This window comes from Streptomyces sp. NPDC058650 (assembly GCF_042717315.1).
In the GTDB taxonomy this organism is placed as follows: Bacteria; Actinomycetota; Actinomycetes; order Streptomycetales; family Streptomycetaceae; genus Streptomyces.
The window spans coordinates 1-57,671 of record NZ_JBHXRL010000008.1 but is presented as its reverse complement, the minus strand read 5'-3'; the positions used below and the strand labels follow the sequence as shown (position 1 = coordinate 57,671).

Below are 57,671 nucleotides of genomic sequence, written 5' to 3'. Positions count from 1 at the left end.
GGGGTGCTGCGGAAGATCTCCGACGACCCCGAGGCCGCCACGGTCACCGTCGAGTCCCTGGTCCAGATCCTCGACCCGTCGCTCCCCGAGAAGGACCTCGGCGCCTCCCTGGCCAAGCTCGCCGAGCACGCCAAGATCGGCGCTCACAAGACTGCCCTGCTGCCGGTCGCGCAGGACGGCACGCTGACCGAGGGCGCGAGCGACAGCGTGGTGAAGGACATCCTCGGCGGCAAGGTCTCAGCCCCCGACGCCGGCGATGTGCCGCGGGTCTCCCTGCGGGACGGATCCGGCAAGGACGCGACCGAGGCGGTCCGCGTCGTCCTGATCAACGGCGGCTACGCCTTCATCGGCGGCTCCGAGACGGACACCCAGGAGAAGTCGCAGGTCATCTATGGTGACGAGGCCCAGAAGGCGACGGCGGCCGAGGTGGCCAAGACGCTGGGTCTCCCGGCCGGCTCGGTCGAGAAGGGCAAGCCCTCGGGAACGGCCGCGGTGACCGTCGTCCTGGGCCAGGACTACAAGGTCCCGGAGGCCCGATAACGGCCCCCGGTAAACGTTGGCGGCGTCGTCGGCGGTCCGTGAGACCCTGGAGGGGTACTGGACCGCCGACGAAAGCCTGCTTGTGACCGCTACGGATCGCTCCATCGAGCTCGTCAACGCCGCCGCTCTGGCGGCTGCCGACCGGCTCGCTCACGACATCATCGCGTACGACGTCAGCGACGTGCTGTCGATCACCGACGCCTTCCTGCTCGCCTCCGCCCCCAACGACCGCCAGGTCAAGTCGATCGTCGACGAGATCGAGGAGCGGCTCAACAAGGACCTCGGCGCCAAGCCGGTGCGCCGCGAGGGCGACCGCGACGCCCGCTGGATCCTCCTGGACTACGTCGACATCGTCGTCCACGTCCAGCACAGCGAGGAGCGTGTCTTCTACGCCCTCGAGCGTCTGTGGAAGGACTGCCCCGAGCTCCCGCTGCCCGAGGAAGCCCTGAAGACCCGCGGCAAGGCGGCCGAGCACGCCGCCCTGACCGGTGCCGACATCGACGCCGGCTCCGGCCTGCCCGAGGGAGCGGACGGTGAGCTGAGCTGAGCATCACCAAGGGCGGCAGCGGTCGCCGTATCGTGCTCTGGCGCCATGGCCAGACCTCCTGGAACCTGGAGCGCCGGTTCCAGGGGTCGACGGACATCGAGCTGACGGAGGCCGGTGTCGCCCAGGCGCGCCGGGCCGCCCGGCTGCTCGCCGCGCTGAAGCCGGACGCCGTCGTGGCCTCCGACCTGAAGCGGGCGGCGGCCACCGCCGCCGAGCTCGCCGCGCTCACCGGCCACACCGTCGCACACGACTCCGCGCTGCGCGAGACGTACGCGGGGGCGTGGCAGGGGCTGACCCACGACGAGATCGTCGCCCGGTACGGCGAGCAGTACGCCGCCTGGAAGCGCGGCGAGCCCGTGCGCCGGGGCGGCGGCGAGCTGGAGTCCGAGGTGGCCGACCGGGCCGCTCCGGTGGTCCTGGAACACGCCGAGAAGCTCCCCGAGGACGGCACGCTCGTCGTCGTGAGCCACGGCGGCACGATCCGTACCACCATCGGCCGGCTTCTCGGCCTGGAGGCCCAGCACTGGGAGAGCCTGGGCGGGCTCTCCAACTGCTGCTGGTCCGTCCTCGGAGAGGGCGCCCGTGGCTGGCGCCTGATGGAGCACAACGCGGGCACACTGCCCGAGCCGGTCCTCGGCGACGACGACTGAGGCACGTGAGCGGCCTGCCGGACCCGGATTTCACTTTCCGGCAGGTCACAGGCTAAAGTTCTTCTTGTTCGCAGCGCAGAGCGCGAAGAACACGAGGGGCTATAGCTCAGTTGGTAGAGCGCCTGCATGGCATGCAGGAGGTCAGGAGTTCAATTCTCCTTAGCTCCACAGTCACCGAATCCCGTCCCCAACAGGGGGCGGGATTCGTCGTTTCCGCCCAGCCTTCCGATCGCGCGGCGGCTCTCCTCGTCGTTGGGCGTGTACGTCACGATCCGGCACTCCGGCATCCCGTTGACGGAGAGGGAGACCGAGGTCATCCGCATCTCGCCGACCGCCTCGTGACGGAAGGTCTTCACCCGGGTCCCCGGCGGGACGACGTCGCCGCTCCGCCAGAGCCGCGCGAAGAGCGGGCTGGCCTCCGCCAGGCGCCGGACGAACGCCTCCCAGGACGGCTCGCCCACGTGCCGTCCGTAGGCACCCCGCAGCTGGGCCACCATCAGCGGCAGCTCCTGCTCCCGGTCGACCAGGGGGCACGTCGGCTCCGACGCGGTGAACAACGCCCACAGCACGTTGCGTAAACCGAACGGGCCGGTGTCCATCCCGCTTCCCTCCCACAGGAAGAGCCGCTCGTAGGTGGTGTTGGTCGCCAGCACGTCGTACCGCGCGTTGTAGAGCACCGCCGGGTGCGGGTCCAGAGCGTCGAGGATGCCCTGGATCTCGGGGCTGACGACCTCGACGTCGGGGGTGGTGCGCTCGGGCGCGTACGGCACCTCGGCGAGGTGGTAGAGGTGCTCGCGCTCGGGCCGGTCGAGGCGGAGCGTACGGGCGACGGCGTCGAGCACCTGCGCCGAGGCGTTGATCGGGCGGCCCTGCTCCAGCCACGTGTACCAGGTCACGCCGACACCGGAGAGCTGGGCGACCTCCTCGCGGCGCAGCCCCGGTGTGCGGCGGCGGAAGCCCGGCGGCATGCCCACGTCCTCCGGGGTCACCCGGGCCCTGCGGCTGCGCAGGAACGCGGCCAGCTCAGGCCGTCGGCGCGGCTGGATCGGTACAGCTGCCAAAGTCGTCACACCCCCATGGTCGAGTCCCCGTGCCGCCGCTGCCAGGTGGTGTCAGTACCGGTATCGGCGGGCTCTCGTTACCCGTATCAGACCGAGGGCAGGCTCCTCGCATGCCCTCGACCACAACACGTCCCGTACCCAGTAAAGACGGTGGCACCGACAATCGCCCCGGGCCGCTGCTCGGCGTGGTGCTGGCCGCCCAGTTCATGGCGCTCCTCGACGTCTTCATCGTCAACGTCGCCGCCCCCACCATCCGCGCCGAACTCTCCGCGTCCGGAGCCGGACTTCAGCTCGTCGTCGCCGGATACACCATCACCTACGCGGTGCTGCTCATCACCGGCGCCCGTCTCGGCGACCTGCTCGGCCACCGCCGGATGTACCTCGGCGGCCTCGCCCTCTTCACCGCGGCCTCGCTGGCCTGCGGACTCGCCGCCGGAACCGGCCAGTTGATCGCCTTCCGGCTGGTCCAGGGTGCCGGCTCCGCCCTGATGATCCCGCAGGTGCTCAGCCTCATCCAGCGGAACTTCACCGGCGAGAACCGGGTCAGGGCGCTCGGCGGGTACTCCGCGGTCCTGGCCACCGGCGCCGCCGCCGGCCAGGTCGTCGGTGGCGTCCTCGTCAGCGCCGACCTGTTCGGAGCGGGCTGGCGGCCGGTCTTCCTGGTCAATGTGCCGATCGGGATCGCCCTGCTCGTGCTCGGCGCCCGGACCCTCCCGCGCGACGCCCCCACCGGACCCGAGCGGGCCCGCGGCCTCGACCTGCCGGGACTGCTGCTCCTCGCGGCCGCCGTGTCCCTGCTGACCGTCCCCCTGGTCCTCGGGGAGGAGCAGGACTGGCCACTGTGGTCGTGGGCCTCGCTCGGCGGCTCCCTGGTGCTCCTCGCCGTGTTCGGCGCGTACGAGTCGGGGCTCGCCCGGCGTGGTGGCGCGCCCCTCATCGCCCCGCGCGTCCTGCGCGTTCCCGGCATGGGGCGGGCGGTCCTCCGGATCGCCGTGGCGATGGGTGTCAACGCCGGGTTCCTGTTCACCCTCACCCTGCACATGCAGGGTGGGCTCGGACACAGCGCCCTGCGCGCCGGACTCACCTTCGGTCCCGCCGCCGTCGCTTTCGGCGTCGTCGGGCTGACCTGGCGGCGCTGGCCGGCCCGGACGCAACGCGCGCTGATCCCGGGCGGATTCCTGCTCGCGGGGGCCGCCGTACTCGCCCTCGGTCTGTCCCTCGCGGACGGCGGCACGGGCGGCTGGGGGCTCTACCCGGCCCTGTGCGGAGTGGGCGTGGGCATCGCTCTGGCCTTCAGCCCCGCCCTGACCGGCGCGCTGGCCACCGTACGGCCCGAGGACGCGGCCGATGCCAGCGGACTGCTCGCCACCGTCACCCAGCTCGGCCAGCTCATCGGAGTCGCCGTCTTCGGCACCCTCTTCCTGGGGCGACTGACGACTGCCGGGGCGCAGGGGTCCGCCGACGCGCTGTGGGCGACCACCCTCGCCCTGGCCGCCGCGGCGGTCGTGGGCGCCGTGGCCGGGCTGCCCCGGCGAGCGCGCCGACCCCCTTGCGGGGCCATGGCAGAATCGGACGGCCGGAGGGGGACCAGGATCCGGACGGGAGGGTGACCCAAGTGCTCGGCGACAACGGCAGGGTGTCCTATGGGTGCACGGCCTGCGGCCACAGCTGGAGCTGACTGATGGGTGCACACAGGCGGAAATGCGACTGGTGCGGCAGCGGTACGCCCATCGTGCGCGACATGGACCCCGTCAATCCCGAGTTCCAGTACTGGTGCGAGGAGTGCGCCCGGGCGCTGATCATAAAAGGCGACCCCATCGAGACGTACCGCGAGCTGGAGGGGGAGCCGATCTACGGCCGGCTCCTCGACGAGCACTGCACCCTCAAGCGGTTCTACTCCTTCGCGAGAGCCTGACGCCGCTCCGCCAGCGCGTACCCCACGAGCAGGGCCGTCGCCGTCAGCGGATAGACGGCTGACAGCAGCATCTGGCCCGCGTTCTGGTCCAGTTCGGGACGCCCCGGGTCGTGCGGCACCCACCACAGCGCGAACGACGTGAAGGCCACCGCCACCACACCGGTCACCGGCCACGCGCGCGTGGCGCGGTCCGCGAGCAGGATCAACAGAGGCACGCACCACACCCAGTGGTGGGACCAGGAGATCGGGCTGATCATCAGCGCCGTGAACGCGCAGATGATCACGGCCACGGCCTTGTCGCCGCGGACGGCGGCCCGTACCGCGAGGACCATCGCCGCACCGCCCATGACGGCGGCGGCCAGCACCCACCAGATGCCCGGGGAGTCCGTGTGCATCAGCCGCGCCAGGACGCCGCTGATGGACTGGTTGGCGGTCTCCTCGGCGAAGCCGACCCGGCCGGTCGCGAAGAGCGTCTCCGTCCAGAACTTCTTCGAGTCCGCCGGCAGGGCCAGCGCCACGGCCAGCGTCGTCACCAGGAACACCCCGGTCGCCGTCCCGCCCGTGCGCAGCCACTGGTTCCAGCAGCGGTCCCGGCGCCACAACAGCAGACCGGCGGCCAGCAGCAGGACCACGAAGAGCCCCGGTGTGAGCTTCACCGCTATCGCGAGACCGATACCCAGTCCGGCCCAGCGGCTGCCCTCGCGGCGCGTGAGGTCCCAGAGGACCGCCACCGCTATGAGCAGGTTGATCTGGCCGTACCGCAGAGTCGTCCACACCGGCTCGCACCAGACCACGGCCGCGGCGACCCACAGCGTCGTACGCCACAGGTCCGTCCGGGACAGTGCCGGGCGGACCAGCTGGAGCGACAGCTGGACCAGGGCGATCACCAGGAGCAGGTTCCCCGCGGTCGCGAGCGTCCGCATCACGGGGACGCTCACCAAGGTCAGCGGGACGAACAACAGGGCCGCGAACGGCGGATAGGTCATGGCGAGGTCCGCCGAGGTGGCGCGCATCGCGTAGAGGTCTCCGCCGGCCCGTACCGTCTCGCCCTCGGCCCGGTAGACCATCACGTCGAGCATGTTCACGTGGGCGAGGCGTTGCGCCACCCAGAAGGACACGAAGGAGAGCAGGCAGACAGCCGCGGCGGTGGCCAGGGGCCACGGCCGGGCGCGGGTTTTGGAGAGCACGGAGACGGACACAGTCGGCGACCCTACCGGGCAGGTCGGAGGGGGTCGGAGAATCGATTTGGAGATCTGCCGGGGACCCGGTTAATGTTCTGTCTGTCGCCGCGAGGGAAACCGAAACGGAGACGGAAAACAGCAAGGGGCTATAGCTCAGTTGGTAGAGCGCCTGCATGGCATGCAGGAGGTCAGGAGTTCAATTCTCCTTAGCTCCACAGAAAAGAAGCGGGTCACCCGGATCGGGTGGCCCGCTTCTTCGTGTGTCCACGCGTGGAACGCCGGTGCGGTCCGCGCGGGCCCTGCGGTACCCTGGCGCCATGCGTGCCGTACGCCTCCTGCTTACCGAGCCGCGCTGATCAGTCCCGGCGCATGACCGTCGTCCCGTCGACCGTCATCCCGCCGGAGTCGGCGCGGCTTCCCCTCCTGTGCGAGGGGATTTTTCATTTAGCGGCAGTTCGTGGCAGTGGGCAGAGACGATCGATGGAGCTTCAAGGACCATGACCGAGATCAATACGACCGCCGAGACGGCGGCCCCGCATCGCTACACGGCAGCCATGGCCGCCGACATCGAGGCACGCTGGCAGGACTTCTGGGACGCCGAGGGCACGTACGAGGCGCCGAACCCCTCCGGTGACCTGGCGGGCGACCCCGAGATCGCCGCCCGGCCCAAGAAGTTCATCATGGACATGTTCCCGTACCCCTCGGGTGCGGGCCTGCACGTCGGCCACCCGCTCGGCTACATCGCCACGGACGTCTACGCCCGCCACGCGCGCATGACCGGTCACAACGTGCTGCACACCCTGGGCTTCGACGCCTTCGGCCTGCCGGCCGAGCAGTACGCCGTGCAGACGGGCACGCACCCGCGCGTGTCCACCGAGGCCAACATGGAGAACATGAAGGTCCAGCTGCGTCGGCTGGGCCTGGGCCACGACAAGCGCCGGTCGTTCGCCACGATCGACCCGGAGTACTACAAGTGGACCCAGTGGATCTTCCTGCAGATCTTCAACTCCTGGTACGACGACGAGGCCGGTAAGGCCCGTCCGATCGCCGAGCTGATCGCGCAGTTCGAGAACGGCACGCGTCAGATCCCCGGCACGCGCGCGTGGAGCGAGCTGACCGCCGCCGAGCGCTCCGACGTCCTGAGCGAGTACCGCCTGGCGTACGCCTCCGACGCGCCCGTCAACTGGTGCCCCGGCCTGGGCACGGTCCTGGCCAACGAGGAGGTCACCGCCGACGGTCGTTCCGAGCGCGGCAACTTCCCCGTCTTCAAGTCCAAGCTGCGCCAGTGGAACATGCGGATCACCGCCTACGCGGACCGCCTGCTGGACGACCTGGACGCGCTGGACTGGCCCGAGGCCATCAAGCTGCAGCAGCGGAACTGGATCGGCCGCTCCGAGGGCGCCCGCGTCGACTTCCAGGTCGGCGACACCGGCGCGATCACCGTCTTCACCACCCGCCAGGACACCCTGTTCGGCGCCACCTACATGGTCCTGGCTCCGGAGCACCCCCTGGTCGACGGCCCCGCGACGATCGTCCCGGCCGTCTGGCCCGAGGGCACCCACGACGTGTGGACCGGCGGGCACGCCACCCCGTCCGAGGCCGTCGACGCCTACCGCAAGCAGGCCGCCTCCAAGTCCGACGTCGAGCGGCAGGCCGAGGCCAAGGACAAGACCGGCGTCTTCACCGGCGCGTACGCGACCAACCCGGTCAGCGGCGAGCAGGTCCCGGTCTTCATCGCCGACTACGTCCTGATGGGCTACGGCACCGGCGCCATCATGGCCGTCCCGGCGCACGACGCCCGAGACTTCGCCTTCGCGCGCGCCTTCGAGCTGCCGATGCGCTGTGTCGTCGAGCCGTCGGACGACCGCGGCACGGACCCGTCGGTCTGGGACGACGCCTTCGCCTCGTACGAGGCGAAGCTGGTCAACTCGGCCAACGACGAGATCTCGCTGGACGGACTGGGCGTCGTCGACGCCAAGGCGAAGATCACCTCCTGGCTGGCCGACCGCGGTATCGGCGAGGGCACCGTCAACTTCCGGCTGCGCGACTGGCTGTTCAGCCGCCAGCGGTACTGGGGCGAGCCCTTCCCGATCGTCTACGACGAGGACGGCGTCGCCCACTCGCTGCCCGAGTCGATGCTGCCGCTGGAGCTGCCGGAGGTCGAGGACTACTCGCCGCGCACCTTCGACCCGGACGACGCGGACACCCAGCCGGAGACCCCGCTGTCCCGCAACGAGGACTGGGTCAACGTCACCCTGGACCTGGGCGACGGAGCGGGTCCGCGGAGCTACCGCCGCGAGACCAACACCATGCCCAACTGGGCCGGCTCCTGCTGGTACGAGCTGCGCTACCTGGACCCGCGCAACTCCGAGAAGCTGGTCGACCCGGCCGTCGAGCAGTACTGGATGGGCCCGCGCGAGGGCATGCCGACCGGTGGCGTCGACCTGTACGTCGGCGGCGCCGAGCACGCCGTGCTGCACCTGCTGTACGCGCGCTTCTGGTCCAAGATGCTGTTCGACCTGGGCCACATCTCCTCGGCCGAGCCGTTCCACAAGCTGTACAACCAGGGCATGATCCAGGCCTTCGTCTACCGGGACGCCCGCGGGATCGCCGTGCCGGCCGCCGAGGTCGAGGAGCGGGACGGCGCCTTCTGGTACGAGGGCGAGAAGGTCAGCCGCGTCCTGGGCAAGATGGGCAAGTCCCTGAAGAACGCGGTGACGCCGGACGAGATCTGCTCCGAGTACGGCGCCGACACCCTGCGCCTGTACGAGATGGCGATGGGCCCGCTGGACGTCTCGCGTCCCTGGGACACGCGCGCCGTGGTCGGCCAGTACCGGCTGCTGCAGCGGCTGTGGCGCAACGTCGTCGACGAGTCGACCGGTGAGGTCACCGTCGTCGACACCGCGGCCGACGAGGACACGCTGCGTGCCCTGCACAAGGCGATCGACGGCGTCGCGCAGGACATGGCGGCGATGCGCTTCAACACGGCCATCGCCAAGGTCACCGAGCTGAACAACCACCTGACGAAGACCGGTGGCGCGGTGTCCCGGCAGGTCGCCGAGCAGCTGGTGCTGCTGGTCGCCCCGCTGGCCCCGCACATCGCCGAGGAGCTGTGGCGCAAGCTGGGCCACACCGACTCGGTCGTCCACCAGGGCTTCCCGGTCGCCGACCCGGCGTACGTCGTCGACGAGGCCGTGACCTGCGTCGTGCAGATCAAGGGCAAGGTCAAGGCCCGCCTGGAGGTCTCCCCGTCGATCACGGACGCGGAGCTGGAGGCGCTGGCGCTGGCCGACCCGCACGTGGTCGGGGCACTGGGCGGCGCGGAGATCCGCAAGGTGATCGTGCGCGCGCCGAAGCTGGTCAACATCGTCGCCGGCTGACGGCTGACGGCTGACGGAGGTATGGGGGGTTTCCCCTACGGGCAGGTTAGGGGTTCCGAAGGAACCACTGGCCTGCCCGTTCCGTTTACGGTGGAGGAACCACAGTCGTGGGGACTCGACGGATGCCGGAGGGGCGGACATGGAAGCCGCGATTATCACGATCATGGCGCTGCTCTTCTTCGCCTTCGTGGCGCTCGGGGTCTACGCCACCGTGAAGGTGGCCAAGGCGGCCAAGCGCGGGGTGGACCGCACCCTGGACCAGGCCAGGCGCACGGTGGAGGACACCACGCTGCGGGCCAAGAGCTTCGGCACGGCCGGGGCCGCGAGCGAGCTGGCCCGGCTGCGGCTCTCGCTGCGCACCTCGATGAGGACCACGCAGGAGGCGTTGCAGGCGGGCGTCGGCGAGGACGCCTCGCTGAAGGAGTCGCTCGACCTCTTCCACCGGCTCAGCGCGCACGGGATCGAACTGGACGAGGACCTCAAGCGCATGGAGCGGGAGCCGGACAAGGCGTGGGTGGCCGGACAGCTTTCCGAGCTCACGCGGCGGACGGAGCAGATCACGGGGTCGGCCGACGCGCTGCGCCGGGCCGCCCGGGACCGGGCGCTGAAGTTCGCCGAGGACGATCTGTCGTCGCTGAGCGCCCAGATCGACGTCGAGGCGGGCGCCCTGCGCCACTGGGACGGTCCGGGGACGGCGCCGGAGGCGGGTGCCGCGGAGGCGTGGGGGAGCCCCGCCGGGACGGCGGGTCCGCAGGCCGGAGACGAGCCGCCCGCGATCACGGCGCGTGATCCCCGGCGCACGGCCTACCCGTGGGAGAAGTCGGCTCGCCCGGAGACCACCACCTGACCTGATCCGGCTTGACCGGGCCCTGGCCTGAGTCGGACCGGCCGGAGTCGCACCGGCCTGAGTCGGCCTGAGTCGGCGGCGTGGTGCTTCGCGGTGTCGGGAGGGATGTGGGGGACGTGCGGGACTTGGGGGACGTCCGGCGGGGGGCCGGGCTGCCGCGCCGTGGCTTCGGCGGGTAACCTCCCGCTCATGTCCCGGCATGTCGCGATCGTCACCGATTCCACGGCCTACCTGCCACCCCGGACGAGGGAGCGGCACGCCATCACGACGGTTCCGCTGACCGTCGTCATCGGCGACCGTGCGCTGAAGGAGGGCACCGAGATCTCGGCCCGGTCCCTCGCCGAGGCCCTCCAGAAGCGGCGGCCCGTCACCACCTCGCGACCGAGCCCCGAGATCTTCGCCGCGGCGTACCGCGAGGCGGCGGAGGCTGGGGCGCGGGGAGTCGTCTCGCTCCATCTGTCCGCCGAGGTCTCCGGGACGTACGACGCCGCTGTGCTCGCGGCGAAGGACGCCCCCGTGCCGGTGCGCGTGGTGGACACCCGCATGGTCGGCATGGCGCTGGGCTTCTGTGTTCTGGCCGCGGCGGAGGTCGCGGAGGCGGACGGCTCTCTCGACGAGGTGGTCGCGGCGGCGGAGAAGCGCGTCGCGGGGACCTCCGCCTACTTCTACGTCGACACGCTCGACTATCTGCGCCGTGGCGGGCGCATCGGTGCCGCGCAGGCGCTGCTCGGCTCCGCGCTCGCGGTGAAGCCGCTCCTGGAGCTCGACGGCGGGCGGATCGAACTCCGGGAGAAGGTGCGGACGGCCTCGAAGGCCATCGCGCGCCTGGAAGAGATCGCCGTGGAGCGGGCCGGTTCCGGTGCCGTCGACATCGCCGTGCACCATCTCTCCGCACCGGAACGCGCCGCCGTGCTGGCAGACCGGCTCAGGGAGCGGATCCCGGGCATCGAGGAATTCCACGTCAGCGAAGTGGGGGCGGTCATCGGCGCGCACACGGGCCCGGGGCTTCTCGCGGTCGTCGTCTCGCCGCGCTGAACGCCACCCCCCCCCGTACGAGTGACGGAGATATCCACAACCGGAGTCTTTTCCACGGGACTTGGGTGAGCCCCGCACGGGGCGGTCGTGGTCTCTACCGTCACGAGCATGGCACTTCGTACACGTATCGCATCGATCACCACCGGAGTCGCGGACAGGCCGGGGGCTCCGACGAGCGGGCCCGGGAGGGCGGCGGGTTCGGACGGGCGCAGCCGTCCCGGAGGACGCGGCGCGCCTCCTGGGCGGGCTCGGAGGCGCGCCAGGGTGCGCCCGGTCTCGGAGGTGCCCGGAGCCGTCGTGCGGCGGCGGGGGGAGGCCCTCTTCCCGCCGACGGCACAGCCGTCGCCGTCGCAGCCGGCTGTGGGGCGGTCTGAGACGCCGGAGGCGCCGGAGCGTGGTTCTCCGGTACGGGCTCGGGAGCGGCTGGCGGCGGTGTTACGGGAGCGGACTCCGCTGTGGGTGCAGACGCGGTGCGGGCTCGAACCGAGGACGCTGGCCGCGCTGACCGTGATTCTGCTCGTGGCCGCGGGCCTCGCCGGCGGGTACTTCTGGACGGGGCGGCCGGAGCCGGTAAGGGCCCCCGAGATCGTCCGTGCCGCCCCCGCGGCGGCCACGCCCGCCGCATCCGTGGCACGGGCCGGGCCGGGGAGCGAGCAGGGTCCCGGGCTCGGGGCGGCGGCTGGGGCGAAGGTGGTCGTCGACGTCGGCGGCAAGGTGCGCAGGCCCGGAGTGCTGACCCTGCCCGCGGGCTCGCGGGTGGCGGACGCGCTGCGGGCCGCGGGCGGGGCGGAACCCGGGGCCGATCTCACCGGGATCAACCGGGCCCGCGTCCTCATGGACGGCGAGCAGGTCCTGGTCGGGCTGCCGGGGCTGCCGGTCGGCGGTTCCGGTCCCGGTTCCGGGGCCGGTGGGCCGGGGCCGCCGCTGAGTCTCAACGCGGCCACCGTGGAACAGCTCGACACCCTGCCCGGCGTCGGTCCTGTCCTCGCGCGGCACATCGTCGACCATCGCACGGAGCAGGGCGGCTTCCGGTCGGTGGCCGAGCTGCGGGAGGTCAACGGCATCGGGGAGCGCCGGTTCGCCGACCTCGAACCGCTGGTCCGGCCGTGAACCGGGCCGGGACGGAGGGGCCGGCCGATCTGCGGCTCGTTCCCCTAGCGCTGGCGGCCTGGGCTGCCGCGGCCTGCGCCGTGGGCGTCGCAGGGTGGTGGACGGTGGCCGGTGTCACGCTCTGCCTGTTGGGTGCGGTCGCCCTGCTGGCTCCGGGCCTGGCTCGGAGGTTCGGCGGTGCGGGGGCTTCCCGGGGCGCCTCAGGAGGGGAACCGGACGTGCCGGGGGCCTCTCCGGTGTCGCCGGGGTGGCGGTTGCGGGCGACCGCGTGCGCGGGGGTCCTGCTCTGTGCCGCGGCCGGGGCGACCTCGGCAGGGCTGCACGCGGCGGATCTGCGGCGCGGTCCCGTACCTGCCCTGGCGCGGGAGTACGTCCGGGCGCAGATGGAGGTCACCGTGACCTCCGATCCGCGGCTCACCCGGCCGCGGGTGCGGGGCAACGCGATGGCGCCGGTCTCGGTCGTCCTCGACGGAGAGGTGACCCGCGTCGAGCGGTCGGACGGTGCGGCGCACCGGACGCGTACGCCGGTGCTGCTGATCGTGCCGCCGGGGGAGGGCCGGGAGGAGTGGCTGCGGCTCCTTCCCTCGACCCGACTGCGGGTCGGAGCGCGGCTGTCGCCGCCGCTGCGCTCCGGCGAGCCGTTCGCCGCGGTGCTCAAGGTCGACGGGGAGGGTCCGCCGCGGATCGTCGGTCCGCCGAGCGGTCCGCAGCGCACGGCGGGCGAGCTGCGCGCCGGGCTGCGGAGAGCGACCGAGGGGCTCGCTCCGGACGCGCGGGCCCTGCTGCCCGGGCTGGTCGTCGGGGACACCTCCAGGATCGGCCCCGAGCTGAGGGAGGCCTTCGAGGCCACCGACCTCACCCATCTCCTCGCGGTCTCCGGCAGCAATCTCTCCGTCGTCCTGCTCCTGCTCGTCGGGCGTCCCGGGCGGGCGCACCAGGTGGAGCGGGGCGGGCTCGCTCCCAGGCTCGGTCTCTCGCTGCGGGCGACCGCGTTGGCCGGGGGAGCGCTGACGCTGGCCTTCGTGGTCGTCTGCCGACCCGATCCGAGCGTGCTCCGCGCGGCGGCCTGCGGACTCGTCGTCCTCCTGGCGATCGGCACCGGGCGCCGGAGATCGCTGATCCCCGCGCTGGCCACCGCCGTCCTGCTCCTGGTGCTCTACGACCCGTGGCTGGCGCGGAGTTACGGGTTCCTGCTCTCGGTCCTGGCCACCGGGGCCCTGCTGACGGTCGCTCCGCGGTGGAGCGAGGCGCTGCGGCGGCGCCGGGTGCCGGGGCGGCTCGCGGAGGCGCTGGCGGCGGCCCTCGCGGCGCAGGCGGTGTGCGCGCCGGTCGTGGTGGTCTTCGCCGCCCGGGTGAGTCTGGTCGCGATTCCGGCGAATCTCTTCGCCGAACTGGCTGTCGCGCCCGCGACGGTGCTCGGCTTCGCCGCGCTGGCCCTGGCGCAGGTGTGGGAGCCGGCCGCGGCGGGGACGGCGTGGGTGGCGGGATGGCCGGCCGGGTGGATCGCGGGGGTGGCCCGCGCGGGCGGGGAGCTGCCGGGCGCCCAGCTGGCCTGGCCCGGTGGGTGGTGGGGCGGGCTGGCCCTCGCGCTGCTCACGGGTCTCGTGCTGCTCGGGGCGCGCAGACTGCCGTACCGGGGATGGATCGCCGCGCTCGTCGCCGGGCTGCTTCTCCTCGTGGTCGTTCGGCCGGTGCCGCTGGCGCGGTGGGCCACCGGGTGGCCGCCGCCGGGCTGGGTGTTCGCGATGTGCCAGGTGGGGCAGGGGGACGCGACGGTGCTGGCGGCGGGCGGGGACGCCGCCGTCGTGGTGGACGCCGGCCCCGATCCCGTACCGGTGGACCGCTGTCTGCGGGAGCTCGGGGTGCGGCGGGTGCCGTTGCTGGTGCTCACGCATTTCCACGCCGACCACGTGGCAGGGCTGACGGGGGTGCTGCGGGGGCGGTCGGTGGGGGCGATCCAGACGACGGGGCTCGAAGAGCCGCCCGCCCAGGCCGCGTTCGTGCGGCGGACCGCAGCCGCCGCAGGGGTGCCGTTGATCCGCGCGGGGCCGGGGGAGCGGCGGAGGATCGGGGTCCTGGAGTGGCGGGTGCTGTGGCCGCCGGCGGGTTCCGGCGGATCGGCCGGTGGGGCGAACGACGCCAGTGTCACGCTCCTCGTCCGCGCTGCCGGTGGGCTGAGTCTGCTGCTCCTCGGTGACCTCGAACCACCGGCACAGCGCGCGCTTCTGAGGAGCAGTCCGGGGCTGGGCCCGGTGGACGTGCTCAAGGTCGCCCACCACGGGTCCGCGCACCAGGACCCGGGGCTGATGTGGGCGGCGCGGCCGCGCCTCGCGCTGGTGTCGACAGGGCGCGACAACCCGTATGGACATCCGTCGCCCCGGACCGTGGAGGCGTTGCGGGCCGGCGGGGCGCGGGTGCTGCGGACCGACGAGGACGGGGCGATCGCGGTGGTGGGTGCGGGGCGCGGGCTCGTGGCCGTACCGAGGGGCGGTGAGCCAGCGGAGTGAAGGGGGCGAGTCGATGTAAAGAAATCCTTGTAAAGGAATCTTTCTAAAGATACCTTTTCATCATGCCGGAGACCAGCGAACCGCGACCCGAGGGCGAGCAGCCCCGCAGTATCCGCCTCACCGACCCGCGCGCCCTGCGGGCCTACGCCCACCCCCTGCGGATGTCCCTGGTGGGACTGCTGCGCAGCAGCGGCCCCTTCACCGCCACCAAGGCCGCCGAGCTGACCGGCGAGTCCGTGGCCAGCTGCTCCTACCACCTGCGGATGCTCGCCAAGTACGGCCTCGTGGAGGAGGCGCCGGGGGGCCGGGGGCGGGAGAAGCCCTGGCGGGCCACCGCCCGGTACACGGAGCGGCCGGAGTACAGCGAGGACGCGACGGTCGCGGAGGCCGCCGACGCGCTGACGGTCGCCGTCGCCGAGCGCTACTTCGAGCGGGTCACCCGGGCCATGGAGCGCCGGCACACGCTGTCGAGGGAGTGGCGGGAGGCCGAGCAGTTCGGTGACTCCCTGCTCTTCCTCACCCCCGAGGAGCTGACCGACCTCGGAGAGCGGATCGACGGACTCCTCCGCCCCTTCGAGGGGCGCGAGTCCGACCCGTCCCTCAGGCCCGAGGGCGCCCGCGCCGTCGGCATCCTGCGGATCGCCTACCTGGATCAGGAAGTCCCCCACCGCCAAGAACACGAAGAGGAGTGAGCGAGATGGCCCTCGTGGAACGCATACCGGCACTGCTGCGCGAGCGGACCTTCCGTCGCTACTGGACCGGGCAGACCGTCTCGCTCGTCGGGGACCAGATCTCGCTCATCGCCATCCCGCTCGCCGCCGTCCTGATCCTCGGAGCCGACGCCGCCGAGATGGGCTGGCTCAAGACCGCCGAACTCCTCCCCGCCCTCCTGCTGAACCTGCCGCTCGGCGCCTGGGCGGACCGGCAGGCCCGTCGCAGACGCGTGATGATCCTGGCCGACCTCGGGCGGGCGGCACTGATGCTGACGCTCCCGGTGGCCTACGCGCTCGACGCGTTGACGCTCGGTCAGCTGTACGCGGTGGCCTTCGGGATCGGCGCGCTCACCGTGCTCTTCGAGGTCTGCAACGCCACGCTCCTCGTGGCACTCGTCCCCACCGAGCGGTACGTACAGGCGAACTCGCTGGTCAACGGAAGCCGCTCGATGTCCTGGCTCGCGGGACCCGGGATCGGAGGCGTCCTCGTACAAGTCCTCACCGCGCCCTTCGCCCTGGTCGCCGACGCCCTCACCTATGTGGTGTCGGCCGGCTACCTGGCCCGGGTCAAGGCGGTCGAACCTCCGCCGGCCGCCGTGGTCAAGGGTCACTTCACCGAGGGGATGCGCTGGGTGGTCCGGCACCGTTCGATGCGCGCGCTGTTCTCCGCGTCCGGCACGGTCCAGTTCTTCAACTACATGTTCCACACCCTCTTCGTGCTCTACGCCACCGCCGAACTCGGCATCGGCGCCGGACTGCTCGGCCTGATCCTCGGAGCCGGCGCGGTGGGCGGCCTCATCGGGGCCGCGTGCAGCGGAGCGGTCGTCCGGCGGATCGGCATCGGCGCCTCGCTCGTCACCGGCTTCCTCGGGTTCACGCTGCCCCTGCTCCTGATACCCCTGGCCGACGGGCCGCTTCCGCTGGTGGTGGCCGTGTTCTTCGCCGCGGAGTTCCTCTCCTGCGCCGGGGTGATGATCGTGGACATCGCCGCGGGATCGTTCCAAATGGCGGCGATCCCCGATGCGATACGGGCCCGGGTCATGGGCGCGTATCGCACGCTCAACCACGGCTTCCGTCCCCTCGGCGCACTCGCCGGAGGCCTGCTCGGCACCGCGATCGGGCTGCGCCCGACGCTGTGGATCGCCACCGGCGGAGCCGTCCTCGCCGTGCTCTGGCTGTTGCCCTCGCCGCTGGCGCGCATGCGTGAACTGCCCGCGAGGGAAGAGGAGTCGACCCCCGTCGGGGCGTCGTGACCATCGGGGAAGAGGGAGACTGCCCGCATGAGTGACGCAACGGATGCCCCCGTCCTGACGGCCCCCACCCCGGCTGCGCCCGCCCTCGCCGCGCCCGCCCTCCCGGACGCGGGTGCCTATCTGGCGCGGATCGGCGCGCGGCGGCCCGCGCGGGCCGACGCCGACGCCCTGCGCGAGTTGCATGTGCGGCACCTGCTGAGCGTGCCCTTCGAGAACCTCTCGATCCATCTTGGCGAGGACATCGTCCTGGACGAGAAGTCGCTGGTCGACAAGGTGGTCGGCGGCCACAGGGGCGGCTTCTGCTACGAGATCAACACCACGTTCGCGGTCCTGTTGCGAGGGCTCGGCTACCGGGTGTCGCTGCTCCAGGCGCGCGTCGTCGACGCGGAGGGGAAGCTCGGGATCCCGTACGACCACATGGCGCTCCTCGTGGAGACCGCCGACGGGGAGCGGTGGCTGGCCGACGTCGGCTTCGGCGACCACAGTCACTACCCGCTGGCCTTCGACGAGCGCGGGGACCAGGCGGACCCGGGCGGCCGTTTCCGCGTCCAGGAGGCCGCAGACGGCGATCTGGAGGTGCTGCGGGACGGGAAGCCGCAGTACCGGCTGGAGGTGCGGCCCCGCGAGCTCGCGGACTTCACGGCCGGGGCCTGGTACCACCGGACCTCACCCGACTCGCACTTCCCGCGGTCCCTCGTCTGTTCCCTGCTCACGGAGGAGGGCCGGATCACCCTCAGCGACCGGAAGCTGATCACCCGCGCCCACGGGGAGCGCGTCGAGCGGGTACTCGACGGGGACGAGGAGGTGCGGGGCGCGTACCGGGATCTGTTCGGCATCGTGCTCGACGAGCTGCCGGTCGTCGCGCAGCCGAATCCCTGAGGCGGAGTCGCTGGACGCATCGCTGGACGCATCGCTGAACGAATCGCTGAACGAATCGTTGGACGCGTCGCTGAAGGGGGTCGCCGAGAGAGGAGCCTCAATTCGGACCCCCGGTAACACTTTGCTCGTTTGCCTCGAACGCCTCATCAGTGATCGAATGCGGCTTCGTTGCATAGTGAACGAGTCATGCGGGGGTGCGTGAAGAATGTTCGATCGTCTCTTCGGGAAGCGGGCGGCGGGGGCCGCGCGGGGCGGCCCGCTCGCCGGTCTCGCGGTCCCGGCCTCGGCGGGCGTGCTGACCTGCCGGGTCATCGACCCCGTACACGAACCGGTCCGGCGGGCCGAGTTCGTCCTCAGCGACGCCGCCGGACGCAAGGTGCTGGGCGGGGAGACCGACCCGTACGGCACGGCGCTCGCGACCGTGCCGGCGGGCGAGTACCGGCTCGCGGTCACCGCCGAGGGCTACACGCCGTACCACGGCAGCGCCGTCATCACCGAGGGCGGACACACGGGCATCGGCGATGTCCTGCTCCAGATCGCGCCGCAGCCCCAGCTCCCGGAGCCGGGCGACTGGGAGATCGACCCGACGCACTCGCAGATCGGCTTCACCGCCCGCCACATCGGCCTCGCGCGCATCCACGGCCGGTTCAACAGCTTCGCGGGCGCGGTGCGGATCGGCGACCGCATGGAGCGGTCGGCGATGCACGTCGTCATCGACGCGGCCTCCATCGACACCGGGGTGCAGATGCGCGACGACCACCTGCGCTCGGGTGACTTCCTCGACGTCGGCGCGTACCCGACGCTGGAGTTCTCCAGCGAGCGCTTCGTCCACCGGGGCGGCAGCCGCTGGGCCGTCACCGGGGCGCTCACCCTGCACGGGGTCAGCCGCACGGTGACGCTCGACACCCAGTACCTGGGCCTCGGGAGCGGCCTGGAGGGCGAGACGCGCGGGGCCTGCCGGGCCACCACCGAGCTGCACCGGGAGGACTTCACCCTCACGTGGCAGACGCTGCTCGCGCGCGGGATCGCGGCCGTCGGGTCCAGCATCAGCATCGACCTCGACATCCAGATCGTCCCGAAGCGCGCGTAGTGACGGGGCCTCCAGCGTTACGGGGCCTCCAGCCAGCCCTCGTGCTCGGCGGCGAGCTCGTCGAGCGCCGCCGCGTCGAGCCGGCCGTCCGGGTCCTCGACGACCACCAGCCACTGGGCGTCCTCGGCGTCGTCCTCCCCGGCCAGGGCGTCCCGGACCAGTTGAGGGGCCTCGGTCACGCGGAAACGGTCGGGAAGTTCCTCGGCGACCTCCTCGGCGGCGTCGCGGTCGGGGAGTACCAGTACGTGTCGTCGTTCGCTCACTCGGCCATTCTCGGGCATGGCGGTCGGGCGTAGCTGTCGGGTGCTGGTGCTGTTGTCGGGTGCTGTTGTCGGGTACGGCCGTTGCGGCCGTCGGGCATGGCTGTCAGTGGCCCGTGGGATGCTGGATCGCGATGGCCACCAGAAAGACTTCCCCCGACGACCTCCTCGGCCCCGTGACGCTCGCCGTGGGGCAGGAGGACCTGCTCCTCGACCGCGTCGTCCAGGAGGTGGTGGCGGCCGCCAGGGCCGCCGACGCCGACACGGACGTGCGCGACCTCACCTCCGACCAGCTCCAGCCCGGGTCGCTGGCAGAGCTGACCAGCCCCTCGCTCTTCTCCGAGCGCAAGGTCCTGGTCGTGCGGAACGCGCAGGACCTTTCCGCCGACACGATCAAGGACGTCAAGGCCTACCTCGACGACCCGGTCGAGGACATCTCGCTCGTCCTGCTCCACGCCGGCGGCGCGAAGGGCAAGGGCCTGCTCGACGCCGCACGCAAGGCGGGGGCGCGGGAGGTGGCCTGCCCGAAGACGACGAAGCCGGCGGAGCGGCTGACGTTCGTACGGCAGGAGTTCCGGGCGCTCGGGCGCGCGGCGACGCCGGAGGCCTGCCAGGCGCTGGTGGACTCGATCGGCAGCGACCTGCGGGAGCTGGCGTCCGCGTGCGCGCAGCTGACGGCGGACGTCGACGGGACGATCGACGAGGCGGTCGTCGGGCGCTACTACACCGGCCGCGCGGAGGCCTCGTCCTTCAACGTGGCCGACCGGGCTGTGGAAGGGCGTGCGGCGGAGGCCCTGGAGGCGCTGCGCTGGTCGCTCTCGACCGGGGTGGCGCCGGTGCTCATCACCAGTGCGCTCGCGCAGGGCGTACGGGCGATCGGCAAGCTCTCGTCGGCGCGGGGCGGGCGGCCGGCGGATCTGGCGCGTGAGCTGGGCATGCCGCCGTGGAAGATCGACCGCGTGCGGCAGCAGATGCGGGGGTGGACCCCGGACGGGGTGTCCCTCGCGCTGCGGGCGATCGCGGCGGCGGACGCGGGGGTGAAGGGCGGGGGCGACGATCCGGAGTACGCCCTGGAGAAGGCGGTGGTGGCGGTGGCGCGGGCGGCGCGGCTGCGGAGGTAGGGGCGGGGCCGGGTGCGGGTGTGTTGCGCCGGGACGGTTGAATCCCCCACCCCGCCCCTTCCCGAAACCCTGCCGGGGGCTGGTGGGGGCTGGTGGGGGCTGAGGTCCCCCGGGGCTGCGCCCCGGCCTCTGCGGCGGCTCCGCGCCGCGCACGGTTGGGCTGCGCACGGTTGGGCTGCGCCCCTGCCCCCGTCGCGGCTGCCCGCCCGCATGGCGCCCACCGGTGTTGCTGCCGCCCCTGGTGAGGCCTCTGCCTGGATTCTGCTGCCGCTTCACCCGGGATTCTGGGCCGCGCACCCCGCAGCGGCTTCGCGCCGCGCGGGCGGTTTGGCATCGTGCCGGTGGGGCTGTAGCCCCGGCCCCATGCGGCGGCTCGGCGCAACCGACTCGGTTGGGCTGCGCCCCGACCCAACGCGGCGGCTTCGGCCGCCCCGGTTGGGCTGCGCCCCCGATCCCTGCGGTGGCTTCGCGCTGCGCTGGGTTGGGCTGCGCCCCCGCCGCGGTGGCTTCGCGCTGCCCCGGGGTGCGTGTCCGGTGGGGGCTTCGTGCCGCGCCGCTTGGGCTGCGCCCCCTGCGGTGGCTTCGGGCCGCGCCCGGCTGCGCCCTGGCCGTGGCGCCGCCTCCGGTGGTTGCGCGGCAAAGTTGTGTGGGGGTGCGGCGAAGGCCCCGGCGGCTCCTGGGGTGGAGGCGGCGGGGCCTTCGGCGTAAAGCTGGGTGGGCTCGCACCCGCGTGGCGAACGCGTCCGCGTGCGAGTCCTGGTGGTCGGGCGGGAGCGGGAGAGAGGGCCCGCTGGGTCCCGTACGACCGTTACATCAGAGCTCAGCCCTGGAGGGAGGAAGCCTTGATCGCCAGCGCCGACTTCTTGTTGGCGGCGGCGTTCTTGTGGATGACACCCTTCGAGACAGCCTTGTCGAGCTGACGCGAGGCGGCGCGAGTGGCAACGGTGGCCTTCTCGAGGTCGCCGGCGGCGACAGCCTCACGGGCCTTGCGGATCGCGGTCTTGAGCGACGACTTGACGGCCTTGTTGCGCAGGCGCGCCTTCTCGTTGGTCTTGTTCCGCTTGATCTGGGACTTGATGTTCGCCACGAAAGAGCCTTTACAGGTTCGATGTTCCTTCTGGAGTGTGACTCGCAGCTGAGAGGGCACACGAGGCACAGCTGTCCACAGTATCAGTCACTCTCGGGGCCGCCCAAACCGGGCGCAGGGCGGTGGGCATGGGACCATGGAGCCTACGTATCGATCCGACATCGCCCCGAGACGAGACCCTGCGTGCCCGCGACTCCTACCAACGTGCCCGAGCCGAGCCGTACCGACCCGGCTCTGATCCGCAACTTCTGCATCATCGCGCACATCGACCACGGCAAGTCCACGCTCGCCGACCGGATGCTCCAGCTCACCGGTGTGGTCGACCAGCGGCAGATGCGTGCCCAGTATCTCGACCGGATGGACATCGAGCGGGAGCGCGGCATCACGATCAAGTCCCAGGCGGTCCGTCTGCCGTGGGCCCCGACCGATGGGCAGGGTGAGGGTCGCACGCACATCCTGAACATGATCGACACGCCGGGGCACGTCGACTTCACCTATGAGGTCTCGCGTTCGCTCGCGGCCTGTGAGGGCACGGTCCTGCTGGTCGACGCGGCCCAGGGCATCGAGGCGCAGACCCTGGCCAACCTGTACCTGGCGATGGAGAACGACCTCACGATCGTTCCCGTCCTGAACAAGATCGACCTGCCGGCCGCCCAGCCGGAGAAGTTCTCCGAGGAGCTCGCCAACCTCATCGGCTGCCAGCCGGAGGACGTCCTCAAGGTCTCCGCGAAGACCGGTGTCGGTGTCGACGCGCTGCTTGACCGGGTCGTCCGGGACGTCCCCGCCCCGATCGGCGTCGCCGACGCCCCCGCCCGCGCGATGATCTTCGACTCCGTCTACGACTCGTACCGGGGCGTCGTGACGTACGTGCGAGTCGTCGACGGGCAGCTCAACAAGCGCGAGCGCATCAAGATGATGTCGACCGGCGCCACCCACGAGCTCCTGGAGATCGGCGTCTCGTCCCCCGAGATGACCGCGTCCGACGGTCTCGGCGTCGGCGAGGTCGGCTATCTCATCACCGGCGTGAAGGACGTCCGCCAGTCCAAGGTCGGTGACACGATCACCTCCCTGCACAAGGGCGCGACCGACGCGCTCGGCGGCTACAAGGACCCCAAGCCGATGGTGTTCTCGGGCCTCTACCCGCTGGACGGCTCGGAGTACCCGGACCTCCGCGAGGCCCTCGACAAGCTCCAGCTCAACGACGCCGCGCTCGTCTACGAGCCGGAGACCTCCGCCGCGCTCGGCTTCGGCTTCCGCGTCGGCTTCCTGGGCCTCCTGCACCTCGACGTGATCCGTGAGCGGCTCGAGCGCGAGTTCGGGCTCGACCTGATCGCCACCGCCCCCAACGTGGTCTACCGCGTGGTCATGGAGGACGGCAGCGAGCACACGGTCACCAACCCGAGCGAGTTCCCCGAGGGCAAGATCGATGCCGTGTACGAGCCCGTCGTACGCGCCACGATCCTGGCCCCGAGCGAGTTCATCGGCGCGATCATGGAGCTGTGCCAGACCCGTCGCGGCACCCTGATCGGCATGGACTACCTCTCCGAGGACCGGGTCGAGATCCGCTACACCCTCCCCCTCGCCGAGATCGTCTTCGACTTCTTCGACCAGCTGAAGTCCAAGACGCGCGGTTACGCCTCCCTCGACTACGAGCCCACGGGCGAGCAGGCCTCCAGCCTGGTCAAGGTCGACATCCTGCTGCACGGCGACAAGGTCGACGCCTTCTCCGCCGTCACCCACAAGGACGCCGCGTACGCCTACGGTGTGCGGCTCGTCGCCAAGCTGCGCGAGCTCATCCCGCGCCAGGCCTTCGAGGTGCCGATCCAGGCCGCGATCGGCTCCCGGGTCATCGCCCGCGAGACCATCCGCGCCATCCGCAAGGACGTCCTCGCCAAGTGCTACGGCGGTGACATCTCCCGTAAGCGGAAGCTGCTGGAGAAGCAGAAGGAAGGCAAGAAGCGCATGAAGATGGTCGGTTCGGTGGAGGTGCCGCAGGAGGCCTTCATCGCCGTCCTGTCGAGCGACGAGTCCTCCAGTAAGAAGAAGTAGCCGGTCGGTGAGGAGCGGCAGCGAGTAGCTGCTCTGTGCATCTAACGGGTCCACGTGCCGACGGCGCGTGGACCCGTTCGTTATGAAGCGGGGCCCTGCAAGCTCTTACGCGCCGGTCCTCGGGCCTTTACTCTGATCCCGAATCGAAGGTTACTCGCCAGTTAGTTACGTAGATGGTTACGTAGTTACGCACCGCCAGCAGGCACCGCCGCCGCCCGGAGGACGTCGTGAGCGACACACAGACCCTGATCGAGAACCGGCCGCCCTCCGTGGCGACCCTCTTCCTTGAGCGCGTCGAGCGGACTCCCGACGCGGAGGCCTACCGGTACCCGGTTCCCGCCGCGTCCGGTGCCGGTCCCGACGACTGGAAGTCGCTCAGTTGGGGGCAGGCCGCCGAGCGGGTCTACGCGATCGCCGCCGGTCTCGTGGACCTCGGCGTGCGGTCCGAGGAGCGGGTCGCGCTCGCCTCCTCCACCCGGGTGGAGTGGATCCTCGCCGACCTCGGCGTGATGTGCGCGGGCGCCGCGACCACCACGGTCTACCCGTCGACCAACGCCGAGGAGTCGGCGTTCATCCTCTCTGACTCCGAGTCCAGGGTCCTCATCGCCGAGGACGCGGCCCAGCTCGCCAAGGCCGTGGAGCGCCGCGCCGACCTTCCCGGCCTCCGTCACGTGGTCGTCATCGACGCCGAGGGCGTGGAGACCGACGGCGACTGGGTCCTCTCCCTCGCCGACCTGGAGGCACGCGGCCGCGCGTACCTGGAGAAGCACCCCGAGTCCGTCAAGGAGCGGGTCGCCGCGATCACCGCCACCCAGCTCGCCACCCTGATCTACACCTCGGGCACCACCGGCCGCCCCAAGGGCGTCCGCCTCCCGCACGACAACTGGTCGTACATGGCCAAGGCCATCGCCGCCACCGGTCTCGTCACCCAGGACGACGTCCAGTACCTGTGGCTGCCGCTCGCCCACGTCTTCGGCAAGGTCCTCACCTCGGGCCAGATCGAGGTCGGTCACGTCACCGCCCTCGACGGCCGGGTAGAGAAGATCATCGAGAACCTGCCGGTGGTCCAGCCGACCTACATGGCGGCCGTGCCCCGCATCTTCGAGAAGGTCTACAACGGGGTCGCCGCCAAGGCGCGCGCCGCCGGCGGCGCCAAGTACAAGATCTTCCAGTGGGCGGCCGAGGTCGCCCGCGAGTACGCCAAGGCCAGCCAGGACAACTTCCGCCGCACGGGCACCGCCTCCGCCCCCTTCGGCCTCACCGCCAAGCACAAGGTCGCCGACGTCCTCGTCTACAGCAAGATCCGCGAGGCGTTCGGCGGCAACCTGCGCGCCTGCATCTCCGGGTCCGCCGCGCTCGCCCCCGAGATCGGCTACTTCTTCGCCGGCGCCGGTATCCACATCCTGGAGGGCTACGGCCTCACGGAGACCTCCGCCGCCTCCTTCGTCAACCCGGGCGAGGCCTACCGCACCGGCACCGTCGGCAAGCCGCTCCCCGGCACCGAGGTCCGGATCGCCGACGACGGCGAGATCCTGCTGCGCGGCCCCGGCGTCATGGAGGGCTACCACGGCCTGCCGGAGAAGACGGTCGAGGTCCTGGAGTCCGACGGCTGGTTCCACACCGGCGACATCGGTGAGCTGTCCGCCGACGGCTACCTCCGGATCACCGACCGCAAGAAGGACCTGATCAAGACGTCCGGCGGCAAGTACATCGCGCCGGCCGAGGTCGAGGGCCAGTTCAAGGCCGTCTGCCCGTTCGTCTCGAACATCCTGGTCCACGGTGCCGACCGGAACTTCTGCACCGCCCTGATCGCCCTCGACGAGCCCTCCATCCTCGGCTGGGCCGCCGACCACGAGCTCGCGGGCAAGTCGTACGCCGAGGTCGTCGCCGCCCCGCAGACCCAGAAGCTCATCCAGGGCTACGTCGACCGCCTCAACGAGGGCCTCCAGCGCTGGCAGACGGTCAAGAAGTTCCGTCTGCTGCCGCGCGACCTCGACATCGAGCACGGCGAGCTGACGCCGTCGCTGAAGCTGAAGCGGCCTGTGGTGGAGCGGGAGTACAAGGGCCTCATCGAGGAGATGTACGCGGGCTCTCGCGAGTCCTGAGGCGGGTCCCGACCCGGGTCTCGGCCCGGGTCCTGAGGCAGGTCCCCGACCCGGGTCCTGCCGGCATCCTGACGTGGTTCCTGACCTGCTCGGACTGCGGTTGTCCACAGGCCAGACGGTTTACCTCGGGCAGTACGGGACAATGGGCTCATGCCTTCCGTACTGCCCGATGGTGAGACCGTGCCCGAGACCGGGGCGCTGCCCGCGCACGCCCTGGAAGGGGCGGCCGAGCGGCCCCTCGGGTTCTACCTGCACGTGCCGTACTGCGCGACGCGCTGCGGGTACTGCGACTTCAACACGTACACCGCGAGCGAGCTGCGCGGTGCCGGTGGCGTGCTCGCCTCCCGGGACAACTACGCCGGGCAGGTCTCCGAGGAGATCCGGCTCGCCCGCAAGGTGCTCGGGGACGACCCCCGGCCGGTGCGGACGGTGTTCGTCGGCGGCGGTACGCCCACGCTCCTCGACGCCGGCGACCTCGTACGGATGCTGGGGGCCATCCGCGACGAGTTCGGGCTCGCGGACGACGCCGAGGTGACGACCGAGGCGAACCCCGAGTCGGTGAACCCGGCGTACCTGGCGGAGCTGCGGGAGGGCGGGTTCAACCGGATCTCCTTCGGCATGCAGAGCGCCAAGCAGCACGTCCTGAAGATCCTCGACCGGACCCACACGCCCGGGCGGCCCGAGGAGTGCGTCGCCGAGGCGCGGGCGGCCGGGTTCGAGCACGTCAACCTCGACCTGATCTACGGCACGCCGGGGGAGACCGACGACGACTGGCGGTCCTCGCTCGACGCGGCGATCGGCGCCGGGCCCGACCACGTCAGCGCCTACGCGCTGATCGTGGAGGAGGGGACGCAGCTGGCGCGCCGCATCCGGCGCGGCGAGGTGCCGATGACCGACGACGACGTGCACGCCGATCGGTATCTGATCGCGGACTCCGTCTTCGCCGAGGCCGGATTCGAGTGGTACGAGGTGTCCAACTGGGCCACCTCGGAGGCCGGGCGCTGCCTCCACAACGAGCTGTACTGGCGCGGCGCCGACTGGTGGGGTGCCGGGCCGGGCGCCCACAGCCACGTGGGCGGCGTCCGGTGGTGGAACGTGAAGCACCCCGGTGCGTACGCGGCGGCCCTCGGGGCCGGGAAGTCGCCGGGCGCCGGGCGGGAGCTCCTCTCGGAGGAGGACCGGCGGGTGGAGCGGGTGCTGCTCGAGCTGCGGCTACGGGAGGGGGTCGAGCTGTCGATCCTCAAGCCGGCGGGACTCGACGCCTCGCGGAAGGCCCTGGCGGACGGGCTGCTCGACCCCTCGTCGTACGACGCCGGGCGGGCGGTTCTGACCCTGCGGGGTCGGCTGCTTGCCGATGCGGTCGTGCGGGACCTGGTGGACTGAGCGAGGGGGACGCCCGGCGGAGGCCGTACCCCCGCCGTTGCGGGGACGGAGATCTGCTCGGCCGGGTGGACGAACTGATCGACGGAACACCTCCGCTGAGTGCGGAGAAGGGGCCGGGCGTCGGTCGGCACAACGAGCCGACCGGAGGTCAGGGCGCCGTCACGTGGTCGATCAGTCGCTCGACGGCACCCAGGAGTTCCGGTTCCAGGTCCTTGTAGGACGTGACCTTCGACAGGATGTGCTGCCACGCCGCGCCGGTGTTCGGCGGCCAGCCCAGGGACTGGCAGACGCCCGTCTTCCAGTCCTGGCCGCGCGGGACCGTCGGCCAGGCCCTGATGCCCACCGAGGACGGTTTCACGGCCTCCCAGACGTCGATGTACGGGTGGCCGACCACCAGGACGTCCGGGGACGTCACCTGCGCCGCGATCCTCGACTCCTTCGAGCCCGGGACCAGGTGGTCCACCAGGACGCCCAGGCGGGCGTCCGGTGCCGGGCCGAACTCCGCGACGATCGACGGCAGGTCGTCGACGCCCTCCAGGTACTCGACGACCACGCCCTCGATCCGGAGGTCGTCCCCCCAGACCCGTTCGACGAGTTCGGCGTCGTGCCGGCCCTCCACGTAGATCCGGCCCGCCCGCGCCACGCGCGCCCGCGCGCCAGGGACGGCGACCGAGCCGGAGGCCGTACGGGTGGGGCGTACCGGGGCGGCGGCGGTCGGGCGGACCAGGGTGACCACGCGGCCCTCCAGGAGGAAGCCGCGCGGCTCCATCGGGAAGACCCGGTGCTTGCCGAAGCGGTCCTCCAGGGTCACCGTGCCCGCCTCGCAGCGGATCACCGCCCCGCAGAAGCCCGTGGAGACCTCTTCGACGACGAGGTCGTGGTCGGCCGGGATCTCCGGGACGGGCTTCGACTTCTTCCAGGCGGGTGTCAGGTCCGGGTCGTAGCTGCGCATGGGCCCCATTCTGTCCAGGACGAGGTGGCGGGGATGCTGCTGGGGGTCCGGGGGTGATCCCCCGGGAGACGCAGTCAGGCGGGTGTCAGGTCCGGGTCGTAGCTGCGCATTCGGGCGACGTTACGCAACGGAGAAGCGGCGTGCCAGCTCTTCCCGCTGGCGTCGTACGAACGTGGCGTCCACCGTCGCCCCGTGGCCCGGTACGTACACCGCTTCCTCGCCGCCGAGCGACAGCAGCCGGTCCAGCGCGTCCGGCCAGCGGGACGGGATCGCGTCCGGTCCGGCCTGCGGCTCGCCCGACTCCTCCACCAGATCCCCGCAGAAGACGACCTCGCGCTCCCCGGGGACGCAGAGCGCCAGATCGTGGCCGGTGTGGCCCGGGCCGACGTTCGCCAGGAGCACCTGCCGGCCGCCCAGGTCGAGCGTCCACTCGCCGGAGACCACGTGCCGCGGGCTCACGAGGACGTCGGCGGCCTCCGTCGCCGCCCGCTCGTCGACCCCTTGCAGCACGGCGTCCCTGCGCAGGTCCTCCCGGTCCCGCTCCCGGCCGAGCAACTCGTCCACGCCCACCGCGCCGAAGACCTCCGCGCCCGCGAAGGCGGCGGTGCCGAAGACGTGGTCGAAGTGCGGGTGGCTCAGTGCGATGTGCGTCACTCTTCGGCCGTCCGTCAGCGCCGCGATCTGCCCCCGCAGCTCGGCGCCCTCCGCGACCGTCGAGCCCGTGTCGTACAGCAGGATCGCCCGTGCGCCCACGACCAGGCCCACCGTGGCGTCCCAGCCGGGCAGCCGGCGCCTGCCCACTCCGTCTGCCAACCGCTCCCACCCGTACGCTTCCCAATCGATGTCCATGGGGCGACGCTAACGGGTGCGCCCCCGCCTCCTTGCCAGGAGCGTTGCCCGCCGCCGTACACTGGCCGGGGGATTGCTGGCACTCGGGCAGGGTGAGTGCCAAAACCGGAGTAACCGGAGCATCCGGAACGACGACGACAGCTGGAGGTGCGCACGATGCTCAGCGAACGCAGACTCGAGGTGCTGCGCGCCATCGTCCAGGACTACGTCGGGACGGAGGAGCCGGTCGGCTCGAAGGCGCTCACCGAGCGCCACAAGCTCGGCGTCTCGCCCGCCACGGTCCGCAACGACATGGCCGTGCTGGAGGAGGAGGGCTACATCGCCCAGCCTCACACCAGCGCCGGGCGCATCCCGACCGACAAGGGCTACCGGCTCTTCGTCGACCGGCTGGCCGGCGTCAAGCCGCTGTCGACACCCGAGCGGCGCGCGATCCACAACTTCCTGGACGGCGCGGTCGATCTCGACGACGTCGTCGGGCGAACGGTCCGGCTGCTCGCGCAGCTGACCCGCCAGGTCGCCGTCGTCCAGTACCCCTCGCTGACCCGCTCGACCGTCCGTCACGTGGAGCTGCTCGCGCTGGCCCCGGCCCGCCTGATGCTCGTGCTCATCACGGACACCGGCCGCGTCGAGCAGCGCGTCATCGACTGTCCCGCGCCCTTCGGCGAGACCTCCCTCGCCGACCTGCGGGCCCGGCTCAACAGCCGGGTGGTCGGCCGCCGGTTCGCCGACGTGCCGCAGCTGGTGCAGGACCTCCCCGAGTCCTTCGAGGAGATCGAGGACCGCGCCACGGTCTCGACCGTGCTCGCGACCCTCCTCGAATCGCTCGTGGAGGAGCACGAGGAGCGGCTGATGATCGGCGGCACCGCCAATCTCACCCGCTTCGGACCCGACTTCCCCCTGATGATCAGGCCCGTCCTGGAAGCCCTTGAGGAGCAGGTCGTGCTCCTCAAGCTGCTGGGCGAGGCCAAGGAATCGGGCATGACCGTACGCATCGGGCACGAGAACGCCCACGAGGGGCTGAGCTCCACCTCGGTCGTCTCGGTCGGCTACGGTTCGGGCGGCGAAGCAGTCGCCAAACTCGGCGTGGTCGGACCGACCCGCATGGACTACCCCGGAACGATGGGAGCGGTACGCGCAGTGGCACGTTACGTCGGACAGATCCTGGCGGAGTCGTAAGTGGCCACGGACTACTACGCCGTACTCGGCGTGCGCCGCGACGCTTCCCAGGACGAGATCAAGAAGGCCTTCCGGAGGCTCGCGCGCGAGCTGCACCCGGACGTCAATCCCGATCCGAAGACGCAGGAACGCTTCAAGGAGATCAACGCCGCCTACGAGGTCCTCTCGGACCCGCAGAAGAAGCAGGTCTACGACCTCGGCGGCGACCCGCTCTCGGCCTCCGGCGGAGGCGGCGCGGGCGGCTTCGGGGCCGGTGGCTTCGGCAACTTCTCCGACATCATGGACGCCTTCTTCGGCACGGCCTCGCAGCGCGGACCGCGCTCGCGGACCCGTCGCGGCCAGGACGCCATGATCCGTCTGGAGATCGACCTCAACGAGGCGGCCTTCGGCACCACCAAGGACATCCAGGTCGACACGGCCGTCGTCTGCACCACCTGTTCGGGTGAGGGTGCCGCGCCCGGCACCGCCGCGCAGACCTGCGACATGTGCCGCGGTCGCGGCGAGGTCTCCCAGGTCACCCGGTCCTTCCTGGGCCAGGTCATGACCTCCCGGCCCTGCCCGCAGTGCCAGGGCTTCGGCACCGTCGTCCCGACCCCGTGCCCCGAGTGCGCGGGCGACGGCCGGGTCCGTTCCCGTCGCACGCTCACCGTCAAGATCCCGGCCGGTGTCGACAACGGCACCCGGATCCAGCTCGCCGGAGAGGGCGAGGTCGGCCCCGGCGGCGGTCCCGCCGGTGACCTCTACGTCGAGATCCACGAGATCCCGCACGAGACGTTCCAGCGGCGCGGCGACGACCTGCACTGCACGGTGACCATCCCGATGACGGCGGGCGCGCTCGGCACGAAGGTGCCGCTGCAGACCCTCGACGGCATCGAGGAGATCGACATCCGCCCGGGCACGCAGTCCGGCCAGTCGGTTCCGCTGCACGGCCGCGGCGTCACGCACCTGCGGGGCGACGGCCGGGGCGACCTGATCGTGCACGTCGAGGTGCAGACCCCGGGCAAGCTCGACGCGGAGCAGGAGCGGCTCCTGCGCGAGCTGGCCAAGCTGCGCGGCGAGGAACGGCCCACCGGGCAGTTCCAGCCGGGTCAGCAGGGGCTGTTCTCGCGCCTGAAGGACGCCTTCAACGGGCGGACCTGACCGGACGGCATCGTGAGGGAAGGGGCGGGACGGCGACGAGCCGTTCCGCCCCTTCCCGCTTCCGGAGTCCCGCCTTCCGTAACCTGACGTACCGATTCGGCGCGCCGGGGCCGTCATGAAACGATGCCCGTATGTCCACCACCGCACTGAACGATCTCTTTCGGTATCCGATCGTGCAGGCCCCCATGGCGGGTGGCGCCTCCTGTCCCGAGCTCGTCGGAGCCGTCTGCGAGGCCGGTGCGCTCGGCTTCCTGGCCGCCGGGTACAAGACGGCCGGAGGCCTGTACCAGGAGATCAAGCAGGTGCGCGGGCTCACCGCGCGCCCCTTCGGCGTCAACCTCTTCATGCCGCAGGGCGGCCCGCACGCCGATCCCGCCGCCGTCGAGGTCTACCGGCACCAGCTCGCCGGCGAGGCGACCTGGTACGAGACGTCCCTCGGGGAGACCGACGACTGCCGAGACGACGGCTACGACGCCAAACTGGCGATCCTCCTGGACGACCCGGTCCGCGTCGTCTCCTTCACCTTCGGCTGTCCCTCGCCCGAGACGCTCGCGGCCTTCGCCCGTGCCGGAACGTTCACGCTCGTCACCGTCACCTCCGCCGAGGACGCCGTCGCCGCCGAGCGGGCCGGTGCCGACGCCGTCTGCGTCCAGGGCGTCGAGGCCGGCGGCCACCAGGGCACGTACCGCGACGACCCGGAGGACGACGACACCCCGGGGACCGGGCTCCTCGCCCTCGTCACCCAGGTCCGCGAGAGCGTCACGCTGCCGATCGTCGCCACCGGCGGGATCATGCGCGGCGCGCAGATCGCCGCCGCCCTCGCCGCCGGGGCCGACGCCGCCCAGCTCGGCACCGCCTTCCTCGGCTGCCCCGAGTCCGGCGCGCACCCGCTGCACAAGCGGGCACTGACCGATCCGCTCTTCACCCGGACCGCCTTCACCCGGGCCTTCTCCGGGCGTCCGGCGCGCGGGCTCGTCAACCGCTTCATGCGGGAGCACGGACCGTACGCCCCCGCCGCCTACCCCGAGGTCCACCACCTCACCGCCCCGCTCCGCAAGGCCGCCGCCGCCTCCGGCGACGCCCAGGGCATGGCCCTGTGGGCCGGGCAGGGCCACCGTCTCGCCCGCGAACTCCCCGCCGGGCGGCTCGTCGAGGTCCTGGCCGCCGAACTCGACACCGCACTCTCCGACCTGGCTCACAGGAGCGCTTCATGACCGCACCCGTCTTCGTCGTCGACGCCGTTCCCGGCCCCGGGAGCTTCCTCCTGGACGGTTCCGAGGGCCGGCACGCCGTCTCCGTGAAGCGGCTCCGGGAGGGCGAGGAGCTCGTCCTCGCCGACGGCCGGGGACGCTGGGCCGAGTGCGTGGTGCTGACCGCCGAGGGCAAGGACCAGCTGACCGTGCGGGTCGACGAGGTGCACGAGGACCCCGCGGAGGAGCCGCGGATCACGGTCGTGCAGGCGCTGCCCAAGGGCGACCGGGGCGAACTCGCCGTCGAGACCATGACGGAGACCGGGGTCGACGCGATCGTGCCCTGGGCCGCCTCCCGCTGCATCACCCAGTGGAAGGGCGACCGGGGCCTCAAGGCGCTCGCCAAGTGGCGCTCCACGGCGCGCGAGGCGGGCAAGCAGTCGCGCCGCACCCGCTTCCCCGAGGTCGCCGACCTCATGACGACCAAGCAGCTCGCCGCCCTCCTCGCGGCCGCCGACTTCGCCGCCGTCCTGCACGAGGACCGTGCGCATCCGTCCGGCGCGCTGGCCTCCGCCGAACTGCCCGCGAAGGGCTCGATCGTGCTGATCGTCGGACCCGAGGGCGGAGTCTCCCCGGACGAGCTCGCGGCCTTCGAGGCGGCCGGCGCGAAGCCGTACCGGCTGGGCCGCAGCGTCCTGCGCACCTCCACGGCGGGTACGGCGGCGACGGCCCTCGTCCTGGGGCGCACCGGCCGCTGGAGCTAGTCGGCCTGCGGGGCTTCCGTCGTCGTCAGCGTGTCGAAGAGCGGCCAGCCGTCCTCCTCCCGCTGTCCGTGCGTGGTGGGGACGAGGTCGCGGGTCAGGGCCTCTTCGAGGAAACGGCGCACCACGCCGGGCTCGTTGAGGTTGAGCCAGCCGCCTTCGACGGCGGCCACCTCGCCGAGGCCCATCGGATAGCCCGCCACGATCCGGCCCGGACCGTCCCGGAAGACCAGGCGGAGCTGGGCATGCCGGGTCTCCGCGCGGCGGAGGGCGAGGACCGTCCGGCAGTCGGGGTGGCGGTGCCGGACGTTCCAGAGCCACACCGTGCCGTCCACCGTCAGCTTGCGCAGCACGCCGTCCCGTCTCATCCGGCGCAGTGTACGGAGGGCGCGTGTACGGAGGGCGAGGGTACGGACGGCGAGGGTACGGACGGCGTTCTTGCCGGCCGGCCCTTTTTGCCGGAACCCGGTGGACGGCCGCCCCGGGGCGCTTCATAGGGTGGCCGCATGGCCGACGAGTCCCCTCTGATCCGCAGTCTGCGCACCGCCGTTGCCGCCGCCCCCGGTGACGTACCCCTGCGCCTCCACTTCGCCGAGCTGCTCCTTTCCGAGGGGCGCAACGAGGAGGCCGTCGCGGAGGCGGCCGTCGCCCTCCAGCACGCGCCCGGGGACGCGGACGCCCGCGCGCTGATGATGCGGGCGATGGGCATGCCCCCGGCCGCGGCACCTGCTCCGGCGCCGGTTCAGCCTCCCGCCGCCGAGCAACCCGCGCCCGAGCAGCCCGCGCCCGAGGCGCCCGCCCCTGGCAACGCCCCCGCCTTCGACTGGGCCGCCGCCGAGCAGCAGGTCCAGGACCTCGTCGGCCCTCGCTTCCTGGAGGACCCGCAGGCCGACGGCGGTGACGGGCCCGCCGGGGACGCCGCCGCCTGGGACGTGGACGCCCCCGGCTCCGTACGCCTCGCCGACGTCGGCGGCATGGAGGAGGTCAAGGACCGCCTGGAGGCCGCCTTCCTCGCCCCCATGCGCAACCCCGAACTGCGCAGGCTGTACGGCAAGTCGCTGCGCGGCGGCCTCCTCCTGTACGGGCCGCCCGGCTGCGGCAAGACCTTCATCGCCCGGGCCGTCGCGGGCGAGCTCGGCGCGAACTTCCTCACCGTCTCGCTCTCCGACGTCCTCGACATGTGGATCGGGGCCTCCGAGAAGAACATCCACGACATCTTCGAGACGGCCCGCCGCCAGGCCCCCTGCGTCGTCTTCCTCGACGAGCTGGACGCCCTCGGCGCCAAGCGTTCCCGTACGCACCACAGCGGTCTGCGCAACGTCGTCAACCAGCTCCTCACCGAGCTCGACGGCATCGCGAGCGGCGCCGGCAACGAGGGCGTCTTCGTGCTCGCCGCCACCAATGTGCCCTGGGACGTGGACATCGCGCTCCGCCGCCCCGGCCGCCTCGACCGCACGCTCCTCGTGCTGCCGCCCGACGCCGCCGCCCGGGAGGCGATCCTCCGCTACCACCTGCGCGAGCGCCCCATCGAGGCCGTCGACCTCGGCAAGCTCGTCAAGGTCACCGAGGACTTCTCCGGCGCCGACCTCGCCCACCTCTGCGAGACCGCCGCCGAGGCCGCGCTCCTCGACTCCGCCCGCAGCGGCTCCGTACGCCTGATCACGACGAAGGACCTGCTCGGCGCGGCCAAGCAGATCAAGCCGTCCACGGAGCCGTGGTTCGCCGCCGCCCGGAACGTCGCCATGTTCGCCAACGAGGGCGGGCTCTACGACGACCTCCTCGCCTACCTGAAGCGGAAGCGCAAGCTGTGACCACTCCGACCGCGCTCCTGCGCGCCGAGGCGCTGTACGACACCGGACGGTACGAGCAGGCCGGGGCGCTCGTCGCCCAGCACCTGGCGACCGACCCGGAGGACGCCGACGCCCTCGTCCTGCTCGCCCGCTGTCACCACCGGGCCGGCGACGCCCCGGCCGCCCTGGCCGCCGTGGACCAGGCGCTGGGCGCCCGGCCCGAGCTGCTCATGGGCTGGCTGATGCGCGTCCAGATCCTGCTGGCCCTGAAGCGGTTCCCGGAGGCCGAGACCACGGCTCGGCGCGCCGTCGGGATCGCCCCGCAGTACTGGGGCAGCCACTACGCGCTCGGCACCGCACTCGCCGAACACGCCGAACACGCCCGCACCCCGGGCCGCGCGGTCGAGGCGTACGAGGCGGCGCGGGCCGCCGTCGCCCTCGGGCCCGAGGAGGACGCGGCGCATTTCCTGGTGGGCCTGACCGCCCAGCGCCGGGGTGACCACGCCACCGCGCAGCGGGCGTACGAGACGGCCCTGCGGCTCAACCCGCAGAGCAGCGAGGCTCACAACAACCTCTCGCTGCTGCGGCTGCGGCGCCGCTGGTTCCGGCGCGGGGCCTGGACGCAGGCCGCCGAGGGCTTCGTCGCCTCCGCCGCGCTCGACCTCGACGACCGCAAGGCCCGCTACAACCTGGAGGCCATGGCCTGGAACTCCGCGGCCGGGGCCCGCTGGGTGGCCCTCCTCGGCTTCGTGGCCTCCGCCGTCGCCATCACCTGGATCCCAGGCCGCGCGACCTGGGCCGACGCGGCCGTCCCGCTGCTCGCCGGCGTGGCGGTGCTCGTGGGCGCCTGGACGGGATGGGTGGTGTGGATGGCCCGCCGGGTGCCGCCCCGGCTGCGCCGCCCCATGCTCCTCGTGGCGCGCAACTGCCGGCCGGTGCTGTTCATGGCCGGGGCCGTCGGGCTCCTCGGCCTCTACTCGCTCGCCGCGCTTGCCCTGTGGTCCTTCGACTCGGGCGTCGTGAGCGGATTCGGCACGCCGCTGTTCTGGGCGGTGATCATCACGTACTGGGTGAGCCGCTCGGCCCTGAACCGCCGCGCGCCGAAGGACTGACCGGGGAGCGGGTCCTGTCGGTGGCGGCGGATAGCATTCCCGTCGTACCGACCTGTATCGACCGACAAGGCGAGGAGGCCCAGGCCATGGCCGGAGAGCCGCAGAGCGACTGCCTGTTCTGCAAGATCGCGGAAGGGGAGGTGCCGGCGACGATCGTGCGCGAGACCGAGACGACCCTCGCGTTCCGCGACATCAACCCGCAGGCGCCCACGCACATCCTCGTCATCCCGCGGCTCCACTACCCGGACGCCGCGTCCCTGGCCGCCGCCGCGCCGACCGTCGCCGCCGACATACTGCGGGAGGCCGGAGAGATCGCCGCGCAGGAGAAGATCGACGGCCACGGCTTCCGGATCGTCTTCAACACCGGCGCCGGCGCCGGTCAGACCGTCTTCCACGCCCACGCGCACGTGCTGGGCGGCCGCGGTCTCAACTGGCCGCCCGGGTAACCCGTGTCCGTACGCGAACTGGTCGTCCTCGGGACCGCCAGCCAGGTCCCGACCCGGCACCGCAACCACAACGGCTATCTGCTGCGCTGGGACGGCCAGGGCATCCTCTTCGACCCCGGCGAGGGCACCCAGCGCCAGATGCTGCGCGCCGGGGTCGCGGCGCACGACCTCGACCGGATCTGCGTCACGCACTTCCACGGCGACCACTCGCTGGGCCTGGCCGGGGTGATCCAGCGGATCAACCTCGACCAGGTCCCGCACCCGGTCACCGCCCACTACCCGGCGAGCGGGCAGCACTTCTTCGAGCGGCTGAGGTACGCCACGGCCTACCGCGAGACGGTGAAGCTGACCGAGTCGCCCGTCGCCGCCGACGGGCCGCTCGCGGTCACCGAGGCGTACACCCTCGACGCGCGCAGGCTGTCGCACCCCGTCGAGTCGTACGGCTACCGGATCACCGAGCCCGACGGGCGCCGGATCCTGCCCGAGCGGCTCGCCGCGCACGGCATCAAGGGCCCCGACGTGGGCCGGATCCAGCGCGACGGCGTCCTCGGCGGCGTGACGCTCGACGAGGTCAGCGAGGTCCGGCGCGGGCAGCGCTTCGCCTTCGTCATGGACACCCGCCTCTGCGACGGCGTGCACGCGCTCGCCGAGGGCGCCGACATGCTCGTCATCGAGTCGACCTTCCTCGACGAGGACGTCCGGCTCGCCACCGACCACGGCCATCTGACGGCCGGACAGGCCGCGGCGGTCGCGCGGGACGCGGGCGTACGGCACCTCGTCCTGACCCACTTCTCCCAGCGCTACAGCGACCCGGCCGAGTTCGGGCGGCAGGCGCGGGCGGCCGGGTTCGACGGCGAACTGAGCATTGCCCAGGACCTCATGCGGGTCCCCGTACCGAAGAGATAGAGCACCACCCATGCCCCTTCCCAAGGCCGAACTCCACCTCCACATCGAAGGCACCCTCGAACCCGAGCTGGCCTTCGCGCTCGCCGCGCGCAACGGCGTCACCCTGCCGTACGGGGACACGACCGCGCTGCGCGAGGCGTACGAGTTCAGCGACCTCCAGTCCTTCCTGGACCTCTACTACGGCCTGATGGCGGTCCTGCGCACCGCCGAGGACTTCACGGAGCTCGCCGACGCCTACCTGGAGCGGGCCGCGGGCCAGGGCGTCCGGCACGCCGAGATCTTCTTCGACCCGCAGGCGCACACCGCGCGCGGAGTCCCGATCGGCACCGTGATCGAGGGCCTCGGGGCGGCCCTCGACCGGGCCGGTGAGCGGTACGGCATCTCGACCCGGCTCATCATGTGCTTCCTGCGCGACGAGTCCGCCGAGTCGGCCATGGCCACCCTGGACGCCGCGAAGCCGTACCTGCACCGGATCACCGGCGTCGGCCTGGACTCGGCGGAGGTCGGCCACCCGCCCGCGAAGTTCCGCGAGGTGTACGAGGAGGCCGCCCGGCTCGGGCTGCGCCGCGTCGCCCACGCGGGCGAGGAGGGCCCGGCGGAGTACGTCCGCGAGGCCCTCGACGTCCTCGGCGTGGAGCGCGTCGACCACGGGCTGCGCTGCATGGAGGACCCGGAGCTCGTCGACCGGCTGGCCCGCGAGCGGGTGCCGCTCACGCTCTGCCCCCTGTCGAACGTCCGGCTCCGTGTCGTCGACACCCTCGCCGACCACCCCCTCCGCGCGATGATGGCGGCGGGCCTGCTGGTGACGGTGAACTCCGACGACCCGGCCTACTTCGGCGGCTACGCGGGCGACAACTTCGACGCGGTCCGCACCGCCCTGTCCCTGGAGCCGGAACAGCTCCGCGCACTCGCCCGCAACTCCTTCGAGGCCTCCTTCCTGGAGGACGACGAACCGCGCAGGGCCCGGTACCTCGCGGAGGTGGAGGCCTTCGACTTCGGCGCCTCCTAGGGCTCTCCCAGCGCTCTCCGGTTTCGATGATCGCGCCTTCGCACCGGCCGACCATCCGATGATTCTTCGGCGGTGATCGCCCGGTCGAGCGCACTTGCAAGCGGTGTCGGCGGGCAGGTGTGTTGCCCGTTTCGGGTCCGATGGCGAGTGCCATCATCGGGCAAAAATCCGCTCCTCTATCAATGGGGCCGTGAGGCCTTGAGGAGGACCATCGCATGTCAAGGGTCGGTCGGTGCGCGCGTCTGTTCGCCGCACTTCTGTTGATGCTCGTGGGCTCGGCCGCCGTAGGCGCCACTTCCGCCCACGCCGCCACCGAGCAAATCACCGTGAGCCTCTATCGGGTCGTCGAAATCTCCTGTGACGAGGGAGACGGCGAGGCGTGTGGGAACGACTACTATCCGAAATTCGAAATCGATCATCAAGGGCTGTTCGACGGGAAAGACGACTACTGCTGCGCCCACGGGGCCGACTTCAGGACCAACTGGGTCCGGACGGCGACCGTGGACACCAGCCACAACCCCGTCGACATCCACTTGGAGCTGTGGGACCAGGACGACCTGAGCGCCGACGACCCCGTCCGGTGGGTCGGTTCGAGCAACGACCTCAACCTCTCATTCGACCTGATGACCTGCACCTTCACCGGCGGCGGTCTGACCGGTCAACAGGGAGCGGGGGTCCCCACCCTGGCCGGTGAGAGCGAGGGCCCCGTGGCCCGGGGCTACTTCACGATCACCACACCCTCGTGCGTGAGCATGGCGAACAGTGTGGACAGCGACGGCGACGGCCTCATGAACACCTGGGAGGTCCCGGGCAGGGGCTACGACTTCGACACCGACGGGACCGTGGACCTGCCCCTGGGGGACCAGCCGTACGGGGCCGTCCCCTACCGCAAGGACCTGTTCGTCGAGGCGGACTACATGGCCGAGACCAAACCGCAGGCCGATGCCCTCGCCGACGTGGTCAAGGCGTTCGCCGAGGCTCCGGTCGACCCGTACCCCGATCCGGCCGACGCGACGAAGACCAAGTTCCGGGGCGTCAACCTCCATGTGACGGAGGGAGAAGCCGTCACGACCGTGAACCCCCTCATGTGGCGGTCGGACGGCCCTGGCACGGCGGACGACTTCAACGACCTGAAGAGCGGGAGCCCGCGGGGCCCTTGCACCGGATTCTTCGGCTTGGCAGCCGATCGGTCCAGCCCCAACTGCGCGAACATCCTGAGTGCGAAACGCCAGGCCTTCCGCTACATGCTCTTCGCCATCAGCTTCTTCGACGGATCCACGCCGCCCAAGGCGTCAAAGGCGTCGGGCAGTGCCGAGTGGACCTCCGTGGGCCCGCAGGGCGGTAACGATTTCATCGTGACCCTGGACACCTGGGATTCCTCGACGATCGAGAAGATCGGCGCACGCAGGAAGGCCGAGGCCGCCACCTTCATGCACGAGCTCGGGCACACGCTGAGCCTGGGACACGGCGGCAACGACGCGGTCAACTGCAAACCGAACTACCTCAGCGTCATGAACTACACGCTGCAGTTCGCGGGCAGGGACCCCGCAAGGCCGCTGGACTATTCCAGCGCGGCCCGGGGCACGGCCCTCGGGACGACCCCGGCCACGGTGCTCAACGAGGCGAGCCTGAACGAGAACAACGGCGTGCACGGGACGCCCTCACCCGCGCGCAACACCGTCTACGGAGTCGCCGGCAAGCTGCGCGTCGCACCCGCCACGAACGGTCCCATCAACTGGAACGAAACCGGCGGCGACAAGGAATCCGCCATCCCGGCCGACATCAACTACATCCAGTCCATCGGTCCTGACGACGGCGGATGCAGCAAGGCCAGCCCCGGCCAGAGCCTGGGCGGCTTCGACGACTGGGCGAACATCCAGTACAACCCCCGCCTCAACGCCGGGTTCTTCGCCGACGGTGACCGCCCGCTCCTGCCGGAGCTGACCGAGGAATCGGTCCGCGCCATGTTCCAGCAGGCCGACCTCAAGATCGCCAAGTCCTCCGACGAAGCCGACGCCACCGGCGGTGACACGGTGCACTACACGACCACCGTGACCGACCTCGGCCCCGGTACCGCCACGGGCATCCACGTGGACGACACCCTGCCCGACGGCAGCACCCAGCAGCGCTCGCTCGCCGACCTGGCCAACGGCGCCACCGCCACGGTCACACCGGCCTTCACCTACCTCGTGCCGTGCGACACGGCAGACGGCACGGTCCTCACCAACCGCGCAACGGTCACCGGCACCGACACCGAGGGCGTGCCCGACCCGTACACGGACGACAACACGGCACGGGCGACCACCACCGTGCACGCCCCGGTCCTGACCGTGGACAAGGCCGCCACGGCCACCGTCGACGCGGGCCAGGCCATCACGTACACCCTCACCTACGCGAACACGGGGAGCGGCGCCGCATCCGGCGTCACCCTCACCGACACCCTGCCGGCGGGCGTGTACTACAGCCAGGCCCTCGATCTCGGCACCGGCCCCAGGCCGAGCTCCGTGACCCTCAACGACGACGGCACCCGGACCCTGGTCTGGAACGTCGGCAGCCTCCCGGCGCACTCCGGCGACCGGCAGATCGTCTTCACCGCGAGGCCGACGCTCCTGGCCCTGGCCGGCACCACCTACACCGACACCGTGTCCGTCGGCTACAAGAACGCCGGCGGGGCGTGCACCTTCGCGCCCGTCACGGACTCCGCCGCCACCACCATCACCGTGACGCCGCCCAGCCGCGACCCGCTCTCCCAGGGCTACTGGAGGAACCACCCGGGGCAGTGGACCGCCGAGTTCCTGGCCCGCGTACAGGCCACCGACCAGCGGTACGACACCGACCGGAGCGGGGCCCTGTCCGCCGCCGAGGTCACCGCTGCCTTCCGCGACGACAACGCGCCCAAGAGCATCCTGGGCAAGCAGCTGTTGGCCGTCTACTTCAACCTGGCCACCCGGCGCATCAACGCCGGAACGGCCATCCTCTCGCGTACCACCCAGTCACTGGGCCTTCACAACGTCCGCGAGGCCGTGATCTACGCACAGGACACGCTGCTCCTCCCGGTGAACTCCGGCACCGCGCAGCGCTACAGCAGGATCATCGGAGTGCTGGACGACATCAACGCCAACAGGATCGAGCAGTACTGACGGCTGCCCGAAAGGCCTTCCGTACGCTCCGAGGCCCCGCTCCCCGCGCATTTCCGCGCCGGTGGCGGGGCCTCGCCGCGAGGCGTCCGCGCAGCCGCCCCGCCCTCCCCGCAGGGCGGCTCCGCGGACCGCGTCAGGCGCGGCAGCGCAGCAGTTCCAGCGGCGGGTCGGAGAGCATGTCCGCCCAGAACTCCTCGCCGTACTCGCGGATGCCGGCCTCGGACACCGACAGCGGGACCCACTCCAGCGCACTGAACCCGGCCGCCTTGAGGGACCGCTCGTAGACCTCGCGGCGCGGGCACGTCGTGATGATGGTGATGGGCTGCGGGTCGAGGAGAGCCGTGAGCCGCCCTCGGCTGCCCGTCTCGATCTCCTCGCCGGTCGCCTCGATGCGGAAGCCGTACTTGTCCAGCGGCGGACCGTCGTACCGGTAGTCGGGTGTCTGGACGAGCAGGAAGAACTCTCCGCCCGGCTTCAGGTTCTTGTGGATGTTGGCGCACATCCGCTCCGTCTCGGCGATGTCCGCGGCGTAGTTGAGACACTGCACGCCCAGCGCGATGTCGTAGCGCCGGTCGAGCTGCCGCAGCTCGGCCACGTCGCCGACCTCGTAGACCACGCCCAGCGGGTCCCGCTCGTCGATCTCCTTCGCGGCGGCGATCATCTCGACGGAGATGTCGACGCCGAAGACGTCGGTGGCCCCGCGCCGCTTGAACTCCCTGCTGTAGAAGCCGGTGCCGCACGCCAGGTCGAGGACCGACCTGCCGGTCACGTCGCCGACCATGCCCAGGAAGCTCGGCACCTCCCCGTAACGCATCAGCGGCAGGGACTTGAAGCCCTCGAACGCCTCGCCGATCTCGTCGTACTGGTCCTGCACGTTCACGTGTTTCCCCCATCTACTCGTCCTGTAGGTGGCCACGTCGAACAGCCCTCCGGAAGAGGAGGGTTGCCCGTCAGCGGTCGTGGCAGTGAGTCTGCGCCCGCCCCGTCCGGCTGTCGTATGAGCGGATCACACAAAGAAGTCGGCCGGGTGACCCTCGTATCACCCAACAAGCGGATCCACCGCGGGATGAACGCCGCAGATGGCAAAGGGGCGGAACCGTCCCTACCCGCGGTCCGACGGACGCGCCAGGCGGAAGGCCGATTTCGCCGCGCGGCGACGTGCCGTGCGCACGGGGAACTCGGTGACCGGCTGTTCCGGCGCGCCCATCTGCGGGACGAGGGCGGACGACGCCGAGGCCGTGCCCGCGAGGACCGCGGCCGGGGCGCCGCCGCGGCGGCGCACGGAGCCCGGGACGAGCGGGCGGCCGGAGGCGTGGCGGGCCACCGCCGCCATGGGGGCCGCGACGAGGAGGAGCAGGGCGCAGAGGACCACGCCCATGCCCGTGTACCCGGCGCTCTCCGAGAGCAGGCTGCCGACGACGGGTCCGCAGGCCACGCCCAGGGAGGACGCCGAGCCGACCAGGACGGCCCAGCGGCCGCGCGGGTCGAGGGAGGCGGCCAGCCCGAGGAGGTACGACAGGACGACCGGGTAGACGGCGTTCCACAGGATCTCGCCGGTCGCGAAGGAGGCCAGGCCCTCGGCGGCCGAGCTCAGCAGCACGCAGGCCGCGATGACGGCGGTGCCGACGCCGATCGGCACCGCCCTGCCGAGGCGCGAGCCGAGCGCGCCCGCCGCCGTGACCCCGGCGAGCCCCGCGCCGAGCGCCGCCGCGAAGACCGCGCCGACCGTGACCTCGGAGAGTCCGGCCTGGGTGAGACCGATGCGGCCGCTCACGCCCCACAGCGCGTTCTGCGCGAGGGACCAGCACAGGATGGCCCCGGCGAGCACCGCCCCGGCCCGGCGGTACGGCAGCGGGCCGGTGGGCGCGGACCCCGGGGCCGTACGACCGCCGGTGCCCGGCAGCCGGCCCGTCAGCGGCCACACCAGGGCCGCCGCGCAGGCGATCGCGAGCAGTGGGGGCGCGTGGCCGGCGCTCAGGTGCGGCAGCGTGAGGTAGAGGGCGCCCGCGGTGGCCGAGACCGTGAGCAGGCCCAGCGACGAGGCCCGGTGCGGGTCGCGCTGCCCGGCGATCCCGGCCGCGGCGACCGCCGTCGCCGTACCCGAGCCGAGGCCGCCGAGGACCGCGCCCGCGACCACCAGCGGCACGGCGTGGGTCGCGGCGGCGGAGCCGTACCCGATCGCCATGGCGAGCAGGCCCGCGCGGGCCGCCGTGCGGGGGCCGATCCGCTCCCCGCGCGCGGCGAGCGTGAATCCGGCGGTGGAGGATCCGAGCAGCAGGACGGAGCCGACCAGGCCCGCCTGGGAGGGGCCGATACCGAGCCCCGAGGCGAGGCGGCCGACGACGGTCGGCAGCAGGTACGGGGCGAGGTAACCGGCGGTGAAGAGGGCGACGAGGGCGACGAGGGCCCCCGAGCCGCGCAGGCGCGACGACATGGGCGTTCCCGGGAACGAAAAGGGAGGGGGGAGCGCCCGGTGGTGCGGGGAACACGGGGTCGCGGAACCATGTGTATCAAGCAGGTGAGTTGCCCGAGAAGGTGGTACCCGAGGGTAAAGTATGTGATCTGCGTCACTGTCGGTTTGGCGTGCGGGTTTACGGGTAAGGGGTTGGCCTTCCTCGTGCGTCCCACCCGTCACCCGGCCCCCATCGGGCACACTGATCTGATCCGCACCACGTTCGGGGAGCCGCCGTGAGCACAGCAAGGGGAGACCAGCCGCAACACCACGCCGGGGTCGACCCGTTGGTGTGCCTGCGCGAGCCCACCGACCCCGACTGCGACGTCTTCCTGACCGGCACCGTCTTCCTCGACATCATCTTCACCGGCCTCGACAGCGCCCCCGTCCGCGGCACCGAGTCCTGGGCCCGCGGCATGGGCTCCAGCCCCGGCGGCGTCGCCAACATGGCCACCGCCCTCGCCCGCCTCGGCCTGCGCACCTCCCTCGCCGCGGCCTTCGGCGACGACCACTACGGCGAGTACTGCTGGGACGCCCTGGAGCAGGGCGAGGGCATCGACCTGACCCTCTCCCGCACCGTCCCCGGCTGGCACTCCCCGGTGACCGTCTCCATGGCCTACGAGGGCGAGCGCACGATGGTCTCCCACGGCCACGAGGCGCCACCCGACGACGCGGCCGGCGCCCTGCCCGCCTACCCGCCACACGCCCGGGCCGCCGTCGCCTCCCTCGTCCCCGGCCGCGGCGAGGAGTGGGTCGCGCAGGCCGCGCGCGGCGGCGCCAAGGTCTTCGCCGACGTCGGCTGGGACGACACCGGCCACTGGGACCTGGCGGGCCTCACGGACCTGGAGCACTGCGAGGCCTTCCTGCCCAACGCCGCGGAGGCCATGCGGTACACCCGCACCGACTGCCCCCGGGCCGCCGCCCGCGCCCTCGCCGACAAGGTCCGCTACGCCGTGGTCACCCTCGGTGCCGAGGGCGCCTACGCCGTCGACGGCGCCACCGGCGAGACCGCCGAGGTCCCCGCCATCCAGGTCTCCGCCCTCGACCCCACCGGCGCGGGGGACGTCTTCGTCGCCGGCTTCGTCACCGGCACCCTCGCCGACTGGCCCCTCGCCGACCGGCTCGCCTTCGCGGGCCTCACCGCCGCGCTCTCCGTCCAGGAGTTCGGCGGTTCGCTCTCCGCCCCCACCTGGGGCGAGATCGCCGCCTGGTGGCAGCACGTCCAGGGCCACGCCAGACAGGACCCCGAGGCGCTGCGCGGCCGTTACGCCTTCCTGGAGCGGCTCCTGCCGGCCCCCGCGCGCCCCTGGCCGCTGCGCCGGGCGGTCCCGACGATCGGCTTCCGCGCGGCCGCTTCGTAAATCCCTTCGGCCGGTCGCCGCCAAGTCGTAGGCTTGGGAGTCGAGAGGTTGTCGAGCAGCGAGAACCCTGCAACGGGAGGTATGCGCAGGCCACAGTGCCGGCCCATGACTCAGACACCCACAGCCCACGACGGAGCGTCCCTCGACGGGACGTCCGACCAGGTCCGCGCCCACTTCACCGTCCCCGCCAAGCATCCGATGGTGAGCCTGCTGGGCTCCGGTGACGCGCTGCTCCGCGTCATCGAGAAGTCCTTCCCGCGGGCCGACATCCATGTCCGGGGCAACCAGGTCAGCGCGGTCGGGGACGCGGCGGAAGTCGCCCTGATACAGCGCCTGTTCGACGAGATGATGCTGGTGCTCCGCACCGGTCAGCCGATGACGGAGGACGCAGTGGAACGTTCGATCGCCATGCTCAGGGCGAGCGAGAACGGATCGGCGGAGGGCGGCGACGAGACCCCCGCCGAGGTGCTCACGCAGAACATCCTCTCCAGCCGCGGCCGCACCATCCGCCCCAAGACGCTCAACCAGAAGCGGTACGTCGACGCGATCGACAAGCACACGATCGTCTTCGGCATCGGTCCCGCCGGTACCGGCAAGACCTACCTCGCCATGGCCAAGGCGGTCCAGGCCCTGCAGTCCAAGCAGGTCACCCGGATCATCCTGACCCGGCCCGCCGTCGAGGCGGGCGAGCGGCTCGGCTTCCTGCCCGGCACGCTCTACGAGAAGATCGACCCGTACCTGCGCCCGCTCTACGACGCGCTGCACGACATGCTCGACCCCGACTCGATCCCCAAGCTCATGGCGAGCGGGACGATCGAGGTCGCGCCGCTGGCATACATGCGGGGCAGGACGCTCAACGACGCGTTCATCATCCTCGACGAGGCGCAGAACACGAACCCCGAGCAGATGAAGATGTTCCTCACCCGCCTCGGCTTCGACTCGAAGATCGTCATCACCGGTGACGTCACCCAGGTCGACCTGCCGAACGGCACGAAGAGCGGTCTGCGCCAGGTCCGCGACATCCTGGACGGTGTCCAGGACGTCCACTTCTCGACGCTCACGTCGCAGGATGTCGTCCGGCACAGGCTCGTCGGCCGTATCGTCGACGCGTACGAGCAGTACGACCTCCGCAACGAGAGCCGCGACGACAGCCGCGGCGAGCATCGGCGCGGCCGTAACGGGAAGTAGAACGCAGAACACATGTCGATCGACGTCAACAACGAGTCCGGTACCGAGGTCGACGAGCAGGCGATCCTCGACATCGCCCGCTACGCGCTCGCGCGCATGCGCATCCACCCGCTCTCCGAGCTCTCGGTGATCGTCGTGGACGCGGAGGCGATGGAGCAGCTCCACATCCAGTGGATGGACCTGCCCGGGCCGACGGACGTCATGTCCTTCCCGATGGACGAGCTGCGCCCGCCGGCGAAGGACGACCAGGAGCCCCCGCAGGGGCTCCTGGGCGACATCGTGCTCTGCCCCGAGGTCGCCACCCAGCAGGGCAAGGACGCGCCGACGGAGCACTCCATGGACGAGGAGCTCCAGCTCCTCACCGTCCACGGCGTGCTCCACCTCCTCGGATACGACCACGAGGAGCCCGAGGAGAAGGCCGAGATGTTCGGCCTCCAGGCGGCGATCGTCGACGGCTGGCGCGCGGAGAAGGGCCTCACCGGCCCGTCCCCGGCGCCGACCGTCTCCTGACCCGATGGACGTTTCGCTGATCCTGGGCGCGGTCGCCCTGGTCGTCGTCGCCTGGCTCGCCGCCTGCGCCGAGGCCGGGCTCGCCCGCGTCACCAGCTTCCGTGCCGCCGAGGCCGTACGGTCCGGGCGGCGCGGGGCGGAGAAGCTCGCGCAGATCGCCTCCGACCCGACCCGCTATCTCAACGTGGCGCTGCTCGTCCGCGTCGCCTGCGAGATGGCGGCCGGCGTCCTCGTCACGTACGCCTGCCTCGAAGCCTTCCCGGAGACCTGGGAGGCGCTGCTCGTCGCGATGGCCGTCATGGTCCTCGTCTCGTACGTGGCCGTCGGCGTGTCGCCGCGCACCATCGGCCGCCAGCACCCGCTGAACACGGCGACCGCCGCCGCGTACGTCCTGCTGCCGCTCGCCCGGATCATGGGGCCGATCCCGCAGCTCCTGATCCTCATCGGCAACGCGCTCACCCCGGGCAAGGGCTTCCGCAAGGGTCCCTTCGCCTCCGAGGCCGAGCTGCGGGCCATGGTCGACCTCGCCGAGCAGGAGTCGCTGATCGAGGACGACGAGCGCCGCATGGTGCACTCCGTCTTCGAGCTGGGCGACACGCTCGTCCGGGAGGTCATGGTGCCGCGCACCGACCTCGTCTGCATCGAGCGGTACAAGACGATCCGTCAGGCCCTCACGCTGGCGCTGCGTTCCGGCTTCTCCCGGATCCCGGTCACCGGCGAGAACGAGGACGACATCGTCGGGATCGTGTACCTGAAGGACCTCGTCCGCAAGACGCACGTCAACCGCGACTCCGAGGCGGACGTCGTGTCGACCGCGATGCGGGCCGCCGCCTTCGTCCCCGACACCAAGAACGCCGGCGATCTGCTGCGCGAGATGCAGCAGGAGCGCAACCACGTCGCCGTCGTCATCGACGAGTACGGCGGCACGGCCGGCATCGTCACCATCGAGGACATCCTGGAAGAGATCGTCGGCGAGATCACCGACGAGTACGACCGCGAGCTGCCGCCCGTCCAGGAGCTCGGCGAGGGCCGCCACCGCGTCACCGCCCGCCTCGACATCGGCGACCTCGGCGAGCTCTACGGCTTCGGTCCCGACGAGTTCGACGACGAGGACGTCGAGACCGTCGGCGGACTCCTCGCCAAGGCCCTCGGCCGCGTCCCGATCGCGGGCGCGAAGGCGGCCGTGGAGCTGCCGGACGGCCGCTCGCTGCGGCTCACGGCGGAGTCCCCGGCCGGCCGCCGGAACAAGATCGTCACCGTGCTCGTGGAACCGCTGGAACCGACGGAACCCGAGGAGCAGCCCGCATGACCCCCGACCAGCTGCGCGCCTTCTGCCTGGACTTCAACGACGCGACGGAGGAGTTCCCGTTCGGCCCGGAGGCCTCCGTCTTCAAGGTCGCCGGGAAGATGTTCGCGCTGTCGTGGCTCGAAGGCCGGCCGCTGCGGGTCAACCTCAAGTGCGATCCGGACGAGGCCGTACGGCTCCGCGAGGAGCACCCGGCCGTCGCCCCGGGCTACCACATGAACAAGCGGCACTGGAACACGGTGACCGTCGGAGAGCTCCCGGACCGGATGGTCCGGGAGCTCGTCGAGGACTCGTACGACCTCGTCGTCGCCGGTCTTCCCAAGGCGGTACGACTCCGCCTCGACCGGCCCTGAATCACCTGCGGCGCAGGCCGAGGCCGACGAGCAGCGCCGTGCCGAGCACGATCGCCGCGTCCAGGGCGAGGACCGTGCGGACGCCCCCGTACAGGTCCCCGCCCGTGGTCGCGAGCACCCCGAGCAGTGGGATCCCGATCGTGAGCCCGACCTGCTGGGTGGTCGTCACCAGGCCGGTCGCCAGGCCCTGCTCCTCGTCCGGCACACCGGACGTGACGGTCAGTCCGTACGAGATGATCGCGCCCAGGTGGCACATCGATGCCAGCGAGACGGCGACCGTCGCCAGGACCACGCCGCCGTCCGCGCTCACACCGAGGATCGCGGCCGTCAGCAGGCCCTGCCCGACGAGCGAGCCCACCAGGACGCGGCGGGCGCCGATCCGGCCGATGACCCTCGGCGCGAGCACGCCGGCGACGATCGAGGCCACGCCCTGCACGCCGAAGACCAGTCCGGTGGCGAAGGCCGACAGGTCCAGCGTCTCCTGGAGGTACAGGGTCAGGACGAAGACGACGGTCGACATCATCGAGAAGGTGATCAGGCCGCCCAGGTTGCCGAAGGCGACCGTGCCCCGCCGCAGCATCGGCAGCGACACCAGTGGGGCCGCGTGCCGGGACTCGACCCGGACGAAGACCGCGAGCAGCAGCAGCCCCGCCACCAGCGTGACCTGCACGTCCGTACGGCCGAAGCCGTGCTCGGCGGCCGTCGACAGGGCGTAGATCAGGGCGAGCAGACCACCGGTGACCGTCACCGCGCCCGGCACGTCGAGCCGGGGCCGCTCCGGGGTGCGGGACTCGGGCAGCAGACCCGGCGCCAGCGGCAGCACGACCAGGGTGAAGACGGCGAGCAGGCCCATCGTCGAGCGCCAGCCGAGGGTGTCGGTCATGACCCCGCCGAGCAGCATGCCGACGGTGAAGCCCAGCGACAGCAGGGTGCCGGAGATGCCGAGCGCCTTGTCCCGCAGCGGGCCCTCGGGGAACGTGGTCGTCAGGAGCGACATGCCGGTGGGCACGATCGCGGCGGCGCCGATGCCCTGGAGGGCGCGTCCGGTGAGGAAGGCGGCCGGGTTCCAGGCGAAGGTGGCGAGCAGCGAGGCCGCGCCGAAGAGCGCGAGCCCGGCGAGGAAGAGCTTCTTGCGTCCGTAGAGGTCGCCCATCCGTCCGAAGAGGAGCAGGAATCCGCCGGAGGGCAGGGCGAAGGCGGTGACGGCCCACTGGAGGGCGGACTGCCCGAGGCCGAGGTCGGCGCCGAGGACGGGCAGGGCCACGTTCAGGACGGAGAAGTCGAGCGCCACCATGAACTGGGCGGCGCACAGGACGAAGAGGATGAGCCGGTTGCGGCCGGTGAGAGCGGCCGGGGGAACGGCGTGCGGAGCGGGGGGAGTGGTCGTCGTTGCCATGCCGACGACTCTCGTGCCACGGGAACAAGGGTGGGGAGCGGGTACTTATCCTGTTGGTCGTACCACCAGGCACCACCAGTCACCACAGGCATCCAGGGGGAGGAAGCAGACGTGGCCACCGCTCTCAAGGGCACCAGCACGAAGCAGCACCGCCTCGGCGAACTGCGCGAGTTCCTGATGAGCCGCCGGGCCCGGGTGAGCCCGGCCGAGGCGGGGCTCCCGGACGGCGGGGCGCGCCGCCGCACCCCGGGGCTGCGCCGCGAGGAGGTCGCGGTCCTCGCGGGGGTCGGGGTGTCCTGGTACCAGTGGCTGGAGCAGGGCCGCGACATCACGGTCTCGCCGCAGGTGCTGGACTCGGTGGCGCGCGTGCTGCGGCTGAGCCCGGCGGAGCGGCGCCATCTGTACGTCCTCGCGGCGCTCAACCCGCCGGCCCTGGAGGCCGCCCCGGAGGACCGGGACATGTGCCAGGGGCTGCGACGGCTGATCGACACGTGGATGCCGTTCCCCGCGCACATCATGGACGTGTACTGGAACACGGTGATCTACAACGAGGCGGCGGCGATCGTGCTCGGGATGCGGCCGGAGGCCCCGCAGAACTGTCTCGTCACCTTCTTCACCGACCCGCTGTACCGCTCGCGGATGGGCCACTGGGAGGAGCTCGCGCCCCGGGTCGTCGCCCAGTTCCGTTCCGCCTGCTCGGAGTGCCCGGACGACGAGGGGTTCCGGGCGGTCGTCGAGGAGCTCAAGGAGCTGAGCCCGGAGTTCGCCGAGCTGTGGGAGCGGCGGGACATCCTGCCGGGCGGCCAGAACCGCAAGGAGATGGAGCACCCGCTGGTCGGCACCCTGGTCGTCGAGGCCACACAGCTCAGGATCCCGGCCCGGCCGGACCTGGTCGTCGTCATGCACACCCCGCTCCCGGAGGCCGACACGGCCGCGAAGCTGGAGTGGCTGGTCTCCCCGGAGGGCCGCCGCGGGGCGATGTACCCGGTCGCGGGCTGAGGACCACGCGGCGGGGGGCGAGGTCCGTCCGGCCGGGGGGGGCGAGGTCCGTCCGGTCGCGGGCTGAGGTCCGTCCGGTCGCGGGCTGAGACCCGCCCGGCCGTGGGATGAGACGGGGTCCGGGTGTTCCCGGGCTCCGACCTATGCTCGGGCCATGACACTCAGCAGCGAGCACGGCGACCTCGGCGCCGAGGACCTCAAGATCATCACCTTGGCGCGCAGCGCCCGCGCGCGCAACGGCGTGCCCGAGGGGGCGGCCGTACGGGACGAGACCGGGCGGACGTACGTGGCGGGGACCGTGGAGCTGGAGTCGCTCAAGCTGAGCGCGCTGCAGACCGCGGTGGCGATGGCGGTGGCCAGCGGAGCCCAGTCGCTGGAGGCGGCGGCCGTGGTGTCGACCGCCGAGGCGGCTTCGGCGGCGGACCGCGCTGCCGTACGGGACCTCGGCGGCCCGGAGACGCCGGTCCTGCTCGCCGGTCCGGACGGGCAGCTGCGCGAGGCCGTCACCGCGGGCTGAGGGGCTGGATCAGGACATCGGGGGCCCGGCGGGAACGCCGGGCCCTTGCGCGTTTGTGAAGGATCACCGCATCTTCTCTTGCCTTCCCTGGCGGTCTGCGTCTCAATGAGCATCGGTTCGCCCGACGGACCGTCAGATATTCGCCATTCACGCAGTGCCCGCACCCCTGCGTTCGTCATCGGAAGGGGTTCGAACTCGCCATGAGAAGCAGAAGCACCTTAGGGACGGTCGCGGTACTCACCGGAGCGCTCGCCGCCGCCGGACTCGTCTTCGCCCCGACGGCCGGAGCCGTCTCGCCGGGGTCCGCCACGGCGACGTACGACTGCGGCACCTGGGGCGGCGGCCCCGCCACCCTCACCGCGACCCAGAGCGGCACGTCCGCGACGATCACCCTCACCTCGGGCATCACGACCCCGCTCGCGGTCGGCGCCGACACGATCAACGCCACGCTGACGATGGCCAAGGGTGGCGGCGGCACCAGGGTGTTCACCGGCAAGAAGAACCCGGCGCTCGCCGCCGGGCAGTCCGTGAAGATCGGCCCGCTGGCCGGGACCGTGGCCTCGGGCGACAGCCTCAACTCGTACTTCGCGGGTGTCGCCCTCAAGATGGTGATCTTCGGGATCACCGTGAACTGTGACGCGACGACGTCGCAGTCGCCCGGCCCGTTCGTGTTCAGCTGAGCCCTGCTCCACCCCTGCTCCACCCCTGACCGGTGTCGCCGATGGCGGCACCGGTCTCCGGCGTGTTCGAGGCCCAGGGCGACTGGCCTGACCTGCGAAAACGCAGGCAGCCCGCTGATCTTGACAGAATCTGATGGGTCATCAGTCGGTGGTTTTCGATTCCATTGACTTCTCTCGGCCCGCAGCCGTCAATGGCGCCCTCTCATCCCTCAGGAGGGGGCCCACACATGGCACTCACCCGATCCCGGGCGGCGACCCGAAGACGGCGTTGGACCGCCGTCCTCGGCGCCACCGCCCTCGCGGTCGCCGCAGGCGGCGCCATCGCCGCTCCGGCCCACGCGACCGCCGGCTCCACCCCGGTGGAATTCCAGACGCGCTGCGTCCCGCCGCCGATCGCCGGCATCCCGCCCATCACGGGCACCACGACCGCCGACATCACGGTCGACAAAGCCGCGCCGAAGGTCGGCGACACGGTGACGGTGACCTACACCATCACCAAGCCCGCCGCGTCGAACCCCGTCGACCTCGCGCTCCCGGCCGACATCATGACCCCGAGCGGCAAGGTCGTCCTCGGCGGCGCCCAGACCGGCGCGGTCAACGTCACCGGCCCCAAGAAGAACCCGCCCATCCCGGGCAAGGGCTCCTTCCCGGCCTTCTCCATGACCGGCACCTTCACGGTCACCCAGGCCGGATCGATCACCCTCTCGCCGGGCGACTACAACATCCACACCAGCTACCTCATGGAGCTGGACACCCCCTGTACGGTGCTCAACCCGCCCGCCCCGGTCTCCGAGACGGTCGTCGCGAGCCCCGTGACCAGCCCCAACGCCCGCGCGCTCGCGCTCGACAGCGCCTCCGGCGACCCCGGGGTGCGGGTGACCGTCAACGGCTCCAAGTTCACCCCGCTCACCGAGGTCACCGTCGTCGGCCGGGCCGGCGGGGCGGAGACCGCGGACAAGATGACCGTCACGACCGACAGCGAGGGCGGGTTCGCCGCGCGCCTCAAGGTCAACGACCCGGCGACCACCGGGATCGTGGCGTACGAGGGCGCGGCCTGGGACCCGGAGAAGGGCGCCGGACCCGCCGCGTACAAGGTCGTCGTACCGGCACCGCCGAACAGTCAGACGATCACCGCGGCCGTCACGGCGGGCGAGCTGTCCATGAGCCAGGCCGGCGACGCCGTCGAGCTGACCTCGGTCGACTTCGGTCAGGGCGGCGCGGCCACCGGCGACCTGAAGACGGTGACGGTCAAGGACTTCCGCGGTGGCCCCGCGGGCTGGTCCCTCACCGGCAAGGTCACCGACTTCACCGGCCCCGGCGGCGCGATCGGCGCCGGGAACCTCAGCTGGACCCCTGCCTGCACCGCCAAGGCCGGCAGCCCCAGCACCTGCGCGGCCGGCTCGGCCGGTCCCGTCGGCAGCGGCGGCGCGACCCTCGCCTCCACGCCGAACGGCACCCTCACGGGCGGCGAGTTCACCGTCGACGCCAAGCTCTCCCTCGACGTCCCGGCGTTCACCGCGCCCGGCTCGTACGCGGGCGTGCTGACGCTGACCCTGTCCTGACCACCCGGCGGGGCGGGCGGGGGCCCCGGCCGCCCGCCCCCCCCCCCCCCCCCACTTCTCTGCGCGCCCGCGCGTCGCACCGCGGTGATGTCGGTGGGTGGTGGCAGTGTTGGGGTCACAACACCATATGTAGGGGTCGGCGGGGCGAAGCACCCCCAAGGGTTCCGATTCGCGACACGCCCGGCATTCGTCCACAGGGCAAGAGATTTCGAAGACGGCAGCTGTGGATAACCCCGGGCGAAGCCGCGAGAATCCGCCGGTCACCGAAGCATCCGCTGTTGGTAACCCGTGGATAACCCGGTGGATAACTACACGAATGTAACTACAGCATGTTGTGGCAGTCGAGTTCTTCGAACACTAGATGTAGTATTGAAGTACGAAATGCAACACCGGGGGACAGGCTCCTCCAGAGCCTGAGAACGAGGGGAAAACAATGACGGTCACGGTCTACACCAAGCCTTCTTGCGACCAGTGCAACGCGACGTATCGCGCCCTCGACAGTAAAGGCATCGAGTACGAAGTGCTCGACCTCTCTGTCGACGAGAGCGCCCTTGCGCAGGTCAAAGAGCTGGGCTACCTGCAGGCTCCGGTCGTCATCACCGACGAAGGCCACTGGTCGGGATTCCGTCCCGACAAGATCGACGAACTCGCCTCTCGCCTCGCCTGAGAGGCGCCGGTGAACTCGGGGGAGTGAACCGGTGGAGAACGCAGTCGCGAAGGACGCACCATGACGAATCTGGTCTACTTCTCGAGCGTCTCGGGCAACACGAAGCGCTTCATCGAGAAGCTCGGCCGCTCTGCGGCCCGCATCCCGCTGCATGCGCGTGAAGCAGCATTGCACGTCGACGAGCCCTACGTGCTCGTCGTGCCGACCTATGGCGGCGGCGACGGCAAGGGTGCCGTTCCGAAGCAGGTCATCCGCTTCCTGAACGACCCCGACAACCGCTCGAACATCCGCGGCGTCATCAGCGCGGGCAACACCAACTTCGGGTCGGCCTTCGGTCTGGCCGGCGACATCATCGCCGCCAAGACCGGGGTGCCGCACCTCTACCGCTTCGAAGTATTCGGAACACCCGACGACGTTCGCGCCGTCAACGATGGATTGGACGCATTTTGGCAAACACAGCGACAACTGACGGCGTAGCGCTCATCGACGCACCGCGATCGGCGAGCGGCATGGACTACCACTCCCTGAACGCCATGCTGAACCTCTACGGTCCGAACGGCGAGATCCAGTTCGACAAAGACCGTGAAGCGGCGCGCGAGTACTTCCTGCAGCACGTCAACCAGAACACCGTCTTCTTCCACTCGCTGAAGGAGCGCCTCGACTACCTCGTCGAGAAGGAGTACTACGAGCAGGCCGTGCTCGACCAGTACTCGTTCGAGTTCATCACGAAGCTCAACGACCTGGCGTACTCGAAGAAGTTCCGCTTCGAGACCTTCCTCGGCGCGTTCAAGTACTACACGAGCTACACGCTCAAGACGTTCGACGGCAAGCGCTACCTCGAGCGCTTCGAAGACCGCGTCGTCATGACGGCCCTCGGCCTCGCGCAGGGTGACGAGAAGCTCGCCGTCAACCTCGTCGAAGAGATCATCGGCGGCCGCTTCCAGCCGGCCACCCCGACCTTCCTCAACACGGGCAAGGCCCAGCGCGGCGAGCTCGTCTCCTGCTTCCTGCTCCGCATCGAAGACAACATGGAGTCGATCTCGCGCGGCATCAACTCCGCCCTGCAGCTCTCGAAGCGCGGCGGCGGCGTGGCGCTCTCGCTCTCGAACATCCGCGAGGCCGGCGCCCCGATCAAGCAGATCGAGAACCAGTCGTCGGGCATCATCCCTGTGATGAAGCTCCTCGAAGACAGCTTCAGCTACGCCAACCGGCTCGGTGCCCGCCAGGGCGCCGGCGCGGTGTACCTGAACGCGCACCACCCCGACATCATGCGGTTCCTCGACACCAAGCGCGAGAACGCCGACGAGAAGATCCGCATCAAGACGCTGTCGCTGGGCGTCGTCGTGCCCGACATCACGTTCGAGCTCGCCAAGAACGGCGAAGACATGTACCTCTTCTCGCCGTACGACGTCGAGAAGGTCTACGGCAAGCCGTTCGGCGACATCTCGGTCACCGAGAAGTACCGCGAGATGGTCGACAACCCGCGCATCAAGAAGACCAAGATCAACGCGCGCGAGTTCTTCCAGACGATCGCCGAGATCCAGTTCGAGAGCGGCTACCCCTACATCGTGTTCGAAGACACGGTGAACAAGGCGAACCCCATCAAGGGCCGCATCAACATGTCGAACCTGTGCTCCGAGATCCTGCAGGTCAACACGCCGACGACGTACAACGAAGACCTGTCGTACAACGAGATCGGCAAGGACATCTCGTGCAACCTCGGCTCGCTGAACATCGCGCTCACGATGGACTCGCCCGACTTCGGCAAGACGGTCGACACCGCCATCCGTGGTCTCACCGCCGTGTCGAACATGAGCCACATCACCTCGGTGCGTTCGATCGAAGACGGCAACGACAAGTCGCACGCCATCGGCCTCGGCCAGATGAACCTGCACGGCTACCTCGCTCGTGAGCGCATCTTCTACGGCAGCGAAGAGGGCATCGACTTCACGAACATCTACTTCTACACGGTGCTGTTCCACGCCCTGAAGGCGTCGAACGCCATCGCCAAGGAGCGCGGCGAGACCTTCGTCGGCTTCGAAGACTCGAAGTACGCCTCGGGCGAGTTCTTCGACAAGTACACGGATGCCGCGTGGGTGCCCGCGACCTCCAAGGTCACGCAGCTCTTCGCCGACTCCAACGTGCACATCCCCACGCAGGAGGACTGGAAGGCGCTGAAGGCGTCCATCCAGGAGCACGGCATCTACAACCAGAACCTGCAGGCCGTGCCGCCCACCGGTTCGATCTCCTACATCAACAACTCGACGGCCTCGATCCACCCGATCGCGTCGAAGATCGAGATCCGCAAAGAGGGAAAGCTCGGTCGCGTCTACTACCCGGCGGCGTTCATGACGAACGACAACCTCGAGTACTACCAGGACGCCTACGAGATCGGCTACGAGAAGGTCATCGATACGTACGCCGCGGCGACGCAGCACGTCGACCAGGGCCTCTCGCTCACGCTGTTCTTCAAGGACACGGCGACGACGCGCGACATCAACAAGGCGCAGATCTACGCATGGAAGAAGGGGATCAAGACGATCTACTACATCCGTCTGCGTCAGCTCGCGCTTGAAGGAACGGACATGACCGAGTGCGTCTCGTGCATGCTCTGACGCCGGTCGAGTAGCGAAGCGTATCGAGACCCGTCGCCCCGCGGCATCCGCTCTCTTTCAGAAGGACTTGAAATGACTCTCACAGACCCGGTGAACTCCGCCAGCAACGACCCTGCCCACACGGGCGGCAAGCTGAAGCTGGTCAGCCACGTCAATGCGATCAACTGGAACCGCATCCAGGATGACAAGGACCTCGAGGTCTGGAACCGTCTGGTCAACAACTTCTGGCTGCCCGAGAAGATTCCGCTGTCGAACGACATCCAGTCGTGGAACACGCTGACTCGCGACGAGCAGGTGCTGACGATGCGCGTGTTCACGGGTCTCACGCTGCTCGACACGATCCAGGGCACGGTCGGCGCGGTCTCGCTCATCCCCGACGCCATCACGCCGCACGAAGAGGCCGTCTACACGAACATCGCGTTCATGGAGTCGGTGCACGCGAAGAGCTACTCGTCGATCTTCTCGACGCTGTGCTCGACGAAGGACATCGACGACGCCTTCCGCTGGTCGGTCGAGAACGAGAACCTTCAGAAGAAGGCCGCGATCGTCATGGAGTACTACCAGGGCGACTCCCCGCTGAAGCGCAAGGTCGCCTCGACGCTGCTCGAGAGCTTCCTGTTTTACTCGGGCTTCTACCTGCCGATGTACTGGTCGTCGCGGGCGAAGCTCACCAACACCGCTGACATGATCCGCCTCATCATCCGCGACGAGGCCGTGCACGGGTACTACATCGGCTACAAGTTCCAGAAGGGGCTCGAAGGTCTCTCCCAGGCCGAGCGCGACGACCTGAAGGACTACACGTTCTCGCTGCTCTACGAGCTCTACGACAACGAGGTGCAGTACACGCAGGACCTCTATGACGGTGTCGGCCTGACCGAAGA

The 57,671-nt window shown here is 71.1% G+C and carries 51 protein-coding genes and 2 tRNA genes (1 of these 53 running past the window's edge); 43 read left to right on the top strand and 10 right to left on the bottom strand.

From position 1 onward, the window contains the following. The 4 genes from ACFWWU_RS16385 to ACFWWU_RS16370 all read left to right on the top strand — a co-directional run. Positions 1–540 carry the 3' portion of an LCP family protein gene (locus ACFWWU_RS16385; protein WP_384145143.1) on the top strand. It extends 1,203 nt beyond the left edge of the window, so 540 of the gene's 1,743 nt are visible here — the last part of the coding sequence; its start codon lies off the left edge, out of view; its stop codon occupies positions 538–540. 82 nt (positions 541–622) lie between these two features. Then, the gene (gene rsfS / locus ACFWWU_RS16380) at positions 623–1,087 is read left to right on the top strand and encodes a ribosome silencing factor (RefSeq protein ID WP_384145140.1); all 465 of its coding nucleotides are present in this window, start codon (positions 623–625) and stop codon (positions 1,085–1,087) included. Next, the gene (locus tag ACFWWU_RS16375; RefSeq protein WP_384145881.1) at positions 1,084–1,737 is read left to right on the top strand and encodes a histidine phosphatase family protein; all 654 of its coding nucleotides are present in this window, start codon (positions 1,084–1,086) and stop codon (positions 1,735–1,737) included. Before rsfS ends, ACFWWU_RS16375 begins: the two co-directional genes overlap by 4 nt. 95 nt (positions 1,738–1,832) lie before the next feature. Continuing rightward, positions 1,833–1,905 (top strand) — tRNA-Ala (locus tag ACFWWU_RS16370). On the opposite strand, the gene ACFWWU_RS16365 is transcribed toward ACFWWU_RS16370, so the two are convergent. Then, on the bottom strand, positions 1,887–2,807 hold the full coding sequence (locus ACFWWU_RS16365; protein WP_384145137.1) for a helix-turn-helix transcriptional regulator: 921 nt from the start codon (positions 2,805–2,807) through the stop codon (positions 1,887–1,889). The genes ACFWWU_RS16370 and ACFWWU_RS16365 overlap by 19 nt on opposite strands. Before the next feature lie 101 nt (positions 2,808–2,908). Between ACFWWU_RS16365 and ACFWWU_RS16360 the strand changes: the two genes are divergently transcribed. Continuing rightward, positions 2,909–4,408 (top strand): MFS transporter, encoded by a 1,500-nt coding sequence (locus tag ACFWWU_RS16360; protein WP_384145134.1) that lies wholly within the window; start codon positions 2,909–2,911, stop codon positions 4,406–4,408. 71 nt (positions 4,409–4,479) lie between these two features. Continuing rightward, positions 4,480–4,713 (top strand): hypothetical protein, encoded by a 234-nt coding sequence (locus tag ACFWWU_RS16355; RefSeq protein WP_024756723.1) that lies wholly within the window; start codon positions 4,480–4,482, stop codon positions 4,711–4,713. Here the strand turns inward: ACFWWU_RS16355 and ACFWWU_RS16350 are convergent. Next, positions 4,692–5,912, bottom strand: coding sequence for a glycosyltransferase 87 family protein (locus ACFWWU_RS16350; protein ID WP_384145130.1), 1,221 nt, complete (start codon positions 5,910–5,912; stop codon positions 4,692–4,694). The genes ACFWWU_RS16355 and ACFWWU_RS16350 overlap by 22 nt on opposite strands. A gap of 124 nt (positions 5,913–6,036) precedes the next feature. On the opposite strand from ACFWWU_RS16350, the gene ACFWWU_RS16345 reads away from it, so the two are divergent. From ACFWWU_RS16345 to ACFWWU_RS16300, 10 genes are all read left to right on the top strand, one after another. Continuing rightward, positions 6,037–6,109: transfer RNA gene (locus ACFWWU_RS16345), tRNA-Ala, on the top strand. A gap of 282 nt (positions 6,110–6,391) precedes the next feature. Beyond that, on the top strand, positions 6,392–9,274 hold the full coding sequence (gene leuS / locus ACFWWU_RS16340; protein ID WP_384145127.1) for a leucine--tRNA ligase: 2,883 nt from the start codon (positions 6,392–6,394) through the stop codon (positions 9,272–9,274). Positions 9,275–9,413: 139 nt separating this feature from the next. Next, entirely contained in the window at positions 9,414–10,121 is a 708-nt protein-coding gene (locus ACFWWU_RS16335) for a hypothetical protein (RefSeq protein ID WP_384145124.1), read from the top strand. Positions 10,122–10,310: 189 nt separating this feature from the next. Further along, the gene (locus ACFWWU_RS16330) at positions 10,311–11,156 is read left to right on the top strand and encodes a DegV family protein (RefSeq protein ID WP_384145121.1); all 846 of its coding nucleotides are present in this window, start codon (positions 10,311–10,313) and stop codon (positions 11,154–11,156) included. 459 nt (positions 11,157–11,615) lie between these two features. Then, positions 11,616–12,266, top strand: coding sequence for a helix-hairpin-helix domain-containing protein (locus ACFWWU_RS16325; protein ID WP_384145118.1), 651 nt, complete (start codon positions 11,616–11,618; stop codon positions 12,264–12,266). Further along, entirely contained in the window at positions 12,263–14,773 is a 2,511-nt protein-coding gene (locus ACFWWU_RS16320; protein WP_384145115.1) for a ComEC/Rec2 family competence protein, read from the top strand. The genes ACFWWU_RS16325 and ACFWWU_RS16320 overlap by 4 nt, the downstream gene beginning before the upstream one ends. Positions 14,774–14,835: 62 nt before the next feature. Further along, entirely contained in the window at positions 14,836–15,465 is a 630-nt protein-coding gene (locus ACFWWU_RS16315) for a winged helix-turn-helix domain-containing protein (RefSeq protein ID WP_384145112.1), read from the top strand. A 5-nt stretch (positions 15,466–15,470) separates the two neighbouring features. Continuing rightward, complete coding sequence (locus ACFWWU_RS16310; protein WP_384145110.1) at positions 15,471–16,739, top strand: MFS transporter; 1,269 nt, start codon at positions 15,471–15,473, stop codon at positions 16,737–16,739. A 27-nt stretch (positions 16,740–16,766) separates the two neighbouring features. Further along, positions 16,767–17,618 carry an arylamine N-acetyltransferase gene (locus ACFWWU_RS16305; protein WP_384145107.1) on the top strand — a complete coding sequence of 284 codons (852 nt, stop codon included), beginning with the start codon at positions 16,767–16,769 and terminating at the stop codon, positions 17,616–17,618. Positions 17,619–17,823: 205 nt separating this feature from the next. Beyond that, positions 17,824–18,708, top strand: a complete 885-nt coding sequence (locus ACFWWU_RS16300; protein WP_384145104.1) for a YceI family protein — start codon at positions 17,824–17,826, stop codon at positions 18,706–18,708. 17 nt (positions 18,709–18,725) lie between these two features. Here ACFWWU_RS16300 and ACFWWU_RS16295 read toward each other — a convergent pair whose 3' ends face one another. After that, entirely contained in the window at positions 18,726–18,989 is a 264-nt protein-coding gene (locus tag ACFWWU_RS16295) for a hypothetical protein (RefSeq protein ID WP_384145101.1), read from the bottom strand. Positions 18,990–19,102: 113 nt separating this feature from the next. Between ACFWWU_RS16295 and holA the strand changes: the two genes are divergently transcribed. Then, entirely contained in the window at positions 19,103–20,089 is a 987-nt protein-coding gene (holA, locus tag ACFWWU_RS16290) for a DNA polymerase III subunit delta (protein WP_384145098.1), read from the top strand. Between the two features lie 820 nt (positions 20,090–20,909). Here holA and rpsT read toward each other — a convergent pair. After that, the gene (gene rpsT, locus ACFWWU_RS16285; protein ID WP_384145095.1) at positions 20,910–21,176 is read right to left on the bottom strand and encodes a 30S ribosomal protein S20; all 267 of its coding nucleotides are present in this window, start codon (positions 21,174–21,176) and stop codon (positions 20,910–20,912) included. 183 nt (positions 21,177–21,359) lie between these two features. On the opposite strand from rpsT, the gene lepA reads away from it, so the two are divergent. The 3 genes from lepA (at position 21,360) to hemW (ending at position 26,713) form a co-directional block, all read left to right on the top strand. Next, complete coding sequence (gene lepA / locus ACFWWU_RS16280; RefSeq protein ID WP_384145092.1) at positions 21,360–23,225, top strand: translation elongation factor 4; 1,866 nt, start codon at positions 21,360–21,362, stop codon at positions 23,223–23,225. Positions 23,226–23,452: 227 nt separating this feature from the next. Then, entirely contained in the window at positions 23,453–25,330 is a 1,878-nt protein-coding gene (locus ACFWWU_RS16275) for an AMP-dependent synthetase/ligase (RefSeq protein ID WP_384145089.1), read from the top strand. 150 nt (positions 25,331–25,480) lie between these two features. Further along, positions 25,481–26,713, top strand: a complete 1,233-nt coding sequence (gene hemW, locus ACFWWU_RS16270) for a radical SAM family heme chaperone HemW (RefSeq protein WP_384145086.1) — start codon at positions 25,481–25,483, stop codon at positions 26,711–26,713. 148 nt (positions 26,714–26,861) lie between these two features. Here hemW and ACFWWU_RS16265 read toward each other — a convergent pair whose 3' ends face one another. Further along, positions 26,862–27,665, bottom strand: a complete 804-nt coding sequence (locus tag ACFWWU_RS16265) for a DUF3097 domain-containing protein (RefSeq protein ID WP_384145083.1) — start codon at positions 27,663–27,665, stop codon at positions 26,862–26,864. 120 nt (positions 27,666–27,785) lie between these two features. Continuing rightward, entirely contained in the window at positions 27,786–28,514 is a 729-nt protein-coding gene (locus ACFWWU_RS16260; protein ID WP_384145080.1) for an MBL fold metallo-hydrolase, read from the bottom strand. Positions 28,515–28,670: 156 nt separating this feature from the next. On the opposite strand from ACFWWU_RS16260, the gene hrcA reads away from it, so the two are divergent. The 4 genes from hrcA to ACFWWU_RS16240 all read left to right on the top strand — a co-directional run bounded on the left by hrcA (position 28,671) and on the right by ACFWWU_RS16240 (position 32,784). After that, positions 28,671–29,690 carry a heat-inducible transcriptional repressor HrcA gene (gene hrcA / locus ACFWWU_RS16255; protein WP_384145077.1) on the top strand — a complete coding sequence of 340 codons (1,020 nt, stop codon included), beginning with the start codon at positions 28,671–28,673 and terminating at the stop codon, positions 29,688–29,690. Then, entirely contained in the window at positions 29,691–30,830 is a 1,140-nt protein-coding gene (gene dnaJ / locus ACFWWU_RS16250) for a molecular chaperone DnaJ (protein ID WP_384145074.1), read from the top strand. A 131-nt stretch (positions 30,831–30,961) separates the two neighbouring features. Then, on the top strand, positions 30,962–32,044 hold the full coding sequence (locus ACFWWU_RS16245; protein WP_384145071.1) for a nitronate monooxygenase: 1,083 nt from the start codon (positions 30,962–30,964) through the stop codon (positions 32,042–32,044). Further along, on the top strand, positions 32,041–32,784 hold the full coding sequence (locus ACFWWU_RS16240; RefSeq protein WP_384145068.1) for a 16S rRNA (uracil(1498)-N(3))-methyltransferase: 744 nt from the start codon (positions 32,041–32,043) through the stop codon (positions 32,782–32,784). The genes ACFWWU_RS16245 and ACFWWU_RS16240 overlap by 4 nt, the downstream gene beginning before the upstream one ends. Here ACFWWU_RS16240 and ACFWWU_RS16235 read toward each other — a convergent pair. Then, positions 32,781–33,149: a hypothetical protein gene (locus ACFWWU_RS16235; protein ID WP_384145065.1), complete on the bottom strand. Its 369-nt coding sequence runs from the start codon at positions 33,147–33,149 to the stop codon at positions 32,781–32,783. The genes ACFWWU_RS16240 and ACFWWU_RS16235 overlap by 4 nt on opposite strands. Positions 33,150–33,287: 138 nt before the next feature. Between ACFWWU_RS16235 and ACFWWU_RS16230 the strand changes: the two genes are divergently transcribed. The 6 genes from ACFWWU_RS16230 to ACFWWU_RS16205 all read left to right on the top strand — a co-directional run bounded on the left by ACFWWU_RS16230 (position 33,288) and on the right by ACFWWU_RS16205 (position 41,184). Next, complete coding sequence (locus ACFWWU_RS16230; protein ID WP_384145062.1) at positions 33,288–34,592, top strand: ATP-binding protein; 1,305 nt, start codon at positions 33,288–33,290, stop codon at positions 34,590–34,592. Further along, complete coding sequence (locus tag ACFWWU_RS16225; protein ID WP_384145058.1) at positions 34,589–35,683, top strand: tetratricopeptide repeat protein; 1,095 nt, start codon at positions 34,589–34,591, stop codon at positions 35,681–35,683. Before ACFWWU_RS16230 ends, ACFWWU_RS16225 begins: the two co-directional genes overlap by 4 nt. A gap of 86 nt (positions 35,684–35,769) precedes the next feature. Next, on the top strand, positions 35,770–36,129 hold the full coding sequence (locus ACFWWU_RS16220; protein ID WP_384145054.1) for a histidine triad nucleotide-binding protein: 360 nt from the start codon (positions 35,770–35,772) through the stop codon (positions 36,127–36,129). 3 nt (positions 36,130–36,132) lie between these two features. Then, positions 36,133–37,035 (top strand): ribonuclease Z, encoded by a 903-nt coding sequence (locus tag ACFWWU_RS16215; protein WP_384145051.1) that lies wholly within the window; start codon positions 36,133–36,135, stop codon positions 37,033–37,035. Between the two features lie 10 nt (positions 37,036–37,045). Then, entirely contained in the window at positions 37,046–38,044 is a 999-nt protein-coding gene (locus ACFWWU_RS16210) for an adenosine deaminase (RefSeq protein WP_384145048.1), read from the top strand. 326 nt (positions 38,045–38,370) lie between these two features. Then, positions 38,371–41,184 (top strand): hypothetical protein, encoded by a 2,814-nt coding sequence (locus tag ACFWWU_RS16205; protein WP_384145046.1) that lies wholly within the window; start codon positions 38,371–38,373, stop codon positions 41,182–41,184. Positions 41,185–41,317: 133 nt separating this feature from the next. Here ACFWWU_RS16205 and ACFWWU_RS16200 read toward each other — a convergent pair whose 3' ends face one another. Both ACFWWU_RS16200 and ACFWWU_RS16195 read right to left on the bottom strand, forming a co-directional pair. After that, entirely contained in the window at positions 41,318–42,064 is a 747-nt protein-coding gene (locus tag ACFWWU_RS16200) for a class I SAM-dependent methyltransferase (protein ID WP_384145043.1), read from the bottom strand. Between the two features lie 222 nt (positions 42,065–42,286). Beyond that, positions 42,287–43,618 (bottom strand): MFS transporter, encoded by a 1,332-nt coding sequence (locus ACFWWU_RS16195; protein WP_384145040.1) that lies wholly within the window; start codon positions 43,616–43,618, stop codon positions 42,287–42,289. A 254-nt stretch (positions 43,619–43,872) separates the two neighbouring features. Here ACFWWU_RS16195 and ACFWWU_RS16190 point away from each other — a divergent pair, with 254 nt between their 5' ends. The 5 genes from ACFWWU_RS16190 to ACFWWU_RS16170 all read left to right on the top strand — a co-directional run bounded on the left by ACFWWU_RS16190 (position 43,873) and on the right by ACFWWU_RS16170 (position 48,354). Next, entirely contained in the window at positions 43,873–44,997 is a 1,125-nt protein-coding gene (locus ACFWWU_RS16190) for a carbohydrate kinase family protein (RefSeq protein WP_384145037.1), read from the top strand. A gap of 105 nt (positions 44,998–45,102) precedes the next feature. Next, positions 45,103–46,185, top strand: a complete 1,083-nt coding sequence (locus ACFWWU_RS16185) for a PhoH family protein (RefSeq protein WP_384145034.1) — start codon at positions 45,103–45,105, stop codon at positions 46,183–46,185. Between the two features lie 12 nt (positions 46,186–46,197). Next, positions 46,198–46,695 carry an rRNA maturation RNase YbeY gene (gene ybeY, locus ACFWWU_RS16180; RefSeq protein ID WP_024757712.1) on the top strand — a complete coding sequence of 166 codons (498 nt, stop codon included), beginning with the start codon at positions 46,198–46,200 and terminating at the stop codon, positions 46,693–46,695. Between the two features lie 4 nt (positions 46,696–46,699). Next, on the top strand, positions 46,700–48,004 hold the full coding sequence (locus ACFWWU_RS16175; RefSeq protein ID WP_384145030.1) for a hemolysin family protein: 1,305 nt from the start codon (positions 46,700–46,702) through the stop codon (positions 48,002–48,004). Beyond that, positions 48,001–48,354 carry an MmcQ/YjbR family DNA-binding protein gene (locus ACFWWU_RS16170; protein WP_384145027.1) on the top strand — a complete coding sequence of 118 codons (354 nt, stop codon included), beginning with the start codon at positions 48,001–48,003 and terminating at the stop codon, positions 48,352–48,354. The genes ACFWWU_RS16175 and ACFWWU_RS16170 overlap by 4 nt, the downstream gene beginning before the upstream one ends. A 1-nt stretch (position 48,355) precedes the next feature. Here the strand turns inward: ACFWWU_RS16170 and ACFWWU_RS16165 are convergent, their stop codons facing one another. Next, positions 48,356–49,750: an MFS transporter gene (locus ACFWWU_RS16165; protein ID WP_384145024.1), complete on the bottom strand. Its 1,395-nt coding sequence runs from the start codon at positions 49,748–49,750 to the stop codon at positions 48,356–48,358. A 177-nt stretch (positions 49,751–49,927) separates the two neighbouring features. Here ACFWWU_RS16165 and ACFWWU_RS16160 point away from each other — a divergent pair, with 177 nt between their 5' ends. From ACFWWU_RS16160 to nrdF, 8 genes are all read left to right on the top strand, one after another. Next, positions 49,928–50,749 carry a helix-turn-helix transcriptional regulator gene (locus ACFWWU_RS16160; protein ID WP_384145878.1) on the top strand — a complete coding sequence of 274 codons (822 nt, stop codon included), beginning with the start codon at positions 49,928–49,930 and terminating at the stop codon, positions 50,747–50,749. 154 nt (positions 50,750–50,903) lie between these two features. Then, the gene (locus ACFWWU_RS16155; protein WP_384145021.1) at positions 50,904–51,266 is read left to right on the top strand and encodes a cytidine deaminase; all 363 of its coding nucleotides are present in this window, start codon (positions 50,904–50,906) and stop codon (positions 51,264–51,266) included. Between the two features lie 200 nt (positions 51,267–51,466). Continuing rightward, positions 51,467–51,946 (top strand): hypothetical protein, encoded by a 480-nt coding sequence (locus ACFWWU_RS16150; protein ID WP_384145018.1) that lies wholly within the window; start codon positions 51,467–51,469, stop codon positions 51,944–51,946. Positions 51,947–52,173: 227 nt separating this feature from the next. Further along, entirely contained in the window at positions 52,174–53,508 is a 1,335-nt protein-coding gene (locus tag ACFWWU_RS16145; protein WP_384145015.1) for a beta-xylosidase, read from the top strand. Between the two features lie 433 nt (positions 53,509–53,941). Beyond that, the gene (gene nrdH / locus ACFWWU_RS16140) at positions 53,942–54,175 is read left to right on the top strand and encodes a glutaredoxin-like protein NrdH (RefSeq protein WP_384145012.1); all 234 of its coding nucleotides are present in this window, start codon (positions 53,942–53,944) and stop codon (positions 54,173–54,175) included. Between the two features lie 60 nt (positions 54,176–54,235). After that, positions 54,236–54,652 (top strand): class Ib ribonucleoside-diphosphate reductase assembly flavoprotein NrdI, encoded by a 417-nt coding sequence (nrdI, locus tag ACFWWU_RS16135; RefSeq protein WP_384145009.1) that lies wholly within the window; start codon positions 54,236–54,238, stop codon positions 54,650–54,652. A gap of 32 nt (positions 54,653–54,684) precedes the next feature. Next, a complete protein-coding gene (nrdE, locus tag ACFWWU_RS16130) occupies positions 54,685–56,790 on the top strand; it encodes a class 1b ribonucleoside-diphosphate reductase subunit alpha (RefSeq protein WP_384145006.1) in 2,106 nt (701 codons plus the stop codon). 72 nt (positions 56,791–56,862) lie between these two features. Next, on the top strand, positions 56,863–57,671 hold an 809-nt coding region (gene nrdF / locus ACFWWU_RS16125), incomplete at its 3' end, for a class 1b ribonucleoside-diphosphate reductase subunit beta (protein WP_384145003.1).

Excerpts from the sequence above, each read along its gene's own strand:
- ACFWWU_RS16150 (WP_384145018.1), top strand. The coding sequence starts at position 51,467 with ATGAGAAGCAGAAGCACCTTAGGGACGGTCGCGGTACTCACCGGAGCG.
- ACFWWU_RS16235 (WP_384145065.1), bottom strand. The coding sequence starts at position 33,149 with ATGAGACGGGACGGCGTGCTGCGCAAGCTGACGGTGGACGGCACGGTG.
- ACFWWU_RS16195 (WP_384145040.1), bottom strand. The coding sequence starts at position 43,618 with ATGTCGTCGCGCCTGCGCGGCTCGGGGGCCCTCGTCGCCCTCGTCGCC.
- leuS (WP_384145127.1), top strand. The coding sequence starts at position 6,392 with ATGACCGAGATCAATACGACCGCCGAGACGGCGGCCCCGCATCGCTAC.
- ACFWWU_RS16170 (WP_384145027.1), top strand. The coding sequence starts at position 48,001 with ATGACCCCCGACCAGCTGCGCGCCTTCTGCCTGGACTTCAACGACGCG.
- ACFWWU_RS16265 (WP_384145083.1), bottom strand. The coding sequence starts at position 27,665 with ATGCGCAGCTACGACCCGGACCTGACACCCGCCTGGAAGAAGTCGAAG.
- holA (WP_384145098.1), top strand. The coding sequence starts at position 19,103 with ATGGCCACCAGAAAGACTTCCCCCGACGACCTCCTCGGCCCCGTGACG.
- hemW (WP_384145086.1), top strand. The coding sequence starts at position 25,481 with ATGCCTTCCGTACTGCCCGATGGTGAGACCGTGCCCGAGACCGGGGCG.
- ACFWWU_RS16185 (WP_384145034.1), top strand. The coding sequence starts at position 45,103 with ATGACTCAGACACCCACAGCCCACGACGGAGCGTCCCTCGACGGGACG.
- ACFWWU_RS16210 (WP_384145048.1), top strand. The coding sequence starts at position 37,046 with ATGCCCCTTCCCAAGGCCGAACTCCACCTCCACATCGAAGGCACCCTC.
- ACFWWU_RS16305 (WP_384145107.1), top strand. The coding sequence starts at position 16,767 with ATGAGTGACGCAACGGATGCCCCCGTCCTGACGGCCCCCACCCCGGCT.
- ACFWWU_RS16260 (WP_384145080.1), bottom strand. The coding sequence starts at position 28,514 with ATGGACATCGATTGGGAAGCGTACGGGTGGGAGCGGTTGGCAGACGGA.
- ACFWWU_RS16240 (WP_384145068.1), top strand. The coding sequence starts at position 32,041 with ATGACCGCACCCGTCTTCGTCGTCGACGCCGTTCCCGGCCCCGGGAGC.
- ACFWWU_RS16175 (WP_384145030.1), top strand. The coding sequence starts at position 46,700 with ATGGACGTTTCGCTGATCCTGGGCGCGGTCGCCCTGGTCGTCGTCGCC.
- ACFWWU_RS16330 (WP_384145121.1), top strand. The coding sequence starts at position 10,311 with ATGTCCCGGCATGTCGCGATCGTCACCGATTCCACGGCCTACCTGCCA.
- ACFWWU_RS16355 (WP_024756723.1), top strand. The coding sequence starts at position 4,480 with ATGGGTGCACACAGGCGGAAATGCGACTGGTGCGGCAGCGGTACGCCC.
- ACFWWU_RS16145 (WP_384145015.1), top strand. The coding sequence starts at position 52,174 with ATGGCACTCACCCGATCCCGGGCGGCGACCCGAAGACGGCGTTGGACC.
- ybeY (WP_024757712.1), top strand. The coding sequence starts at position 46,198 with ATGTCGATCGACGTCAACAACGAGTCCGGTACCGAGGTCGACGAGCAG.
- ACFWWU_RS16360 (WP_384145134.1), top strand. The coding sequence starts at position 2,909 with ATGCCCTCGACCACAACACGTCCCGTACCCAGTAAAGACGGTGGCACC.
- ACFWWU_RS16160 (WP_384145878.1), top strand. The coding sequence starts at position 49,928 with ATGAGCCGCCGGGCCCGGGTGAGCCCGGCCGAGGCGGGGCTCCCGGAC.
- ACFWWU_RS16155 (WP_384145021.1), top strand. The coding sequence starts at position 50,904 with ATGACACTCAGCAGCGAGCACGGCGACCTCGGCGCCGAGGACCTCAAG.
- hrcA (WP_384145077.1), top strand. The coding sequence starts at position 28,671 with ATGCTCAGCGAACGCAGACTCGAGGTGCTGCGCGCCATCGTCCAGGAC.
- ACFWWU_RS16295 (WP_384145101.1), bottom strand. The coding sequence starts at position 18,989 with ATGCCCGAGAATGGCCGAGTGAGCGAACGACGACACGTACTGGTACTC.
- ACFWWU_RS16335 (WP_384145124.1), top strand. The coding sequence starts at position 9,414 with ATGGAAGCCGCGATTATCACGATCATGGCGCTGCTCTTCTTCGCCTTC.
- ACFWWU_RS16165 (WP_384145024.1), bottom strand. The coding sequence starts at position 49,750 with ATGGCAACGACGACCACTCCCCCCGCTCCGCACGCCGTTCCCCCGGCC.
- ACFWWU_RS16310 (WP_384145110.1), top strand. The coding sequence starts at position 15,471 with ATGGCCCTCGTGGAACGCATACCGGCACTGCTGCGCGAGCGGACCTTC.
- nrdE (WP_384145006.1), top strand. The coding sequence starts at position 54,685 with ATGGACTACCACTCCCTGAACGCCATGCTGAACCTCTACGGTCCGAAC.
- ACFWWU_RS16230 (WP_384145062.1), top strand. The coding sequence starts at position 33,288 with ATGGCCGACGAGTCCCCTCTGATCCGCAGTCTGCGCACCGCCGTTGCC.
- nrdI (WP_384145009.1), top strand. The coding sequence starts at position 54,236 with ATGACGAATCTGGTCTACTTCTCGAGCGTCTCGGGCAACACGAAGCGC.
- ACFWWU_RS16315 (WP_384145112.1), top strand. The coding sequence starts at position 14,836 with ATGCCGGAGACCAGCGAACCGCGACCCGAGGGCGAGCAGCCCCGCAGT.
- nrdH (WP_384145012.1), top strand. The coding sequence starts at position 53,942 with ATGACGGTCACGGTCTACACCAAGCCTTCTTGCGACCAGTGCAACGCG.
- ACFWWU_RS16300 (WP_384145104.1), top strand. The coding sequence starts at position 17,824 with ATGTTCGATCGTCTCTTCGGGAAGCGGGCGGCGGGGGCCGCGCGGGGC.
- ACFWWU_RS16245 (WP_384145071.1), top strand. The coding sequence starts at position 30,962 with ATGTCCACCACCGCACTGAACGATCTCTTTCGGTATCCGATCGTGCAG.
- ACFWWU_RS16220 (WP_384145054.1), top strand. The coding sequence starts at position 35,770 with ATGGCCGGAGAGCCGCAGAGCGACTGCCTGTTCTGCAAGATCGCGGAA.